At 56.0% G+C, this 56,369-nt stretch carries 56 protein-coding genes and 1 rRNA gene (1 of these 57 running past the window's edge); 25 read left to right on the forward strand and 32 right to left on the reverse strand.

The features are described 5' to 3' along the window. Positions 1–311, reverse strand: a 16S ribosomal RNA gene (locus ABSE13_RS07785); the annotation flags it as partial. A 1,064-nt stretch (positions 312–1,375) separates the two neighbouring features. Here ABSE13_RS07785 and ABSE13_RS07790 point away from each other — a divergent pair. Further along, positions 1,376–1,681: a hypothetical protein gene (locus ABSE13_RS07790; RefSeq protein ID WP_424027949.1), complete on the forward strand. Its 306-nt coding sequence runs from the start codon at positions 1,376–1,378 to the stop codon at positions 1,679–1,681. Between the two features lie 1,070 nt (positions 1,682–2,751). Beyond that, entirely contained in the window at positions 2,752–3,255 is a 504-nt protein-coding gene (locus ABSE13_RS07795; RefSeq protein ID WP_424027950.1) for a hypothetical protein, read from the forward strand. Between the two features lie 61 nt (positions 3,256–3,316). Here ABSE13_RS07795 and ABSE13_RS07800 read toward each other — a convergent pair whose 3' ends face one another. Beyond that, the gene (locus tag ABSE13_RS07800) at positions 3,317–4,393 is read right to left on the reverse strand and encodes a DUF4013 domain-containing protein (protein ID WP_424027951.1); all 1,077 of its coding nucleotides are present in this window, start codon (positions 4,391–4,393) and stop codon (positions 3,317–3,319) included. Between the two features lie 23 nt (positions 4,394–4,416). On the opposite strand from ABSE13_RS07800, the gene ABSE13_RS07805 reads away from it, so the two are divergent. Further along, on the forward strand, positions 4,417–4,689 hold the full coding sequence (locus tag ABSE13_RS07805; protein ID WP_424027952.1) for a hypothetical protein: 273 nt from the start codon (positions 4,417–4,419) through the stop codon (positions 4,687–4,689). A 7-nt stretch (positions 4,690–4,696) separates the two neighbouring features. Then, complete coding sequence (locus ABSE13_RS07810; protein ID WP_424027953.1) at positions 4,697–5,500, forward strand: glycoside hydrolase family 18 protein; 804 nt, start codon at positions 4,697–4,699, stop codon at positions 5,498–5,500. A 25-nt stretch (positions 5,501–5,525) separates the two neighbouring features. On the opposite strand, the gene ABSE13_RS07815 is transcribed toward ABSE13_RS07810, so the two are convergent. From ABSE13_RS07815 to ABSE13_RS07825, 3 genes are read right to left on the reverse strand one after another with little or no spacing between them, the layout of a single operon-like run. After that, a complete protein-coding gene (locus ABSE13_RS07815) occupies positions 5,526–7,001 on the reverse strand; it encodes a DHA2 family efflux MFS transporter permease subunit (RefSeq protein ID WP_424027954.1) in 1,476 nt (491 codons plus the stop codon). 10 nt (positions 7,002–7,011) lie between these two features. Continuing rightward, positions 7,012–7,776 (reverse strand): HlyD family secretion protein, encoded by a 765-nt coding sequence (locus tag ABSE13_RS07820; protein WP_424027955.1) that lies wholly within the window; start codon positions 7,774–7,776, stop codon positions 7,012–7,014. A gap of 15 nt (positions 7,777–7,791) precedes the next feature. Beyond that, positions 7,792–9,006, reverse strand: a complete 1,215-nt coding sequence (locus tag ABSE13_RS07825; protein ID WP_424027956.1) for a COG1361 family protein — start codon at positions 9,004–9,006, stop codon at positions 7,792–7,794. A gap of 237 nt (positions 9,007–9,243) precedes the next feature. On the opposite strand from ABSE13_RS07825, the gene ABSE13_RS07830 reads away from it, so the two are divergent. Next, entirely contained in the window at positions 9,244–9,882 is a 639-nt protein-coding gene (locus ABSE13_RS07830) for a TetR/AcrR family transcriptional regulator (protein WP_424027957.1), read from the forward strand. Positions 9,883–9,937: 55 nt separating this feature from the next. On the opposite strand, the gene ABSE13_RS07835 is transcribed toward ABSE13_RS07830, so the two are convergent. From ABSE13_RS07835 to ABSE13_RS07845, 3 genes are read right to left on the reverse strand one after another with little or no spacing between them, the layout of a single operon-like run. Next, a complete protein-coding gene (locus ABSE13_RS07835) occupies positions 9,938–11,026 on the reverse strand; it encodes a segregation/condensation protein A (protein ID WP_424027958.1) in 1,089 nt (362 codons plus the stop codon). Then, positions 11,019–14,465: a chromosome segregation protein SMC gene (smc, locus tag ABSE13_RS07840; protein ID WP_424027959.1), complete on the reverse strand. Its 3,447-nt coding sequence runs from the start codon at positions 14,463–14,465 to the stop codon at positions 11,019–11,021. The genes ABSE13_RS07835 and smc overlap by 8 nt, the downstream gene beginning before the upstream one ends. Positions 14,466–14,477: 12 nt before the next feature. Then, a complete protein-coding gene (locus ABSE13_RS07845; RefSeq protein ID WP_424027960.1) occupies positions 14,478–15,050 on the reverse strand; it encodes a hypothetical protein in 573 nt (190 codons plus the stop codon). Between the two features lie 484 nt (positions 15,051–15,534). On the opposite strand from ABSE13_RS07845, the gene glyA reads away from it, so the two are divergent. The 7 genes from glyA to ABSE13_RS07880 all read left to right on the forward strand — a co-directional run bounded on the left by glyA (position 15,535) and on the right by ABSE13_RS07880 (position 22,740). Next, entirely contained in the window at positions 15,535–16,773 is a 1,239-nt protein-coding gene (gene glyA / locus ABSE13_RS07850; protein ID WP_424027961.1) for a serine hydroxymethyltransferase, read from the forward strand. A 27-nt stretch (positions 16,774–16,800) separates the two neighbouring features. Then, positions 16,801–17,649: a bifunctional methylenetetrahydrofolate dehydrogenase/methenyltetrahydrofolate cyclohydrolase FolD gene (gene folD / locus ABSE13_RS07855; protein ID WP_424027962.1), complete on the forward strand. Its 849-nt coding sequence runs from the start codon at positions 16,801–16,803 to the stop codon at positions 17,647–17,649. After that, positions 17,631–18,443 (forward strand): dihydropteroate synthase, encoded by an 813-nt coding sequence (gene folP, locus ABSE13_RS07860; protein ID WP_424027963.1) that lies wholly within the window; start codon positions 17,631–17,633, stop codon positions 18,441–18,443. Before folD ends, folP begins: the two co-directional genes overlap by 19 nt. Beyond that, on the forward strand, positions 18,440–19,216 hold the full coding sequence (gene cofE, locus ABSE13_RS07865) for a coenzyme F420-0:L-glutamate ligase (RefSeq protein WP_424027964.1): 777 nt from the start codon (positions 18,440–18,442) through the stop codon (positions 19,214–19,216). The genes folP and cofE overlap by 4 nt, the downstream gene beginning before the upstream one ends. A gap of 247 nt (positions 19,217–19,463) precedes the next feature. After that, the gene (locus ABSE13_RS07870; protein ID WP_424027965.1) at positions 19,464–19,847 is read left to right on the forward strand and encodes a hypothetical protein; all 384 of its coding nucleotides are present in this window, start codon (positions 19,464–19,466) and stop codon (positions 19,845–19,847) included. Between the two features lie 657 nt (positions 19,848–20,504). Beyond that, positions 20,505–22,286 (forward strand): MFS transporter, encoded by a 1,782-nt coding sequence (locus ABSE13_RS07875; RefSeq protein ID WP_424027966.1) that lies wholly within the window; start codon positions 20,505–20,507, stop codon positions 22,284–22,286. Between the two features lie 22 nt (positions 22,287–22,308). After that, positions 22,309–22,740, forward strand: coding sequence for a universal stress protein (locus ABSE13_RS07880; RefSeq protein ID WP_424027967.1), 432 nt, complete (start codon positions 22,309–22,311; stop codon positions 22,738–22,740). 15 nt (positions 22,741–22,755) lie between these two features. Here the strand turns inward: ABSE13_RS07880 and ABSE13_RS07885 are convergent, their stop codons facing one another. The 5 genes from ABSE13_RS07885 to ABSE13_RS07905 form a co-directional block, all read right to left on the reverse strand. Next, a complete protein-coding gene (locus ABSE13_RS07885) occupies positions 22,756–23,142 on the reverse strand; it encodes a hypothetical protein (protein WP_424027968.1) in 387 nt (128 codons plus the stop codon). 101 nt (positions 23,143–23,243) lie between these two features. Then, complete coding sequence (locus ABSE13_RS07890; protein ID WP_424027969.1) at positions 23,244–23,396, reverse strand: hypothetical protein; 153 nt, start codon at positions 23,394–23,396, stop codon at positions 23,244–23,246. A gap of 1 nt (position 23,397) precedes the next feature. Further along, on the reverse strand, positions 23,398–23,838 hold the full coding sequence (locus ABSE13_RS07895) for a GtrA family protein (protein WP_424027970.1): 441 nt from the start codon (positions 23,836–23,838) through the stop codon (positions 23,398–23,400). After that, complete coding sequence (locus ABSE13_RS07900; protein ID WP_424027971.1) at positions 23,835–26,093, reverse strand: glycosyltransferase family 39 protein; 2,259 nt, start codon at positions 26,091–26,093, stop codon at positions 23,835–23,837. The genes ABSE13_RS07895 and ABSE13_RS07900 overlap by 4 nt, the downstream gene beginning before the upstream one ends. After that, entirely contained in the window at positions 26,090–26,245 is a 156-nt protein-coding gene (locus ABSE13_RS07905; RefSeq protein WP_424027972.1) for a hypothetical protein, read from the reverse strand. The genes ABSE13_RS07900 and ABSE13_RS07905 overlap by 4 nt, the downstream gene beginning before the upstream one ends. A 334-nt stretch (positions 26,246–26,579) precedes the next feature. Here ABSE13_RS07905 and ABSE13_RS07910 point away from each other — a divergent pair, with 334 nt between their 5' ends. Both ABSE13_RS07910 and ABSE13_RS07915 read left to right on the forward strand, forming a co-directional pair. Next, on the forward strand, positions 26,580–27,347 hold the full coding sequence (locus ABSE13_RS07910) for an FHA domain-containing protein (protein WP_424027973.1): 768 nt from the start codon (positions 26,580–26,582) through the stop codon (positions 27,345–27,347). A 66-nt stretch (positions 27,348–27,413) separates the two neighbouring features. Then, complete coding sequence (locus ABSE13_RS07915) at positions 27,414–29,363, forward strand: protein kinase domain-containing protein (protein WP_424027974.1); 1,950 nt, start codon at positions 27,414–27,416, stop codon at positions 29,361–29,363. A 168-nt stretch (positions 29,364–29,531) separates the two neighbouring features. On the opposite strand, the gene ABSE13_RS07920 is transcribed toward ABSE13_RS07915, so the two are convergent. The 5 genes from ABSE13_RS07920 to ABSE13_RS07940 all read right to left on the reverse strand — a co-directional run bounded on the left by ABSE13_RS07920 (position 29,532) and on the right by ABSE13_RS07940 (position 34,562). Then, positions 29,532–29,945 carry a hypothetical protein gene (locus tag ABSE13_RS07920; RefSeq protein WP_424027975.1) on the reverse strand — a complete coding sequence of 138 codons (414 nt, stop codon included), beginning with the start codon at positions 29,943–29,945 and terminating at the stop codon, positions 29,532–29,534. Between the two features lie 309 nt (positions 29,946–30,254). Then, on the reverse strand, positions 30,255–30,632 hold the full coding sequence (locus tag ABSE13_RS07925; RefSeq protein WP_424027976.1) for a hypothetical protein: 378 nt from the start codon (positions 30,630–30,632) through the stop codon (positions 30,255–30,257). Positions 30,633–31,334: 702 nt separating this feature from the next. Further along, entirely contained in the window at positions 31,335–32,549 is a 1,215-nt protein-coding gene (locus ABSE13_RS07930) for an ABC transporter permease (protein ID WP_424027977.1), read from the reverse strand. Continuing rightward, on the reverse strand, positions 32,546–33,226 hold the full coding sequence (locus ABSE13_RS07935) for an ABC transporter ATP-binding protein (protein ID WP_424027978.1): 681 nt from the start codon (positions 33,224–33,226) through the stop codon (positions 32,546–32,548). The genes ABSE13_RS07930 and ABSE13_RS07935 overlap by 4 nt, the downstream gene beginning before the upstream one ends. Before the next feature lie 10 nt (positions 33,227–33,236). After that, positions 33,237–34,562: a COG1361 family protein gene (locus ABSE13_RS07940; RefSeq protein WP_424027979.1), complete on the reverse strand. Its 1,326-nt coding sequence runs from the start codon at positions 34,560–34,562 to the stop codon at positions 33,237–33,239. 217 nt (positions 34,563–34,779) lie between these two features. On the opposite strand from ABSE13_RS07940, the gene ABSE13_RS07945 reads away from it, so the two are divergent. Then, a complete protein-coding gene (locus ABSE13_RS07945; RefSeq protein WP_424028018.1) occupies positions 34,780–35,382 on the forward strand; it encodes a YkgJ family cysteine cluster protein in 603 nt (200 codons plus the stop codon). Between the two features lie 29 nt (positions 35,383–35,411). Here the strand turns inward: ABSE13_RS07945 and ABSE13_RS07950 are convergent, their stop codons facing one another. Together ABSE13_RS07950 and cofC are read right to left on the reverse strand one after the other, a co-directional pair. Next, entirely contained in the window at positions 35,412–36,125 is a 714-nt protein-coding gene (locus ABSE13_RS07950) for a ribonuclease III family protein (RefSeq protein ID WP_424027980.1), read from the reverse strand. 32 nt (positions 36,126–36,157) lie between these two features. Then, complete coding sequence (gene cofC / locus ABSE13_RS07955) at positions 36,158–36,784, reverse strand: 2-phospho-L-lactate guanylyltransferase (RefSeq protein WP_424027981.1); 627 nt, start codon at positions 36,782–36,784, stop codon at positions 36,158–36,160. Between the two features lie 114 nt (positions 36,785–36,898). On the opposite strand from cofC, the gene ABSE13_RS07960 reads away from it, so the two are divergent. After that, positions 36,899–37,390 carry a GyrI-like domain-containing protein gene (locus ABSE13_RS07960; RefSeq protein WP_424027982.1) on the forward strand — a complete coding sequence of 164 codons (492 nt, stop codon included), beginning with the start codon at positions 36,899–36,901 and terminating at the stop codon, positions 37,388–37,390. Positions 37,391–37,573: 183 nt separating this feature from the next. On the opposite strand, the gene ABSE13_RS07965 is transcribed toward ABSE13_RS07960, so the two are convergent. Continuing rightward, positions 37,574–38,332 carry a sensor histidine kinase gene (locus tag ABSE13_RS07965; RefSeq protein ID WP_424027983.1) on the reverse strand — a complete coding sequence of 253 codons (759 nt, stop codon included), beginning with the start codon at positions 38,330–38,332 and terminating at the stop codon, positions 37,574–37,576. 166 nt (positions 38,333–38,498) lie between these two features. Here ABSE13_RS07965 and cofG point away from each other — a divergent pair, with 166 nt between their 5' ends. From cofG to ABSE13_RS07985, 4 genes are all read left to right on the forward strand, one after another. Continuing rightward, the gene (cofG, locus tag ABSE13_RS07970; RefSeq protein WP_424027984.1) at positions 38,499–39,482 is read left to right on the forward strand and encodes a 7,8-didemethyl-8-hydroxy-5-deazariboflavin synthase CofG; all 984 of its coding nucleotides are present in this window, start codon (positions 38,499–38,501) and stop codon (positions 39,480–39,482) included. A gap of 12 nt (positions 39,483–39,494) precedes the next feature. Beyond that, positions 39,495–40,301: a phosphoribosylaminoimidazolesuccinocarboxamide synthase gene (gene purC / locus ABSE13_RS07975; RefSeq protein WP_424027985.1), complete on the forward strand. Its 807-nt coding sequence runs from the start codon at positions 39,495–39,497 to the stop codon at positions 40,299–40,301. A 159-nt stretch (positions 40,302–40,460) separates the two neighbouring features. Then, positions 40,461–40,745: a ferredoxin-thioredoxin reductase catalytic domain-containing protein gene (locus ABSE13_RS07980; RefSeq protein WP_424027986.1), complete on the forward strand. Its 285-nt coding sequence runs from the start codon at positions 40,461–40,463 to the stop codon at positions 40,743–40,745. Between the two features lie 10 nt (positions 40,746–40,755). Continuing rightward, complete coding sequence (locus tag ABSE13_RS07985; RefSeq protein ID WP_424027987.1) at positions 40,756–41,277, forward strand: DNA-deoxyinosine glycosylase; 522 nt, start codon at positions 40,756–40,758, stop codon at positions 41,275–41,277. Positions 41,278–42,142: 865 nt separating this feature from the next. On the opposite strand, the gene ABSE13_RS07990 is transcribed toward ABSE13_RS07985, so the two are convergent. After that, positions 42,143–42,457, reverse strand: coding sequence for a hypothetical protein (locus ABSE13_RS07990; protein WP_424027988.1), 315 nt, complete (start codon positions 42,455–42,457; stop codon positions 42,143–42,145). A gap of 122 nt (positions 42,458–42,579) precedes the next feature. Between ABSE13_RS07990 and ABSE13_RS07995 the strand changes: the two genes are divergently transcribed. Then, a complete protein-coding gene (locus ABSE13_RS07995) occupies positions 42,580–42,900 on the forward strand; it encodes a hypothetical protein (protein WP_424027989.1) in 321 nt (106 codons plus the stop codon). Positions 42,901–42,910: 10 nt separating this feature from the next. Then, positions 42,911–43,438 (forward strand): hypothetical protein, encoded by a 528-nt coding sequence (locus ABSE13_RS08000; protein WP_424027990.1) that lies wholly within the window; start codon positions 42,911–42,913, stop codon positions 43,436–43,438. 332 nt (positions 43,439–43,770) lie between these two features. On the opposite strand, the gene ABSE13_RS08005 is transcribed toward ABSE13_RS08000, so the two are convergent. From ABSE13_RS08005 to ABSE13_RS08045, 9 genes are all read right to left on the reverse strand, one after another. Next, positions 43,771–44,145 carry a hypothetical protein gene (locus tag ABSE13_RS08005; protein ID WP_424027991.1) on the reverse strand — a complete coding sequence of 125 codons (375 nt, stop codon included), beginning with the start codon at positions 44,143–44,145 and terminating at the stop codon, positions 43,771–43,773. A gap of 80 nt (positions 44,146–44,225) precedes the next feature. Then, complete coding sequence (locus ABSE13_RS08010) at positions 44,226–45,134, reverse strand: rolling circle replication-associated protein (RefSeq protein ID WP_424027992.1); 909 nt, start codon at positions 45,132–45,134, stop codon at positions 44,226–44,228. 602 nt (positions 45,135–45,736) lie between these two features. Then, positions 45,737–46,906 carry a tyrosine-type recombinase/integrase gene (locus ABSE13_RS08015; RefSeq protein WP_424027993.1) on the reverse strand — a complete coding sequence of 390 codons (1,170 nt, stop codon included), beginning with the start codon at positions 46,904–46,906 and terminating at the stop codon, positions 45,737–45,739. Positions 46,907–47,245: 339 nt separating this feature from the next. Further along, complete coding sequence (locus ABSE13_RS08020; RefSeq protein WP_424027994.1) at positions 47,246–48,154, reverse strand: DMT family transporter; 909 nt, start codon at positions 48,152–48,154, stop codon at positions 47,246–47,248. Between the two features lie 173 nt (positions 48,155–48,327). Beyond that, positions 48,328–49,986 carry an ABC1 kinase family protein gene (locus tag ABSE13_RS08025; RefSeq protein ID WP_424027995.1) on the reverse strand — a complete coding sequence of 553 codons (1,659 nt, stop codon included), beginning with the start codon at positions 49,984–49,986 and terminating at the stop codon, positions 48,328–48,330. A 224-nt stretch (positions 49,987–50,210) separates the two neighbouring features. Further along, on the reverse strand, positions 50,211–50,636 hold the full coding sequence (locus ABSE13_RS08030; RefSeq protein ID WP_424027996.1) for a hypothetical protein: 426 nt from the start codon (positions 50,634–50,636) through the stop codon (positions 50,211–50,213). Positions 50,637–50,656: 20 nt separating this feature from the next. Next, complete coding sequence (locus ABSE13_RS08035; RefSeq protein WP_424027997.1) at positions 50,657–51,727, reverse strand: hypothetical protein; 1,071 nt, start codon at positions 51,725–51,727, stop codon at positions 50,657–50,659. Positions 51,728–51,903: 176 nt separating this feature from the next. After that, positions 51,904–53,154 carry a DNA methyltransferase gene (locus ABSE13_RS08040; RefSeq protein WP_424027998.1) on the reverse strand — a complete coding sequence of 417 codons (1,251 nt, stop codon included), beginning with the start codon at positions 53,152–53,154 and terminating at the stop codon, positions 51,904–51,906. Positions 53,155–53,261: 107 nt separating this feature from the next. Continuing rightward, the gene (locus tag ABSE13_RS08045; RefSeq protein WP_424027999.1) at positions 53,262–53,798 is read right to left on the reverse strand and encodes a GNAT family N-acetyltransferase; all 537 of its coding nucleotides are present in this window, start codon (positions 53,796–53,798) and stop codon (positions 53,262–53,264) included. A gap of 120 nt (positions 53,799–53,918) precedes the next feature. Between ABSE13_RS08045 and ABSE13_RS08050 the strand changes: the two genes are divergently transcribed. Genes ABSE13_RS08050 through ABSE13_RS08060 form a run of 3 tightly spaced genes read left to right on the forward strand, consistent with a single transcriptional unit; the run spans position 53,919 to position 55,968 of the window. Next, complete coding sequence (locus tag ABSE13_RS08050; protein ID WP_424028000.1) at positions 53,919–54,836, forward strand: UbiA family prenyltransferase; 918 nt, start codon at positions 53,919–53,921, stop codon at positions 54,834–54,836. Positions 54,837–54,883: 47 nt separating this feature from the next. Continuing rightward, positions 54,884–55,534: a flavodoxin family protein gene (locus ABSE13_RS08055; protein WP_424028001.1), complete on the forward strand. Its 651-nt coding sequence runs from the start codon at positions 54,884–54,886 to the stop codon at positions 55,532–55,534. Further along, positions 55,531–55,968 (forward strand): GNAT family N-acetyltransferase, encoded by a 438-nt coding sequence (locus ABSE13_RS08060; RefSeq protein ID WP_424028002.1) that lies wholly within the window; start codon positions 55,531–55,533, stop codon positions 55,966–55,968. The genes ABSE13_RS08055 and ABSE13_RS08060 overlap by 4 nt, the downstream gene beginning before the upstream one ends. Positions 55,969–56,194: 226 nt before the next feature. Here the strand turns inward: ABSE13_RS08060 and ABSE13_RS08065 are convergent, their stop codons facing one another. Next, positions 56,195–56,369: the end of a M48 family metallopeptidase gene (locus ABSE13_RS08065; protein ID WP_424028003.1), read on the reverse strand. Its footprint extends 497 nt past the window's final position; only the last 175 of its 672 coding nucleotides appear in the window; the start codon falls outside the window, past its right edge; the stop codon is at positions 56,195–56,197.

The raw sequence follows: 56,369 nt of genomic DNA on the forward strand, positions 1-56,369 counted from the left end.
TTCGTGTCTCAGAATCCATCTCCGGGCTCTTGCTCCCACAACCCGTACCGATTACAGGCTTGTTGGGCCGTTACCCCAACAACAACCTAATCGGCCGCAGACCCATCCTATGGCGGCGGACCATTTCGACTACAAAGCATTCCAGCATCCATAGTCTATGGGGTATTATCCCCAGTTTCCCGGGGTTATCCCCCTCCATAGGTTAGATTGTCCACGTGTTACTGAGCAGTATGCCGAGGTCTTGCACCTCTCGACTCGCATGGCTTAATCGAACTCCGATAGCAGTGGCCTCTGGCAGGATCAACCAGAATTAATTTGTACAATGTACGCACACGTATCTGAACTTGTTCTAAGGAATTAGCGGTTACTAAACAAATTTCCGCATTGCCAGTATCAACGTCAGAACCAACTCCGGTCAAGCCGGGTCTCGTTGGATCTCCATCAAAGAAATCTTCTTCAAGATTTCGTAATTGTTTCGTCGTGTTGCTTGATTGAACACGGGCTATTACTGTATGTTTCAAGGTTATTTATACCTTGTCACATGCATCGTTTTCCCGTCGGAACCAAGGCAGGTAAAGCCTGCATGTCTGGTTCTTCATCAAGGGCATCTGATCTGTGAATCTTCGTCGTGTTGTTTGACGCATTCACGGGCTTACAATATAGGATTCAGGGTTATTTATACCTTGTTGCCTGCATTGTTTTTCCCTCGGAACCAACACCTGCCCGGAAGGGCGGTTTCGTCGGATCGTCATCAAATTTTGTGGATCTACATATAACACAGTCAACCATTTAAAGATGATCTCGCCTGCACGCCAGTATATTTTGGCAGGAACTATTGCTGAAAAAATATTCAACTTGCTGATAATCTGGAAACGGATTCCGAAACCGCATTGGTTACAATAATTCCCGTTTCCGGAGCCACTACAATCACACTGCGCGAACCGGGCAATCATATCCGGAAGACCCGGGAACGTGCAGTATTTTTTGGCGGGCGCGAACCGGGGAAAATCTGATTCACGTCGTAATCAACCCTCATTTTGCAGATCCTGCCCGGAACCTTGCCGCAATCGCGCATGCTCAGGAAACTCCCGGAAACGGGATCCCGGAGAGTGTCAGATCTATGATATGTGGCTCTGATCCGCGCAATCGCGCATGAATCTCCGGGCCCGGGGCGGAATGGGTGGGGAGGTGCGGCACGGTCGGTGTGAAAGTGGGACGAGTTCAAATTTTTTAATATTGTACTAACGAGGGAGAATTAAGAATGTAGTTTGAACTTTTGGAGATTTCGAATACCCTTCGTGATGGCGATCTAAATGAACCTTATATTACAAAGATAAATAGTATAATATAATTAGGAAAATGTGGAAGTCTTTGGATGTCGGGTGATCCAGAAAAGCAAAAGCTGCTGGCAGAGCAACGTAAAACCAACCTTTTAAAAAAATGCGTAAGACGGGAAATCCAACAAGGAAGAATAAAACATGGTCGTGACGGGATCATCGCAGTTCCTGAACCGTTTCGAAATCTACTTGAATTCGAAACGTGGCTGCATCAGAAAGTCTGCCTGAAACCGAGTGCCATACCCCGGGAATATGTCGGATATTTCACTAAAGGGGGGGGGAATATCAAGGATACCTGCGAATCGATCCGGATGAACTTACAGGAAAGATTGAATGGAGAATAACCCTTTCAATGGAGAGACATTTACATGAAAAAATTGTCACACATAATCACCCCTCTGGAAATACATTTTCTTATAAGGAAGTTTTGACTTGTATCAATTTGGAATATAGTGAATTTAGAGTCATCACTGAACATTATTCATATTCCTTGAAACCCAGAACCGGGGGCTGGCCACCATTGGAAAAAATGATAGCGATATTTACGAAGGAGACAGTTCAAGATGGGGATGCTCGGCATAAATGCTATGAGACATTAGCAGAGCAAGGCAACATCGAATATCAAAGAAATCCTCTTTTCTACTAATGTGATTAGTAATGCAGGCCTCATTACCCCCTCCTGTTCAAGGGGTCATCAGGATCATCACTCATCAGTGAATTTCTCGTCATATCGTCATATAATCCCACCCGGTTTTATGTCACCTGGACACTATCAATGGAGGGGGGTCACACCACTTTTTTTGAATTTGCGGAACCTCATCACAGTTGTACCAGGATGTCGGAATGTCTGTGCTCGACCGGATTTATATGATGGCAAATCTGGAAATGCCGGACAGAAACCACATCCCCGTGACGGCAGATCGCGGGATCAAAATACACTGCCCGACCCCCCCCTCAACATTCCCGTCAATCCAAACCAGGTGCGATGAGATTCCATCGTCGTGTTTTTCCTGAAAATTACATCAAAATACCTAATTCAAAACAAAGTGGTTGGGGGGGGTCGGACCACTTTTTTTCAACGGGAGCAGCCCCGGGCACACGCCCCATTACCTGCAATAATCCTGTCCCAACTCACATTTAAACGACTGCAAAGCCGAAAGATCCGACCGGTTGTATTACTATAACCATGGATCGGCTCTGTACGATTTTTCGCTGCCCGACCCCCTTCGTACCCCGTGCGAGCCACCACCAAGGATTTATCGGGACCGTTTCAATTGTCCATAATAGAATGAAGGCGTTCCTCCCCACCCCATTATCACCGGTGGAGAGGAAACGGGCGTCGCGGAATGAGAGCATTTAATGAGAGCATTTCATTGCCGTTTCTGCGACTGCGTTCAAATCACATGAGGATACCATGGCAGTTTTCAAGGAAAGAACCGGTGCAAAGAGTGCCTCCCGGCACCTGAAGAACCCGTTCCCGGACCTGGCCGCGTTCGATGCGGTCGTCCGGTTGCTCATCATGAAGAATCCGCTCGGGTGCACATCCTATATGATGAGGAAAAAGAACCACCGGCCGGTCGAAAAAGTGCGGGAGATGTACACCGCGAAATTCGTGTACAGGAATCCTGATGGGAAGCGGATCGGTATTGGCTTAGATATGTACAACTCTATCGAAGGATACGAGAATGGTATTGCCGCTGTCATCTCGAACATGGCAAACCTTGCGGCGCATGGAGGAAAAGTCCGTCGTGTACCGGACGCCGATCTCTTCTCCGTCACGCTGAAGTGCCATGATCCGGAACGGGGGTTCTACTTCATCAGTATCGCCCGGGACCGGGTGACGGTGTCATCATACAACGATGATGCGATCCGGCAGCGGGTCGAAGCGTGGAGCGCCGGGATTCCGGCGCTGGTGTAAGACGAATCACGAAGTGATGAGTCTGGAGAAGAACGAAGTTCTTCGACTTGCGGAACTCCGGTCACCGCACGAAGAAACCGCTGACAGAACCGATCACCAGTGCCAGCGGCGTGAAGCAGAGCACAAAGAGCACGGCCACGATGAGAAGCCAAGCGAGGATCTCCGGTATCATGCCACGTGCAGGCACCCGGGCCGGGACAGAGACTCCCCCCGCACCCGGCTTCCCGCCCGGAGGTGCCATGTCCTCATCGCAGAAATGTGCCATGAACCGGACGCAGAATACCACCAGGGGCGGCCAGAGACAGAGTGCAATAATCCCCCCGATGTACGGCACGAGCGAGAGCGCATGGAGACCAAAGGAGAATGCTACGTAGACGATGATGATGATCCCGAGCGCAAGGTAATAGTTCACTATTCCGATCCGCCTGAGGGTTGCATAGATTGCCCTCAGGGAAAACGCCTCCAGGACGCTTCCCGTCCGGGCGAACCGTATGGCGCCGACGATCCCGTACTGCACTGCGATGAACAGGATCACGAGCTGGATGGCGAGAAGGATAAGGATCAGGATCGATCCAAGGGTCGTTCCCCACGGGCTTGCGGGAAGCAGTCCGCTGGACGCTACGTTATACTCGATGAGGGCAAGAACGGAAGGCACCAGGATCCAGACGAGCGGGATGACTTGGACTTTTATCCCGACGAGGCCGAGCCCGGGCAGGTTGTCAAACTCCGGCGGGACTGGATCGCCTTCCAGCAGGCGCACGATATATCCCGAGATGAAAAAATTGCAAAGGATGCCGGTGAGAATCAGCAACCCCGCTTCTTCCCAGGGGATCAGCTTCCAGTGAATGGTCGTGCCTTCAAGGATCCTGCTGCTTTCCATGAGCGAGGAGAGGAGCATCCAGGGCAGGCCGAGCAGGACGAGGATCAGCCAGCGGGACCATCTCCCGGTAAGCGTTGCCCGGGTGAAAGCCGCAGACTCCCGGACAAAATGGCTGACATTCATCGCGTATCCGGTCAATAATCTGTGACGCCCGGTACAAAAGACACGCGGGTTCCGGTGGCTGTGCTTCAACAGGTCAAAGCGCCCGGAACCTGTTGACCAGCCGTACCGGATCTCCCGCGGAAAAACCCATATCATCCCGGACCGACACCCTACTTAGTATGTGGAGAATGGGTACGAAACCGGTAACAGGGAAAACCGGGCTTTCCGTACTGGCAGCTCTTTTCATGATCGCCCTCCTGTGTAGTCTCGCGCTTCCTCCAGCAGCCGCAGCTGACAACAATTCCGGTGCAGCAGCCCCGGATTTCCTGCAGGGCATCCTCTCGGCAATCCGAAACCTGCTCGGCATGGGCTCCGGGACACCGGCTGCTGCTCCGTCCGGCAAACGGGAAGATCTCCGCCGCCTACTTATTCATCCTCGACAACGCCTATGATGCCGCGATGGTGGACAAAGACACGATCCCGTGGAAGAAGGTCAACCGCGTGTACATTGCTTTTGCCACGGTGCACGACGGCGTACTGACCGATTTCCCTTCGGGAAGCTCGCCGGAGAACAGCGCGGCACGCAACGGGAACGGGAAAAAGATCCAGAACGTCGTTGCACTGGTCAGGCAGGGCAACCCGGACGCTGATATCCTCATATCGTCCAATTTCGGCGAGGACATGGACAACGAATACCTTCGGGCAGCACAGGATCCCCAGAGATTTGCCGACAGCGTCGTGACCTACATGAAGAAGTACGGTCTTGACGGCTACGATATGGACTGGGAGAGCCACCAGATCAATGAGGATGCACCCCAGCTGACGGCGCTCCTCTCGACCTGCCATGCCACATTCGCCGCGGCGGGGAACAACCCGCACGGTCACCCCTATCTCCTGACCCACACCGTCTGGCCCGGGGTCGAATCGCCCGAGACGGTCGCCGGCCTGAAGGACAGCGTGGACCAGATCAATATCATGTCGTACGGTTCCGGGGACACCTATGACCTCGTCTCCTACGCTGACTCGTATGCTCAGGCGAGTTTCCCCTATGGCCAGATGATCGGCGGTCTGGAGAGCGAGGACGGGTACACCGATAGCGGGGGACCGGATACGCAGAGTTCGGTGGCTGTCAAATGCGCATACATGAAGGAGCACAATCTCGCGGGTCTCTTCGAGTGGCGCATGGACAATGATATGCGAAACGGAGACGGCCCGCCGACATTCCAGGTCACCGGGTGGATGTCTGAATGCATGACGGGGTAATTATTCCTTTTTTTGAATCAAATCTCTAAAGGACAATATCCTTTCCATCCATCGACTTCTTCACGTCGATCAGGAGCGCGAGCACTGCCGCTATCACCAGGATGATGGAGCCGATGAGGAAGACCGTGCGGTACGCAAGGATCTGTGCATCGAGGTACATCAGGGAGGATGCAACCTGTATCACCGCGGGGGTGTGCACATTTATCACCGAGTGTGCCGAGAGGGCGAGCATATTGTTCTCGACCGAGATGTTGAGGATGGTGGCAAAGATGGCGATCCCGAACGCACCGGCAACATTCCGGACCAAGGCAAGCACTGCCGAGGCACTGCCGATCTCCTCGTTGGGTACTATCGCGGCGATGACGCCCGTGCGCTGGGACATGCCAAAGCCCATCCCGAACATCATGATGACGAGCGGAATCACAACATCCAACGGGCCGGAACGGACGTCGAGACGGGTGAACAGGAACAACCCGATCCCCGCCACAAGGGTGCTCAGGGCGATCACGTAGCGTGGCTGGAGTCTGCCTACGAGCGCGGCCCCGATCGGTGCCGCGAGCATGATGCAGAAGGCCATAGGGATGAACTGGAGACCGGTCTCGGTCGCGGTCAGGCCGAGGAAGGTCTGGTCGAAGATGGGGATTAAGAACATCCCGCCCATCAGGGCCATGAAGATCAGGAAGTTGTTGACCAGGGAGAAGACGAAGGCCGGGATCCGGAAGAACCGGAAATCGATGATCGGTTCGGGATGCCGTGAATCGATCAGGTAGAATATGTACATGAAGAACCCGGAGCCTGCGAAGGCACACACGATGGGCAGTGAAGTCCAGCCCCAGTCATAGCCCCGGTCCAGACCGAAGACGAGGAGAGCGAGTGATATGCCCAGCGTGATGGCGCCGTACCAGTCGAAGGAGACGCTTTTCCTGTCGCTCACCGATTCCGGGATGAAGGTGAGGGCCATCGCTATCCCGATCAGGCCGATGGGGAGATTGATCAGGAAGACCGAGCGCCAGCCGAAGGTATCGATGAGCGGGCCGCCGATGAGGGGGCCGAATACGATGGCGAGGGCGAAGGCCGAGGACCAGATACCGAGGGCCTGGGCCCGTTCCTTCCCGTTGCTGAAATTTACCGCTATGATCGCCATGGCGGTGGGATAGTCAGCAGAGCTCGCGACCGCCTGGATAACGCGGAAGAGGATCATCGAGCCGAGATCCCAGGAGAGGCCGGCAAGGATCGAGCCGACGATGAAGATCGAGAAACCCCAGACGTAGACTTTCTTCCTGCCGATCGTGTCCCCGAGCTTGCCCCAGACCGGCACGAAGACCGCGTTCGCCAGGATGTACGCGGTGGCGATCCAGCCGGCATCCGAAGTGAGGATATTGAAATCCAGCATGATCTTCGGTACTGCAAGGGAGACCACCGTCTGGTCCATGCTCCCCAGGAAGGTGCCCACGATGACCGTGAGAAGGATCAGCCACCGGTTCCGGTTATTTTCTGCCATGATAGGGAAATTATTTTGAGATCCACATCTTCGCAGACATGCCGTTCTTCAGTTCAGGATAAGCGGTTACATCATAAGTGACCGTGACATCGAATTCCTGCTCCTGCCGCTTGTCCGATATGCTGAAGACGATGTCCCCCACCCGGGAAGACGGTGCGACTTTTTCGACCACCCCCTGGTACTGGTTGGACGGGTAAGCATCCACCGTAAACTCCACATGCTGGCCGGGGGAGATATCCTTGAGGCCTTTATCTTCCTGCACCCTCCCGGTAACACGGAGCTCCCGCGGGTCGATCATGGAGATTACAGGAGTGGGGTCCAGGGCCGGGTTTACCAGCTGACCCGGCGTATTTTCGACGCCCGTGATTATACCGCTGGTTTTCGCGAGAAGATTCTCATTTCCGACCTTCGCGAGAATCTGATCCTTTCTTACCTGATCTCCCACCGAAACATCCAGCTCATCGATGATACCCGGATTCGTGGGACTGATAGAGATCACCGGAGCCGTAATCTGGGAATTCTCGACGTAAACCTTACTCTGAAGGTCGTTCCAGTAGAGGAGTCCGGCAATGGCAACCAGGATGATGAGGACGATCAATCCTCCAAGTACCCATGGATTGCCGCGTATCCTCTTTATGAGGTCGCCAACCTTTCCACCTTTATCCGGCGATGCTTCTCTGTTTGTATCAGGAACCATCACGGTTTGTTCATCCGTGGCTGTCATATCTTCATCCTCAAGTCGCGGTTGCCGGGGTTCGTCATGGAGTCGTGTCATTCGTAAGACCCGGTTTTATTGCTTCTTCAGTTTCGATGTGATCCATTTCCGCTTCATGTACAGGACGATACCGGCAAGTACGATGATGACACCCGCTATGACGAGATTGAACGAATTGAGACCGGTAGTGCTGCCGGTTGCTGAGCTGAGTATCCCCCCCGGAGACCCTTCCGCCAGCGTATGAAGATCAAGCGTAATTGTCGATGACTGAGTGTTTCCCTCTGAGTCTTTCCACCGGATCTGTACCGGCACTGAGGTGAGATCAGAAGAGACAAATGTCAGGGTAAATCTCGAAAAATCATTCGATGCCAGCGAACCGATCTGATAGTCCGGGTACGGCCCCACCGGTTTTTCCGGTGCACCGACAGAGACGACCATCCCCTGGGCGTCGGTGATACCGGCGTTTCCGATCTCGCCGGTCATCGTGTAGGTTCCGGCATTGCCGACAAGTGCGACATTACTGATAAGCGGGATTGCCGCAGACTTGTCCTCGCCGATGTTCAGGGGCAGGACAACCGTAGTTGTATGAACATTGTCCCCGTTACGGAAACTGACATTGAAGGTTACATCGGATTGCTGGTGCGGGGTGATGGCAAACGGAACTTTCACCGAGGTACCGGCCGGGATAGACACAACATTCTCCTCGGACGGGGATATGTCGCTTCCCGGGGAAGATGCGACGATCAGGACATCGGATATATCACCGAGCCGCGGGTTCATGACAGTGACGTTCACGGTATCGGTCTTTTCAAGGGAGAAGGTATTGGGTTTGTTCGAGACACTTGCCCTCACGTCGGTCGAGTCGACTTTGAGCTTGATCTGGGCATGGATCGCGAAGGTACCCCATGCGTTTGTGGAAACGGAGAAGAGCGGGAGATACGTCCCGTCGGGACCGTCGGCCCGTATCACGAACGTATAATCGGTCGTTGCTCCCGGTCCGATTAACGTGGTGGTGGCAAATGCACCTTTGTTCACGATGTCGACGTGGGGATCCATAAGATCCGGCTGGGATACAGCCACGGAAGCATTCGCAGCATTGGTGACATGAACCGTCAGGGTGCCGGTCTCACCTGGGTAAAAAACACCGGGGTTGAGATCATAGCCGGATACATAGACAAGCGCTGCGGCATCCTGGGGATTCATTACTGAGACGGTACTGGTGGCCGCTCCCGCAACGGTGATCAAACATGCCAACGCGATAATACTGAAAACAATCAATATTCGTTTCATTTTATTACATTCCTCTCAATCTTGCATAGCGGGTAACCAGAATCAGACATCAGGAGTCCGACTTCACGTATACCACAAGCTTCGACGGATTCCTCAATCGCGACTGATTGTATTCGTTCTCGCGCTGTCAGAGTCTCGTATGAAATTATCTCCGGCCGCTATTAATACTTACCATTGAGTCATTTTTATTACTCCATCGTCAGACTTATTACTTATGCGGTATCAGATAAGAGCAAGATGCCCAAGGTAGTCCCGGAATATAAGGAAGAAGCGAAGAAGAAGATCCTGTCCGCGGGCCGCGAGGTGATGAGCAGGAAAGGATACCGGGCTACGACAATGGACGACATAGCCGAGTATATCGGCGTAAGCAAGGCTGCGCTCTACCAGTACTTCAGCAGCAAAGACGAACTTGTCATCGAGATCGTGAAAGCGTACCCCGAGCAGATCCGCGAGAAGACGATGTCGATGTACCCTGCTGCGACCCCGCTCGATGCCTGGATCGCAGTTCTCGATTTCTACCTGGAAAATGATGCTGAACAGAACGCCCTGTTTTTCGAGCTGCTTTCCATGATCCCCGGGAACCCCGAGATCGCAAAGAGTTTCTCCGAGAACATGCAGCTCGGACTCCAGAAAGCTACCCAGGGAGTAGCGGAACAGCAGAGACTGGGACTCTCCTGCCCGGGGGGCGATCCCCGCACGATAGCTCTTGCTATCCTGAGCCTCTTCCACGGCCTCCGGGTTCTCTCTCTGGTTGGCGTCGAACGTGACGAGCTCCGCGAGCGCTGGATAGAGATTGGGAAGATCCTGCTCGGGGAAACGATGGCATCTACGGAAAGGAGCGGGAAGAGAAAGAAGGGTGAACGAAAGCAAGTGTAAAAAATGCACGGGAAAAAACAGCGGGCAGAATCGTGCGAGCAAAAAAACCGACCGGTTACTCAGCCAGCGAGCCGGCCGGGGGCTCTGCCTCATCCGGATGCCGGATCTGCACCCAGATATCCCCGAAGAACTCTTCCTGCCGCAGGGAGCACCTGCCGTCCAGCGCAAGGAAGAGGAGCGGGATGTAGACCTCAGGAACGTTCCACTCCATTCTCGTGCATAATTCCCGCAGGGTCATCTCCTCATCGATCTCCAGCCCTTCGAGATACTCCGCAAGCCGGGTCATCGAGGACTCCTGGAACCCCTCCTCATGCGCAATTCCCACGACATCGTCCGCGTCGATCAGGTAGACCTCGGCCGGGTCCGACGCCATGCGCCTGCGGCGGCGCTCCTCTTTCTCGATGTTCTTCAGCTCGGTGATCAGCTCGAAAAGCGTGATCGGGCTCTTGCGCTGGGTCTTGCGATCCAGACGGCGCTGGATCTCGTGTTCCAGCCGCTCGATAGGCCCAAGCCTGCCTTCGTAGGCAACATCAGAGTCCAGTGCGAGGTCGAAGTCCTCACCGAACCCTTCGTCCCCGTCTTCCCCGACCTCGTCCTCTCCAGTGGACTGGTCGAGCTGCTCGGACTTCATCCGGAGGAGGGTGGCCGCATAGAAGAGCGTCCTGCCCGAGAGCTGGAGATTGAGTTCCCTGCGTCGCTCGAGCTCTGAGAGGAACCTGTCAGTGACCTCGATGATGTCGATATTCCAGGGATCGATCTCGCCGCGCTCGGCAAGGCCGACCAGGATCTCAACCGGGTCCTCCATGAGGCCTGCCGGGGCCGGGGTGGCCTGAGGATCCTGCTGGTTTTGCGACTCACCGGGGGATGTAGGGGTGAGGGAGGAACTCCCGGACAGCGTTTCATCATGTGCGACGTGAGAGGAGTCGGTAGAACCAAAAACCGGGATGGCTGGCAGGATCCCGGATGGCCGGGCAACCTGCGGGACTTCCGGGTTGCCCACGGCATCTGCCGGTGCTGGCAGGTGATTCACGCCCGGCTCCACACTATTCTCTTTCTGCGTGTCGATAGTTTGCGGCGTAAGCGGGGCCGGCTCCTCTGTTTTACCCCTGCCCTTCTTCCTGCCGGTCCCGTTCTGTTCAGCCATTCACTTTTACCCCGGTAACAAGGGTGCTCTTGTCTGGCCGGATGGTGACCCCCATGATCCGCTGGGCCGCGTCGATCATCGGTTTCCTGAGGGAAACAATCACGAACTGCGAGCTGGGAGCCAGATCGGTGACCATCGATGCGATCCTTTCGACATTCGCCCCGTCGAGTGACATGTCCACTTCGTCAAACGCATAGAACGGTGCCGGGATGTAGTGCTGGATCGAGAAGATGAAGGCAAGCGTAGTGAGGGACTTCTCGCCGCCTGATAGGGAACTGAGCAGGTGCACCTTCTTGTCCCGGGGCTGCACGGCAAAAGTCATCCCGCCGGCAAACGGGTCCTCCTCGTTCTCCAGCACCAGGTGGCCGGTGCCGCTCGTGAGCCGGGCGAAGATCTGCCGGAAGTTCGTATCGATCGCCTTGAAGGCAGTAGCAAACGCCTCGTACTTCATCTGCTCGAACTGCTCGATCCGCTCGATTAAACTCGCCCGCTCGGTCGAGAGAGTCTCCTTGCGCTCCGTCCGCTCGGTCACCTGCCGCTGCACCTTGTCGTACTCCTCGATCGCGAGCATGTTCACGGCCCCGATCTTCCGCAGAGCGGCATCGGCTTCCGCGATCCTGCCCTCGATCTCCGAGAGGGTGAGCTGGGTATCCATCTCGCCAACCTGGTGCCTGAGCATGTCGATCTCGATCCCGAGTGTCCGGGTCCGCTCCTCGATGGCTCCCATCTGGATCGTGATCCGCTCCTTCTCGGCATCGAACTTCATCAGTTTCAGTTCGGAGTCCTGGAGGTGCTGGGTGACCTCGGCCCGTTTTGTCCGGAGCTCGTCGAGTTCGCCCGAAAACTCCTTCTGCCGCTCCTCGAGCCCTGCAATCTGCGCCCTGATGGTGGCGATCTGCTCGTTTGCGGCCGCAATATCCCCATCGATCTGCCGGTTGCGCTCCTCCTGCCGGTTGCGCTCATCGGCCAGTTCGCCGAGCCGGGCTGTGAAGTGCTGGCGTTCACGCTGGGCATCATTGATATCCGCGTCCTTGTTCCGGAGGCGACGCTCGGACTCCTCGATCTCCTTGCGCTTCTTCTCGATCTGTTCCGTGAGCGCGGGGATGTTGGTGTTGTCCAGCCGTTTCTTGATCTCCTCCATCTGGCCGTTCAGCCCGTTGATGACTTCCGTGGTCCGGTCCAGCTCCGCCTCGAGGGCCGAGAGCTCGGCCGCCCCGTTCCGGGTCTCCTCGGTCTGGCGGGCAACGGCGGCCTCGATAGTCTGCTTCTCGACCGTGATCGCGTCGAACCTGCGCGAGAATTCCTCGGTGAACATCCCGAACCGGGCCACCTTCTGGTCGATCTCGTTGCGGGCGGTCCTTTTGGCGTCCACCTCATCGGTCAGGCGCTTGACGCCGGCCTCGATTGTGGAGGCCTCGCCCTGCAGTTCGCCAAGCCGGGACCGGATCCGCAGGATCTCGTTGTCTACGGCAGCGCCAAAGCCGCGGGGGCCGCCCTGCTTCCTGGAGGAGCCGCCGGTCATCGCCCCGCTCTTCTCGATGATCTCTCCTTCGAGCGTGACCATGCGGTACTTCCCGATCAGCTTCCGGGCCCGCTCCAGCGTATCGACTACGACCGTGCTGCCGAATACAACCGCAAAGGCACGATCGTACTTCGGGTCATAATCGAGCAGGTTCACTGCATAATCGATGACTCCGGGCTCCTTGAGAGGGGGCAGGGACGGGGGTTTGAGCTTGTTCAGTGGGAGGAATGTTACCCGCCCGAGCCGTTCCTCCTTGAGGTACCGGATCGCATCCGACGCAATCTGGTCGTCATCGCAGACTGCGAACTGGAGCCGGTTTCCCGCCGCGATATTCAGCGCCACGGTGTACTCCGCCGGGGCCTTCCCGAGATCAGCGATGGTGCCGTGCACGCCCTCCAGTGCAAGGACCGCTTCGAGAGCCCTGCCGCCGGACTCGCCCCGGGCCTGCTGGGCCGCCTCGAGCCGGATCGCGTCCTGTTCGTGCTCCCGGATTTCGGCTTTCAGGCGCTCAAGGGTCGAGCGCTGGGCAAAGAGCGAGCTCTCCAGTTCCGAGAGGTTCCGGTCGAGCTCCTTCTTACTGGCGGTAAGGTCCCCTACACCCTTCTCGCTCTCGGAAAGCTGCACCTGCTTTGCCCCGTACTCCTCGTCCAGCGACCGGAGGAGGCCGGTGAGGCGTTCGAGCTCGGTAGTCCGCATCCGGCTCTTCTCGATGAACATGTCCTGCTGGTGCAGGATACCGGACCGCTGCCCTTTTTTCTCCTCGATCTCTTTCATGAGCGCAAAGAGCTTGTCCCGGGCGCCTTCCGTGTCCTCGCTGTGCTGTTTGATCTCGGTCTCGAACTTCTCAAGCAGGGTCCGGGCCGCGGCCACTTCCATCGCGATGTTCGTCCGGTCAATGGTGAGCGTACGCATCTGCTCGGTGCACTCGGCCACCCTCGCCTCCGCCCGTTTCGTGTCCATGTACACGCGGTTGATCGTCTCGAGGTTGCCTTCCTTCTCCTTGCGCAGCCGGACGATCGTCTGCTCGGCGAGCTTGATCCCGCTCTTCGCTTCTTCGAGTTCCGCGATCAGCTTCAGGTAATCGGCGCCGCTCTTCTTGTTGATCAGGTCGTCGATATCCCTGAGGTCCGCCTTGAAGTAGGAGAGCTCGTTCTCCTCAAGGCTCCGGTCGGAGGCAATGCGGCCGAGCTGGATCCTGTGATCTTCGGTCGAGCGGATGAGGGAAGTCATTTCCTTCTCCCGCTCGTGGAGATGGGCGGCGGCACGGCAGTTCTGGTAGAACGTGAGATCGGTCTGCAATTTCTGGTACTCCAGAGCATGCGTCCGTTCCCGTTTCAGCTCGTTTGCCCGCTTGCCCAGTTCGAGCAGGAGCAGCTCCTCGCGCTCGATCCGCTCCCGGACCACGTCAAGCTCGGAGAGCGACTGCGCCTTCTTGGTATCGAACTCCGCCACCCCTGCAATCTCATCGATGATCTTCCGGCGCTCGAAGTCGCTCATCTCCATGATGCGGGTGACATCACCCTGCATCACGACATTGTAGCCATGGGGCTTGATCCCGTGCTTTGCCAGGTGGTCCACGATATCGCTCTGCTTGCAGAGCCGTTCGTTGAGATAATTGTAGCTGTAATACCCGTTGCCCGTCCTCTTGATCCTGCGCCGGATTCTGGTGCCATCGGAGAACGCGAGCGCTACCTCAGCAGTGTTCCTGCCGGAGTTCAGGTTGATAAGGTCGGTGAGTTTCTCAGCCCGGAGATTCCGGGAGCTCGATAGGGCAAGGACAAAAAGGATAGAATCTATGATATTGGACTTGCCGGACCCGTTGGGTCCGGAGATGACGGTGAACCCCTCAAGAAATGGAATTTTTGTCTTTTTTGAAAAAGACTTGAAATTATCGATCTCCAGTTCTGTGATATGCAAAGACCGGGCCCCTTACTTCTTTGCAGAGTCTGACTTGTCTTCCTCAGCAGCGTAGATCAGGTCGCTCTGTTTGCCCTTGACGGAGGTCCCCTTCTTATTGCGCCCGTATCCCGCGGATGCAACGATATAGTTCTTGTCACCGCGCCGGGGCTCGAGTTTCATGGTCCCGTCCTGCTGCATGATCATGTCCATTGCGGGCTCTGCCGGTTCCGCCGGGACATCCGGCTGGCGTGCTCCCTTGGGACGGATCACCGTGCTGCCACCGGAGGGGGCGGCAACGGACGGGGATGATGACGGGCCCGCCTGCACCGGGGCTGCTGCGCCCTGCACGATCGGACCCCGCACGAGCTGCTGCCGGCTGCGTTCCTCGGTCTGCTTGGACATCTTCATGGCGATTGACTTGAGGTCGAGCAGCTCCTGAGTCAGTCCCTTGACCAGCGCTTCCATATCCCGTACCTTCTTTTCAAGCAATGCGATCCGATCTTCTGATACACCGGTTCCTGAAGTTTCCATCATCTTAATCAGTTTCTCCTGTTGATCGAGTTCGTGCTCAAGATATTTGATCTTTGCATCAGACTGCGCCATACCGTAACACTTACTGGTACTGGTGCGACGCATTCCTTATTAATAATAATAGTAATGATCGGCGGATTAGGAAAAAAGGTTTGCGCTCCGAAAGGTTCATCAGAACCTTGAGGACGAGAAGAATTCGCAAGGATTCTTCGCTGTCCCGAAAGTCCATCAGGACTTGAGGATGGGAGCGGTTTGACGAACCGCGAGCGGGAGAAGAATCCGCAAGGATTCTTCGACCAGACTCCCGCATTTTCCCGGACATGAACATTCTGAAGGAATTCCCCGGGTTGCGAGTGGTCCTAACATACCATTCCCCCTCAAGTCCTTCGGATTTTCGGGAACTCGAAGAATTGCTGTGCAATTCCTCTCCTGCTCGCGGTTCCGTCAGGCCCGTCGGACGCTCGAAGAATTGCTGCGCAATTCTTCTCCTCCTCAAGGTTCTTCGAACCTTTCGGAAAGAAAACCTATTACCTCTCAAGCGCCTACCCTTCTCCATATGTCATATCTGTCCAAAACGGATCCAGAAATTGCAGATATCATCGAAAAGGAACGGCTCCGCCAGACCAACGGCCTTGAGCTGATCGCATCGGAAAATCTGGTCTCCCACGCTGTACTCGAAGCAATGGGGTCCATCATGACCAACAAATATGCCGAGGGATACCCGGGCAAGCGATACTATGGCGGCTGCGAGTTCCACGACGAGGCAGAGAACCTCGCCCGGGACCGGCTGAAGAAATTGTTCGGCGCGGAATACGCAAACGTCCAGCCGCACTCGGGCACCCAGGCAAACATGGCGGTTTATTTTGCGTTCATGAACCTGGGAGACACCCTCATGAGCATGAAGCTGACGCAGGGCGGCCATCTTTCCCACGGTTCACCGGTCAGCTTCACCGGGAAGTTCTACAAGGTCGCCCAGTACAGCCTCGACCCCAAGACCGAGATGCTCGATTACGGCACGATCGAGGAGATGGCGCGCAAAGAGAAGCCGAAAATGCTGGTCTGCGGCGCCTCTGCCTACCCGAGGACTATCGACTTCAAGGCATTCCAGGAGATCGCTGACAGTGTGGGCGCATATTGTATGGCCGATATCGCCCACATCGCCGGCCTCTGTGCCACCGGCGTCCATCCGAACTCGGTCGGTGTGGTAAACTTCACCACCACCACCACCCACAAGACCCTCCGCGGCCCCCGTGGCGGTGCGATCATGGCCAATGCCGAGTACGGCCCGGCAATCGACAAGGCGGTCTTCCCCGGCATGCAGGGCGGCCCCCTGATGCACACCATTACAGCAAAGGCAGTCTGTTTCGAGGAGGCGCTCCGGCCCTCGTTCACGGAATACAATAAACAGATCGTGAAGAACGCAAAGGTCCTCGCCGAGACCCTGATGGCAAACGGCCTCCGGCTCGTCTCCGGTGGTACCGACAACCACCTGATGCTCCTCGACCTGACGGCACAGGGCATCACCGGCCTCGAGGCGGAAACCGCACTCGGCAAGGCAGCCATCACGGTCAACAAGAACACGATTCCGAACGAAACCAAGAGCCCGTTCATCACGAGCGGTCTCCGGGTCGGTACACCGGCCGTCACCTCGCGGGGCATGAAAGAGTCCGAGATGCGCATGATCGGCAACTGGATTGCAACCGTAGTCAAGGACGTTAAGAACGAAGCGGCAATCAGGGATGTCCGGGCAAAGGTTGAAGCCATGGCCGGAAAATTCCCGATCTACCCGGAATAATCAGTATACACAGGGCTGAACATCCCCATGGTCACCATCCTCGACGGGAAAAAAACGGCAGAGAAGCGCCTCGAACTCCTCAAGGAGAAGATCGAGGACGCAAAGCTTTACCCCAGGCTCGCAACGGTCATCGTGGGGAACGACCCTGCGTCCCAGATGTATGTCCGGATGAAGCACCGGGCCTGCGAGCAGGTGGGGATCGGATCCGTGGGAATCGAACTGCCTGCAGAGGCAACCACCCGCATGGTGGTGGACGAGGTGCGGAGGCTGAACCGGGACGAAGATATCGACGGTATCCTGGTCCAGCTCCCGCTGCCAGCACAGGTGGACACGGAGCGGGTGATCGGGGCGATCCGGCCGGACAAGGACGTGGACGGGTACCATCCCGAGAACATGGGCCTCCTCTTCTCGGGCAGGCCGAAGTTCTCCTCCTGCACACCCACGGGGATCATGACCATCCTTGCTGAATACACTATTCCGATCGCGGGTAAGCGGGCCGTTATTGCGGGGCGCAGCATCGATGTGGGGCGGCCTATGGCGGCGCTCCTCCTGAACGCCGACGCCACAGTTACGATCTGCCACAGCAAGACTGCGGATATAGCCGAGGAACTGAAGCGGGCGGACATCCTCGTCTCCGCGGTCGGCAAAGCGCATTTCATCACGGCTGAAATGGTGAAGCCCGGCGCTGTCGTTATCGATGTAGGCATCAACCAGCTGGAGGGGAAACTGGTCGGGGACGTGGACTTCGAGGCGGTCAAAGAGATAGCCTCAGCGATCACCCCGGTACCGGGCGGCGTGGGCCCGATGACAATCGCCACCCTGATGGAGAACACCTTCCGGTCGGCACAGGAGAGAGCATGCGACCGTGTATTATAAACAAGCTCACGATCGGCGGTGACGCCCCGCCCCGCGTGATGGGCGTGATCAACTGTAGCTATGAGTCCTTCTACCACGACTCCTATATCCCGACCAACGAGATCCATAAAACAGCGGTCGGGATGGCGGAGGCAGGGGCAGATATCCTTGACGTGGGGGCCCGGAGCACGGCGCCCAATGCGCAGGCGATCAGCGGCTCCGAGGAAGCGAGCCGGATCGATGCTGCGCTGAAGGAACTGGACGGGACCGGGTTCACGATCTCGGTCGATACCATGAATCCATGGGTGCTGGACACCTGCCTGAAGCACGAGATCCACGCAGTGAACGACATTGCGGGATTCGCTTCAGATGCCTATGCCCGGCGCGTGGCCGATGCCGGCCTGCCCGCGTTCGTGATGGCCACGGATTACACCCCTGGCGATGCCGTTGGTCTTGACGCCACGGAAAAGACGCTTCAGACCGTGGTCGCCCGGTGCGAGGCGGCAGGGATCGACAATTACGTGCTCGACCCTGGCGTAGGCCTCTGGACACCGTTCCGCTCGTTCGATGACGACTGGGAACTCTGCCGGCACTTTGACCGGTTCGGGAAGTTCGACCGGCCGCTGCTCGCTGCCATTTCGCGCAAGAGCTTCATTGGCAATCTCGTGAACCGCGAGCCCGAGCAGCGCCTCGCGGGCAGTCTTGCAGTTACCATGTATCTACTCCAGAAAGGGGCCGCGATCGTGCGGACGCACGATGTGAAAGAGACCGTCGATGCAATAAGGGTGTACAACCGGATGGTGAAGGCCCCGTGAACTCCTCGTTCGAGGTTTTCGGGCTCTCGACTGGCATTATTCACAGCGGCGACCCCATCACAGACCGGGTCCTTGCCGCAGCAGATGCAACCTGCGGGGGGTTCGGGGAGGGCGACATCCTCGTCCTCGCCGAGACCGCAGTGGCCACCTCCGAAGGCAATGTGATCAATCTCTCAACCATCTCCCCCTCGCCGGAAGCACAGGATCTCGCGGAGAAATACCACATGGACCCCTGCATTGCAGAGGTGGTCCTGCGGGAGAGCGATTCGATTGTCGGTGGCATCCCGGGATTCCTGCTCTGCATGAAAGGCGGCACGCTCCTTCCCAATGCCGGCGTTGATGCCTCCAATGCCCCGCTTGGTTGTGTCACCCCTCTCCCCGCCGATCCCGACCAGAGCGCAATCCGGATCAAGGCTGCCATCGAGGCAAAAGCCTGCGTGCAGATCGGGGTCATCATCGCCGACAGCCGCACCCATGCAATGCGTCTCGGGTGCAGCGGCGTTGCCATCGGTTCGGCCGGTATCCCCTCGGTTATCGATGATCGTGGGCGCACGGATCTATTCGGGCGCAAACTCGAAGTAACCAAACGGGCGGTGGCCGACAACATTGCCTCCGCCGCAGAGCTCGTCATGGGCGAGGCAGACGAGTGCACGCCCGCAGCCATAATACGAGGCATCGGCCTCCCCATAGGGAACCATGTGGGTGTCGAGACGATCGATGCCACGGAATGCCTGTTTATGGGAGCGTTTGCGAAGGACCGCATGCAGTGGTAGGAGTTTGCGCAGGTTTATTGCGTGAAGATTCTTCAAAGTCTATTCAGTTCTTTTTTTAAACAACACATAGTCAACTGTTGAAAAAGGAAAAAAGGATAGGATTTCTATCAGTCGTTATTACAATTCTCAAGAGGCTGCCTTAAGTGGAACGTCGTTTACTTACCTAGCAAAGCTGCTTACTCTCTGAGGGGTTAGTCTCATTGAGAAGACCCGAATAAAGGTTACAGAATCAATCTCGGTTATTGTTATGTTTGAAGACATGCAATCAGGAAATATGAGTGTAGACGATCCTTTCCTTATTCCTGATAGTTCTGGTGAAGATTGGAAAAAAATGACTTCGGAAAAACAAAATCGATACAATCAAAAAGTCGCTGCAAAAAACGAATATATCGAAACAAAAGAAAATTATGATACGTCAATTACCAATCTGATCTCTCCTGTGCCAATTATAGCGATAGGGATTATATTCGCAATCTTCCTGCACGGAGGAATAATTTTAGATATTATAATTATACTTATTGGGATATTATGGGCAATATTACGGATTGCAGCTTACTTGTATGCATATGAACGACATAAACGTGCAAAAGCGGCACTTAAGAATGTAATTGCAGAGCTGTCGTTATATTAATCTGTTTTTCCAATTAGCATAATTTCATAAAATTCTGGAATAAGACAAATTTTTCTCTGAGGTATTCTTTATATTTTAATTATTTCGCAGTCACCAGTGTGTTATTTAATCAAAATGATCCTTCTGAAGAAATGCCATGAACAGATAATGTTCCGTCCGGAACCATCCGAGTTCTCCGTAACTGAATTTGTGAGAGTCCCCCGCCCCAGGGCCTCTCCGAGGAGGCAATCGTCGCTTCAGCGAGGATTGACTGGAGAAGAATACGCAAGGATTCTTCGACTTGCTGAATCTCATGAGAGATGAGGCACGGCGGGGTAGTAAGGGCTATTATTTTTGCTTCTGGTCACTGATCCGCCACCGGGCTCCCCGCCGGGGGCGGCCCCCATAGAGTGATACCGCCCGAAGAGGTTATCCCACAGCATCGTAATACGCAGGGGCTGTCCAGAGGGACGGACACTGTCCTCTCCTCTCCAAAAAATATAATCTGATAACAATCCGGTTGGGGTTGCCACAGAACCTTTTTACCAGAAAAACCCGTTACTATCCACAAGGTTAGTAAGTGCGGTACTGCACTGTATCCCTTATACATGGTAATACTCTCAAAATGGTAGGAGACAACGGACACCTTCATGCAGCGTGTCTTCAATCCTGAAAAATATGGTGAATACCTTGGAAACTTCCCCGCAACCGGGCGAAACCGCCCAGGATAACAGTCTTCCCTCCGAAGGCCTCCACTACAAGTGGGTAGCCCTCTCCAATACAACCATCGCCACGTTCATGGCCACGGTCAACGGCAGCATCATCCTGATCTCCCTGCCGGCGATCTTCAACGGCATCAGCATCAACCCGCTCACCTCCTTCCAGTACCTGCTCTGGATGCTGATGGGCTACGGAGTCGTTACGGCCACGCTCCTGCTCAGTTTTGGCAGGCTCTCCGATATGTACGGCCGGGTCAGGCTCTACAATATCGGGTTTGCGATCTTCACCGCAGGATCCCTCCTGCTCTTCCTCACGCCCGATAAAGGTGATGCCGGCGCGATCGAGATGATCTTCTTCCGGCTCATACAGGCAGTCGGCGCCGCGTTCATTTTCTCCAACAGTGCCGCGATCCTCACCGATGCCTTCCCGCCGGACGAGCGGGGCAAGGCGCTTGGCCTGAACATGGTTGCCGCCCTCTCCGGCCAGTTTATCGGGCTGCTGATCGGGGGCATCCTCGCAGTTTACAACTGGCGGTATGTCTTCCTGATCAGTGTGCCGTTCGGGGTCATCGGAACCATCTGGGCATTCATGAAGCTCAGGGAGCCCACGTACCCGACAAAGGCCCGGAAGATCGATATCGGGGGCAACCTCACCTTCATCGGGGGGCTGACCATCTTCCTGATCGGGATCACCTATGCACTCCTCCCGTACGGGAACGATTCGATGGGCTGGGGAAGCCCGCTCGTCATCGGGTGCATGGTCGTCGGGCTGCTCCTGCTTGCCGCATTCCCCATCATCGAGAGCAGGGTAAAAGACCCGATGTTCGACATGGCCCTCTTCCGGAACCGGAACTTTGCTTTTGGCAACGCAGCCGGCTTCCTCTCGGCAATCGCGAGGGGCGGCGTGATGATCATCCTGATCATGCTCCTGCAGGGCATCTGGCTCCCGCTCCACGGCTACAGCTTCGAATCAACGCCGTTCTGGGCAGGCGTCTACATGCTGCCCCTTACGATCGGCTTTGTGATCATGGGCCCGATCTCGGGACTCTTCTCGGACAAGTACGGCCCCCGCTGGATCAGCACCATTGGCATGCTCCTCGTGGCGGTCTCGTTTGTCCTGCTCGCCCTGCTACCCTACAACTTCGACTACCTCACCTTTGCCGTCGCTCTCTTTATCATGGGCATCGGAAACGGCATGTTTGCCTCGCCGAACTCGGCTGCGATCATGAACTCGGTCCCGCCATCCGAGCGTGGTGTGGCGTCCGGTATGATGTCGACCCTGATGAACTCGGGGTTCGTCATAAGCATGGGAATGTTCTTCACCATCATCGTCTTCGGCCTGACAAAGGAGTTCCCGGCGGCACTCTCTGCCTCCCTGACAAGCGCCGGTGCTGCCCATCTCATCCCGGCAATGAGCGCCATTCCCCCGACCGGTGCACTCTTTGCCGCGTTCCTCGGGTACAACCCGGTCCAGATGATCCTCGCAGGACTGCCGGTCGCCGCAACCGCAGGGATTGCCCCTGCAACTCTTGCCATCCTGACCGGGGTCACGTGGTTCCCAACAACGCTGGCACAGGCATTTATGCCCTCGCTCGCCCTCACGTTCTATGTCGGGGCAGCGATCTCGGTGATATCCGCGGTGCTCTGCGCCATGAGAGGGGAGATGTACGTCTATGAGACCCATGGCAGGGATGCAGCCACTGCGGATCCGCAAGAAGTATCAGGAAAGAGCGAGAGATGATCGCTTTGTCAAAGGTGGAACCATGACAACGGGGCTGTTTACCAAGATCCTGATCGCAACCGACGGGTCAGAGAGGAACAAGGCTGCGGTGGAAGAGGGCTTGCGCATTGGCCGGGCCTGCGTATCGCCGGTCCATGCCATTTATGTGGCCGACATCAGCACACTCGAATCCGCATCCCCTGAAGTGATGATCGGGGATACCTGGGAACTGGTGCAGCGCGAAGGGGAGAAAGCACTGGACCGTATCCGGAATATGGCAGGCAGTGTACAGCTTGAGACCGTGATCCTTGAGGGAAAACCCGCAACAGAGATCGTGAAGTACGCCCGGGAACAGGATATCGACCTCATCGTGATCGGCACGCAGGGAAAGCGGGGGATCGAACGCTTCCTTCTCGGGAGTGTAGCGGAGAGCATCATACGGTCTGCGCCCTGCAAGATCCTCGTTGTAAAATAAGTGTTATTGAAAGGATTATCGCCTTCGCCGTTTGGCAAAGGCGATCTTTGCTTCCAGTGCCTTTTCTTTCTCTTTCAGGAGACCCGGGGCTGCGCCATCCACCCGGAGGGACGCAATCTCGGCAAAATCCCGGATCATGTCGGTCAGTTCCTCATACGAAAACTTTTCGTCAGAGATCCGCTCCATAAAATCAGCTTCACCGTCAACCGGCTTCTCCAGGATCGGGAAACTGACCCGGAATTTTGCCCGGCAGTACCTGCAGCGCGTGTGATATTCGCCGCTCGCCCGCTGCCCCCGGGTGAGGATCCGGAAATTTATCCCAACGCATGCCGGGCACGGCCATTCAAGCGTGAGGGCTTTCACTATGCCCTGTGCCTCCCGTTCAAAGAACCGCTCAAGCATCCGTGCCTCCGTAGGTGTTATTTTACCGGTATACCATTGATCCTCATTAATGTGCTGAACGGGGCAGGGAACCGGGGGGTCTGCCTGAGGAGGGGATCGCCTCAGCGTTTCCCGGCTTTGAACCGGAGAAGGTTGTCCTCCTGGAAACGCTCCTCGTTCCGGATCTCTTCTTCGATGTCCAGCCGGACTTTCCGGGCGGAGAGCAGGGGCCTCTTTGTATCCCCGGTCTCCACATCATCTGGTTGAGGGGCCATATCAGTTCCCTCCCCGGAATGTGAACCTGCTCTGCCCGTAATAACTCCAGCAGAATGCGCAAGCTGTGGCAATCACTTTGGCTGGAAGATAGTTGAGGGCATACATCTCCACGGCAATCCAGATGATACAGAGGTTCACGAACAGGCAGCTGACAGAGATCGCGGCAAACCTGGTGAACTGCGTGACGTAATCGGTTGTCCCGTCGTGGAACGTTATATACTTGTTCATACCATAATTGACCAGGATCCCGCAGCAGTACGAGATGGCTGCGGCGGGAAGGTACCACAGGCCAAGGCTGGTAACAAGCACCCAGAGGAGCCCGATATCGACGAGAGAAGACACGGCCCCGGCACAGAAGAACCAGAGGATCGTAGTCCTGTGGGAGGCAGTCGTGCTGCTGGTCATCCCCGCATCCCCACAGGCATATCCTGACGGCCTCATGCTCCCGCCTGCCTCGTATACCCGGAGCAGTCATACAGGCTGTTCATGCCACCCATGCCGGGCTGGCTGGTCCTCATGTCCGATACGGTACTATTGGTGCGCGATGATGCGGATGGAATGCCCGGTGCCGTGGATTCGCTTGTTGTGCTTCCGCTCCAGTCTGAAGAGGAGACCGCCTTGCAGTGGTCCTGTACCCAGGTGTAGAGCAGCGGGTTGCCCATGATCATGCCGGTGCTCCCGGATCCCGATCCGTTGGTAGACGTGGAAGGTATGGAGAAGAACCTGATCTCGCCGTCACTCACCATCCGGCTCAGCGAATCCACGGTCAGTACCTGGTCGCTGCCGGAGAACCCTCCCAGCGCCATCACCGGTTTCCCGGTCGCTAGGATCAGTTCGGCAGCACCGTCCATGCTGTCCGGCACGGCAACGAGGAACTTTTCACCGGTCGAATGGGAGATGAGATATTCCGCAAGTCCCGACACATTCTCCAGTCCCTGCGATCCGGGCATCCCCATCCCGCCACCCCCGTTCCCGCTGCTCTGGGCAAGCTGCGGCCCGGCAACCGGCAGGACGTTCCCGGTCCCGTACAGGAAGGGCGTGCAGGACCAGATGAACGGGCAGACAAAGAGCAGCCCTATGGCAAGGAAGGCAGCAGTCTTCGGTAGTATCCCGGTACCGGTGCTGGTCTTTATCTTCAGGACGGCGAGCAGGATCGCAAGCACGATAGTCCCGGCTGCAAGGATGACCGGGAGAACTCCCGACCATGCTGCGGTATAGAGCAGGACGAAGACCTGCACAAGACCGGTCACCAGCACAGCTGCAATCAGGATCCATCCCGCGGATCCCCCGGTGCGCCAGGCATCGTACATGGCAACGGCACCTATCCCGGCAACGGCTGCAAGCGGCGGCGCGATCGTTGCCAGGTAGTAGGTATGCCAGAACCCTGTCGTGAAGCTGAAGTACAGGAGCCCGGGCAGGAGCCAGAGACCAAAGGCAGCCAGCGTAAGGCCCCGTTCACCAAAGAGCCCGGTCTCCGTGAGCCCGTTGAGGGGGAGAGATGATGGCCGTCTCCAGAGTACGGCAAGGCTGATCAGGGCGAAGGGCAGCAGCCAGCTGATCTGGCCGGCAAGCCCCTGACCAAGGAGGCGGAGCAGGCCGGGCGACCCTTCGTTATCCATACCCCCGCCACCATTGCCCCCGGACCTGCTGCCAACGCCGGTTCCGGCACCGGGCATTCCACCGGTTCCACCTTCAGGCCCGGTTCCCATACCGGGTCCCTGGCCCATCGCATCCGTCGGGGCACCCGGCGGGGTATCCCGGTCGGCCGGTTCACCGCTTCCGAACTGTCCGGCGGTACGGTTTGCCGACATTCCCGGCCCTGGCGAAGTTCCGTCACCCGATGCCTGCATTATGCCGGTTGGGGGGGAACCCGCAGTTCCGCCCTGCGCCATTATCCCGTTCTCGATCCGGTGAATACCGTTGTAATTGACGATCAGGCCAAGAACAGTATTGTCCCCACTTCCCCCGATATACGGGCGCTGGTCCGCGGGTACCATGTCCACCGCGACAGCCCAGGAAAGGGAGACTGCCACGAGAACGCCAATGGCAAGGAGCACGTGAACCAGCCTCTTTTTCACCGGCAGGCCCCCGGCCCCTATCAGGTAGATCGCGGTGATGGCTGGCACAACAATGAAGGCCTGGATCATCTTGATATTGAACCCGAGGCCGACGAGGATTGCTGAGACGAGCAGCCGGGGCAGCGACTGCTCGCGGGCCGCCCTGAGTGCCATCCAGAGGGCAAGGAGCAGGACGAAGATAAGGGTACCGTCCATAGTGCCGTTCCGCGATACCGCCACAAAGATTGGGGTGACTGCAAGCGCAAAGGCTGATACCAGTCCCGCAGGTTTCCCGAACGGCCGTGAGACGATCAGGTAGACAAGCGCAACGGATCCGACACCGGCGAGGGCCTGCGGGAGTACGAGCGCCCAGCCGGAGAACCCGAGCAGCACTGCGCTGAGGCACTGCACCCAGAGCCCGAACGGGGGTTTATCCACCGTGATGAATCCGCCCGGGTCAAACGAGTTGTAGACAAGGAGAGAGGGGTTTCCGAGCATGCTCCTGACGGCAGCCGCGTAATAGGTATTCGTAATACCCGCGTTCCAGATGTTCCAGATATTCAGGAAGCCGGAGAGGAGCAGGATGCCTATAAGGAGCAGTTCGGCAGCATGGGTTTTTACAAACGGTATCTCTTTCATGGGCGGCGATCCCGGACATCGTCGAGGAGCTGGAGTATCTTCCCAATCCGGTCCTCACTTATGAATAGAGATGCACCTGTGCCCTGCAGAGATTCTTTGATGATATCGATCTCGTCGGACGTGATCAGGTACCACGGATTTTTCGGGGGCATCCGGTCATGCCTCCCGTGCGGGCTTAAGTCCACGGGATAGGGGCCTGCTCCCGTATGAACCGATTATAATTGTACAGGTTCTTTCTGTCATGGGAAGGGGCATAGAGAGCCGGACAAGATATATTGATGATACGGTACAAGTCAGAGGATAGAACTGCAAAGGCAAGTATTGAACCGGACGGGATCATATATCCGCGTTCCCTGCATAGTCGCACCCGGATACCAGACGGGCAGAACTGCAAAAAACACTAACTTATTTCACCCCATGCACTATATGTATCATAAAGCGTACTCGGACAATCCAGTACGGATTTATTCTGGACAAGGGTGCTTCATGTCTGACAAAGAGACCGTAACAATCTCAACGGATCCCGCATTTTTACAGGAGTTGTCGGAATACCTGGAGGTACTCTCCAACCCGGTCCGGCTGAAGATCCTCAAGGTGATCGAGAAGGAACCAAAGGAGATCAGCGAGATCGCCTCCCGGATCGACACCAGTTATGCCAACACGAAGAAACACATCGACCAACTCGTCGTGATCGGCCTCGTAAAAAAGGAGGCGGGATTCGGACGGGAGACGGTCAAGGGCATCCACCCGGTCTGGAAGTTCTCCCTCATCGAAGGAGGGATGGAGATGCTGATACGGAATATCGGGGTCTTCTCAAGAATCAACATCCCTATGGGGTACGGTGACCTCCATGCCCGGCTCGAGCCGGTGAAAAAAGCGATCATGGCAGAGTCCGGGGAAAATTTCCCGGCCCTTCACCTGGTGGAGGGGCCTGCAGCAGGGACTACGTATCTCCTCAAAAAGGACCGGATCGGCATCGGGCGCAGGGATCCTGATTTCCCGGCGTCTGCAAAAGAGGGGGATATTACCCTGCCGGTGGAGTATGGTGCGGTTACCCGGATCACAAAACCACACGCGATCGTATTCCGGTCGGGAAAGGAGTGGTTCATCGAAGACCGGGGAAGTTCGAGCGGGACCTACATCAACGCCGGCCTGATCACCCCCATGACCCGGACACCAATCAATAATGGCGACGTCATCGATCTTGCAATCGGGGATAGTTCGGCACGGTTTCTCTTTGTGATGAACGGGTAGTACGTATAGGGAGGTATGCATACGGGATCGCGGGGAAGGCGTTGGGGCAGGCGGCTATTTTTCCCCGTGATATTTGTATTTCTCCTGATCATCCTGACCGGCCCACAGGCATCCGCACAGGTCTTCATCTATAATGGCACCGGGGGTACGGTGCAGGACCTGATTAACAGCTCGGCAAACGGCGATTCCATCTTCCTCCCGGCGGGCATCTATACCGGGAACCTCATTATCGACCGACCCCTCGTTTTTGGTGCGCTCGATACCAGCCACCCCCCGGAGATCGTCTCCGTTGAAGGGCCGGCCGGGATCACCCTTGCCGCGGATGGCGTTACGCTCAACGGCGTCGTCATCTCCGGCACGGCACAGACCGGCCTTACCATACTCTCGAGCAACAACCGGGTCGGCGGGATAACGGCAGATGGATTCCAGCAGGGGATTGAGCTGAGAAACGCGGCCAACAATATTATCTCGGGCAACACGATCACGAACAACAGCATCGGTATTGTTGTGGACCGGTCCTCGCATACCAATACGTTCTTCCTGAACGAGATCGGGAATACCGCGGACGTTACTGTCCAGTCCGCGGACAATACCTGGTTCTCATCCCGACAGGATTACCAGTACCTGGGGAAAGCCTGGTCCGGCCCGCTGGGGAACTACTGGAAGAGGTATACCGGGCAGGACACCAACGGAAACGGGGTAATTGACGCGGCCTATACATTCCAGACCAGCTTCCAGGGTGACGGCCAGAGCGTGGCGATCGCGCAGGTGACCGATCGGGCACCCCTGGCAGGCCCACCATCCGCCTACACGCTCGTTCGATCCTCTCCACCGTTCAATGCCACGCAGGTGAGCGACCTTGTCGGCTCCCCGGGTTTTCTCTCAGGAACGCAGCTTCCGGAACTTCCGGCAGGAAGTTCAGAGGGAGGCCAGTCCCCCGATGCCGGTGGGTTTTCGACAGCTCCCGGCACGTCTGGATTACCGCCCCCGGCACCCTTCCCGGGGATCCTCATCCAGTTCTGGTGGGTAATCGCGATCATCATAGGACTGTCCCTGGTTGCGGGAGTCTGGTACGAGCGGTTCCGCAGGAAGACAGCGCCGGTACAGGCTGACATGTTCCCGCAGACGGCTTCCCCGCGGAATGTAACGATGGTGAAAAAACCCGGGCTGGCTACACCCGCCGGCACAGGCCAGCCGGAACACTCGTACTATACCGCCCACCTTCCCCCCGCGCTGGAAAAACGATATCCCGAAGCGGATTATATGGGCGAGGGAGGAGTCGGGCGGGTGTTCCGGGTCTTTGACAAGGATGAAAACCGCTATATTGCAGTAAAAATCCCTATCCGGTTTGATGAGGTGACGGGCCAGCAGTTCACGCGGGAACTCCATGTCTGGCAGGGGCTCCACCACAAAAATATCGTTGAGATTTACGCGGCAAACGTCTTTCCCATGCCGTACATCGAGATGGAATATATCGAACGCTCGCTCGCAGACCTGAAATTCCCCCTCCCCCCGGCAAAGGCGACCGCCATAATCCGGGGAATTGCCGAGGGGCTCCGCTATGCGCACGAGCGGGGCATCGTCCACAGGGACATCAAGCCGGAAAACATCCTGATCACGGTCGACGGGACACCCAAGATTACGGACTGGGGGCTCGCCAAGGCCATGACGGACACAAAGAAGACGGGGATGATCAGTTTCTCCCTGAATTATGCAGCGCCGGAGCAACTCGCGCCGAACATTTACGGTGACGCCGGGGAATGGACCGATATCTACCAGCTCGGGGTCCTCTACTACGAGATGGTGACCGGCCGGTTGCCATTTTGCGGGTCCGGGATGGGGGAGATTACCCAGGCGATCCTCCACAATGCGCCACAGACCCCGGAACTGGAGGGGGCCGATGCACCTGCAATCAGCAGGATCATTCTCAGGTGTCTTGCAAAAAAGCCCGCAGATCGTTACCCTGCTGTCAGGGATATCATCACCGACCTGGAAATCATAGCTGCGCCGGAGTGACCCCGGGCGTACTTTTTTCAGACAGGTTCTCCCATCCGTTCACAGAGAGGGAATAAACCGGGTCATTCAGGGGTAGACTTCCGCAGGACCGGGACATAAAAAAATTCAGGATTTTTACCCACAGGGCAACCGGGTCATGACGACACGGTGTAACGAGCCGGACGAGGATTAACTCGTGGGCGGTGTACCTGACGGGGCTGTACCGGACGGAGGTGTGCCACCGGTGCCACCTGACGGGGGTGTACCGGATGGGCGTGTCCCGTTCATCTGCATACCCGCCGGAGGAGTGCCCGAAGGCCGGGTGCCGTTCATCTGCAGACCTGCTGACGGTGTGCCGGAGGGATGGGTCGTGTTACCCTGCATATCGGCAGGTTGTGTGCCTGAAGGGGTTCCGGCAGTTGAGCCGGAAGATGCGTCGGTTGCCTGCTGGCCCGAGGGGTTTGCTGCCTGTGCCGTGGCAGTGGCCTGCGCCTGGCCCGAGGATGCGGACGTACTGCCGCTATCCTGCGTGCAGCCTGCAATAAATATTCCTGCCACAAGGATCGCTGATGCGATGATCATGATGATAGTACTTTTTTTCATGAGATGCGTTTCTCCTTATCTTTTCTGGTGAACACCAATGTGGTGCCTGTGAACCGGGGATCCGGTGCAGGTGCAGTCCGGCCCGGTTCCGGGCCCTCCTTCCCGTGGGGCACCTGCCTGCAGATTCCGCCGGCAGGGCCAGAAGGCGGTATCACACCGCGTTACGGGGAGATGTAACCGCACCTGTACCGTATATCACCGGTTCAGTGCGATCCCTTTCGGGGTCATCATCCGGTATCCGAATTACCGCGGACTCTTTTATATTCGCAGTATGAGCAAAGGGCAATAATGAATGGGTACCGACATAAATTACACCGCGGAGTAAACATAATCCCTGTCGCCAAAAAGCCGCAGGATTGAACCAGTAACAATGATCATCTGCCCGCAACACAGGGGACAATAATCCATATACCTGACAGCCGGGTAATGAAGGAGGTAAAAAAGGTTTGGAAGGGGGATAGAATTGTTTCCTTCCGGGGATTTTCCGGTGAGCGGAAGGGCGCTGCGGGTTCCGCCGCATTCCCGTTCCCGGGGATCGAACAGGCTGTTGAACGCCATTGGTGCCTGTTGACGGGGGAGGATCTCCATGTACTGCTTCCCCCCGCGGATAAACCTGCTCGTGGAATATTGTATAACCCTGTCCTTCTCTCGGGTTTTCCTGTACTTCTCCTGAACCTTGTGCATCATTTTTTGCTGTCCTTTGTGCCAGCATCTGGTATATCCCCGCAGTACCGGCCCTTGCCGCAGGAGAGATTTTCCCCCTGTAAAAGGAAGAACTCCCCCTTGAGTCAGCGGGCCGGGTAGTGGTTTTCTTATGATATGCCGTCCCTTGCAATCACCTCCTTTTCCTGATGATCACCCGTGGCGGGGTAATCATCCTGCATCCCCATCTTCCCGGACTATTGTTATATTCACGCCATGGGAGTCGTGAAATATAGCGCCTGCACCGGCATTAATTGAACCAGCCGGTGTACTATTCCCCAGCTCCATTACGACAGGCCCGGATTTCCCGCCGGGATCGTGTTGCTATAATGAGAGAGTGGGTGAACACGTGAGTGAGAGGCGGGGAGGGGGGAGGGGGGGATCCTGTTCAGGGATTCGGAGGGATATCTGCACCGGGGTTTTCGCGCTTGCGGGATGGGGCGGTTGGCACAGCCTGATAATTGGAGGTGGCGGTGCCTGCACGGGAAAAAGGATCAGTCTTTCGATCGCTTCTTATCCGGAGTCGTTTTCTGCTGCCGGAACTTAGGGGCGATGATCTTCGTCATCACTTTCTGCACATAGAATTTCAGTAACATAGACATCTGCATTCCTCCGTAGTATTGGATGCCGACGGGCTCCGGGAACGAAATACCCCCGGAGCCGGGCCGCATCGGTTTTTGCCCAGGGTCAGTCGCTCCTCAGCGCATCGATCGGATCCATGTTCGAAGCCCGCCATGCGGGATAGAGACCCGAGATCACACAGACCACCATACCGATCAGCATGCTGATCGGAACATAGGCGATGCTTGCAGGGAGGAAGAAGAACGCCGTCGTACCGATCATGGCGTTCACCACACAATACCCGATAACCAGACTCATGAACCCTCCTATAAGGGCACCGAGGATCCCGAGGACCAGTGCCTCATAGAGGAACATGCGCCGCACTTCTCCCGTCTCCGTTCCGATGGAGAGCAGGATACCGATCTCCTGCACCCGTTCGTTCACCGACATCATCATCACGTTGAAGATACTGACGGCCGCGACAAGGAGAGAGATACCGCCGATCGCCATGATAAACGTGGTGACCGTACTGAGCGTTGACGAGATCGTGTCAAGCTGGGAACTTGCATCCCGGATCCGGATGGCGGGTGTCTTCGCGTCGGTATTGATCTTGTTCCCGATCGCGGTCTCTATATCTGAGATATAGTCCGTGTTCTTGACAATCACGTTCACCTGGGGGTAGACATCCTTGCCGCCGTACTGGTTGGTGTACCAGTCCTTGGAGACAACTATCGCGTTATCGGTACTGACACCATCCGCCACAGTTCCCCGTGCCTTGAGGATCCCGACAATCCTGACCTCTGGGCGGGAAGTGGACGATGTAGATCCGATCCTCACCCGGCTGCCGATCTTCAGATTGAAGTTGGTGGCGATGGAAGAGCCGACGAGGACTTCATTGATCCCGCCGATGTTCGTCCCGTTGTCGATCGTGAGGAACCTGGTGACATCACTGGGGTCCATGCCGTACACCATACCCTGGCCGGCAACTGACGAAATTGTGAACTGGCTATTTGTATCATAGATAGGGATGACCGTCCCGTTGGATCCCACCACCTGTTTGATCTTGGCCAGTTGTATCTTTGTGATCCCTGTAGCGGTGGTCGTGGTAGATGTCGACGGGTTGAATCCCGGCGGACCCATCCGGACTGCATCTGCAGAGAGGACGATGGTGTTGGCGCTCGATGCAAGCTGGTCCTTGACCTCAAGCTGCATGTTCGTCCCGAGCATTCCCATGGAGGAGATGGCGACGACACCGATCACAATGCCTATGGAGGCAAGGATGGAACGCGTGAAGTTCAGCCTGACACTCCGGACCGCGAGTTCAAAGAAGATGTCCATCATGATGGAGCGATCCTGCCATCTTCAAGGCGTATGGTGCGCTTGGCATACTCGGCAACCTTGGGGTCGTGAGTGACAAGGATCACCGTCTTACCCTTTGCGTGCAGGTCAACGAGTATGTCCATGATCTGGTACCCGGTCTTCCGGTCGAGATTGCCGGTCGGTTCATCGCAGAGCAGGATCTTCGGGTCGTTGACGAGCGCCCTGGCGATCGCCACCCGCTGCTGCTGCCCGCCCGAGAGCTGGTTCGGGCGGTGGGTGGCCTTCTCCTTGTCGATGCCCACGGCATCGAGCATCTCTGTAGCCCTGCCGGTGGTATCCCGTTTCTTGTACTTGAGGATGAGCGGGTATTCCACGTTCTCGTAGGCCGAGAGGAGGGGGATCAGGTAGAACTTCTGGAAGATATACCCGATCGCGTCCCGGCGGAGATGCGTCCGCTCAAGGGCGTTCATGGCTGCCACGTCTTTTCCGTCAAGATACAGCTTTCCGGTTGTGGGGACATCGAGGATCCCCAGCTGGTTCATAATGGTCGATTTCCCGGAACCCGATGGTCCCATGATCGCGACAAAGTCGTTCTCCAGGATATCGAGCGAGACACAGTTGAGCGCCATGAAGTCCCCGCTCTCGAGATGGTAGGTTTTTGTCACATCCACCAGGCTGATAAGGGGGGTATCGGTCATATCCGGCCCCTTACTGCTTCTTCAGCTTCGCCATAATCCATTTCCGCTTCTTGTATCCGACGATTCCGGCTACAAGGAGAATGACTACGGCAACCAACGGGTAAAATGAACTGGCTCCTCCACCATTTGAGGTCGTGATACCGAGCAGGCTGCTGCTGGAAGAGCCACCGGGTCCACCCATATCACCGCTGGGTCCGCCGCTTCCGCCGGGCCCGCCCATGCTGGAGCTCGAGCGGGTCTTGCTTGTTTTGTTGCCTGACGTTGTGCCGCCGGCACTTGAGGACGAACTGAGATCAACCGTTTTGATGTCCTCGTATGAGTTCCCGGTTGAATCCTTCCAGGTGATGACGATCGGGACCGCTGAAAGATCCTGGGTTGTGAAGGTCAGCTCGAAACTGTTGGAATCATCCGATGCCAGGCTGCCGATCGCATACTCCGGGTAGGTTTCCGTTCCCTGTGCCGGGGATCCCACCGACACGACAAGCCCTTTTGCATCGGAGATCCCCGCGTTGGTGATATCGCCGGTGATGTCATAGTAGGAGCCTTTGGAGGTCAGCGCTACATTATTGACAACCGGTGCGGCAGCCGTCTTGTCATTGCCGATCGTTACAGGGAGGACGACATCCTTGGTATGAATGTTGTCACCGTTCTGGTAACTGATGTGGAAAGTGAGGTTCCCCGCCCTGGTAGCCGAAACGGTAAAGGGGACGTCAACAGAACTTTCCGCAGCAAGGGATGAGACATACTTCTCTTCCGGGCTGATCTGCATGCCATCCCCGTACGCCGTGATCTCGATATTCTTCAGCTCGCCGGACCGGGGATTGATCAGGGTCAGGTTGACACTCTTGTCAACGGACGCAGGGAAAGAATCGGGTTTGTCTGAGACCACGGCCTTGAGGTCTTTTGAATCCACAACTACTTTGATCTGCGAGTGAATAGGAATTGAGCCCCAGTCCTTGGGTGAGACCGTGAACAGAGGGTAGTAGGTCCCGTCCGTAGCATCCATGGTGAAGGTGAAGGAGTAATCCACCGTAGAACCTGATCCGACCGTGGTCACCGTGGAGAATGAATTCTTGTTCGTGACTATGACGTTATTCCCGATGAGGTCGGGCATGCAAAGCCCCACGGTGGTGTTCGAAGGGTTAGTGACATGAACCGTGACCGTACCGGTCTCATAGGGATAGAAGACCGCGGGGTCGAGATCATAGGACGATATAATAATCTGCGAAGCAGGATCCGTTGAGGTCTGGGAACTTGCACTCTGGGCTGCGGCGGGTACAACTGACAGGATCAGCAGCACCAGGATACAGCCGATTATTTTATAAGGTTTCTTCATGGTCTCTCCAACTTTGAGTAGTATCATAAAGCCAGCGGGAAGGGATCAGGTAACAACCCATTTTCGACACTACCGGCTCCCTGGTTTCCAGGGATGATCTCCATGACGATGCCTCCGGGAGCTATTATATTTGCATCATGGCGAGCGCCCAATTATTGGCTAAAACGGGGAAGAATTCAACCGGGCGGTTCAATATATAGTTCCCGGGGGGAACGTGATGATATTTCGCCGGAACCTGGACCTGGCAGGCGTCTGGTCTAAGGGTCCTGTTCAGCCTTATATGCAGGCGTTCAGTTTATCCTCTCCCGCATACGAACCGGTTACTACAGGAAGTGCCGTGTCGTTCCGGTGCCGGTTGTGCGGGGAGTGCTGCAGCTCCATGGGAGAGATCATCGAGATCCGGGAGCAGACCGGCCCTTCGGCATTCCGGATCGGGTTTAAGGTCACAGGAGAGGAGCAGATGGTCACGATCGATCCGGACAAGCAGGTACTCTGTTCCCGGCAGGACATCCGGATGACGCGTCCCATGGCCTGTCCGTTTCTCCGGGAGGAGGACACGGGGGCAGTGATCTGTACGGTCCACCGCTCGAGGCCGGATCTCTGCCGCCAGTACTCCTGCTTCCGGATCCTCGTGCTCGACGGGGAGGGTAAAAAGATCGGGCGGGTGATGGATGGCACCCGGTATTTCGTTTCCCGGGATGCCGGACTCAAAAAGACCTGGGACCGGGAGTGCTCAAAACTGGATAAAGCTGACGAAGCCTGCTGGGAAGAAGAGGCGGGAGCCCGCCTGGCATCGGCAGGGTACCGGGTCGTGCGGTGAGGGGGGGCGCCGGGACCCCGGTTACCGGTTCAGTACGGATCCCGCCCGAGAGTATCGAGCGCCCGCTTTGCCGCTGCCTGTTTTGCCTGCCGGGCGGTCTCTCCGCTGCCCTCGCCGAGGATCTCACCATTGCAGAGTACCTGGAACGTAAAGGATGGTTTGTGATCCGGCCCGGTGCGCACGACCTCCCGGTACTCCGGAAGGGACTGGTCCTTTTTCTGGAAATACTCCTGGAGGGCACCGATCGCATTCCCGTCAGGGTCGTGCGCGGCAAGGACATCTCCCATGATCGTATTCACGAAATAGGCCACATCATCCAGCCCCACCTCGCAGTACAGGGCCCCGATGAATGCCTCAAACGCTCCGCCCGTGATCCGTTCGCCGTAGGGATTTTCTCCGATCGCTCTCGGGATGAGGCGGGCAAAGGCCGTCTTCCCGTGCTGCCGGGTCAGTGCGTCGAGCGCATGGTTCGAGACCGCCCCGCTGAGGATCTTCGTCATCCGGCCCTCGTCGAGCACCCCGGCCCGCTGGGTAAAAAGCGACTGGGCAACGATCAGGTTGAGAACCCGGTCACCGAGGAACTCGTACCGCTGCCAGTCCTCCTTCGTTATATCCCACCGGTCGGTCCCGGGGATCCCGTAGGCATTGTTGAAACGGGTCACAAACGTATTGATGATCCGGCTGACATCCGGATCCGGCGTACTGAGGAGTTCGATGAGCGATAGCCCGGACGATCCCGTCATATGATGGCAATCTGTAGATTGAATTGATAATGCTATCGTTTACGGGTGATTCCTACCCGGCCCTTGTCCGTTGCAAGTGCAAACCCGAGTCCTTCCAGGTACGCCCTGCTCTTGCCGGCACCGTGGATCAGCAGCTCCACAAGATCCTCTTCCTCGTCGATATCTGTGTGCAGCCGGAACGAGTCGATCACATCAACCGAGAGCCCGGCCTGCTCCGCGATCGCCATATGCTTTGAAAAACTGCCCCCGTAATAATCGACATGGAACTTCTGCGGTTCCTTAAGGTAGATTACGTTCGTCCCGCCGCCACGCCCGGGCACGATTGCCACATCTTTCTGGGTAGTGACAGCCCGCCGGATCGAGGCCGCATCGGCCAGCGGGAGATCGGCCATGATAATGATGACACTGTTCTCGGCCCGCGGGAGAATTTCGTTGAGGGTCTGGTTCAGGTCGGCGTCCTGCACCGTGATCTGGACAAGCTCGCTTTCGAAGAGTTCCGTACTGACGATGACCGGCATGCAGTTTGCGTCTTTCACCGCAAAGAGCACGTCCTCCAGCATTGCCTCGGCAAACTGTTCCCGCTCCTCCTGCGAGAGAAGGGCGGAGAGGCGGGTCTTCGGGTTCTTGGTCTTATAGGGAATCAGAGCGTGCGGACACATCAGCTAGCAGGTACGCGGGGAAATAAAAAAAAGGTGCTGATATGCTCGTCGCCACAGCACCGCGAGATATAAAAGAACGGTTTAACATCTCAGCCGCATTACGTTTTTTACGAGATGGATGGCCTGAAATTTGCGATAAAGAAGCTGCCTGCGCGGACTATCGTCGGGATCGCCCGCCGCACCCGGAACGCGGATGCGCAGGAGAGCATCCCCGGCTGCTGGCAGGAGTTCCTCACACAGAACGCAGCGGCAAAGATCCCGCACCGGGTCACACCCCCGGTTATGTACGCTGTCTACTCGGACTACGAGAAGGACTGGACCGGATGGTACTCCTACCTGCTCGGGTGCGGGGTCACCCGGGCCGATACCGTGCCGGACGGGATGGAGGTCCGGCGGATTTCCCCGCAGACCTACGCAGTCTTCCGGGCAAAAGGCCGGATGCCGGACGAAATCGTCGGGGTCTGGGCAAATATCTGGGCTTCCGAACTCCCGCGGACCTACACGTATGATTTCGAGCTCTATGACAAGCGGTTCACCCGGCCGTCTGCAAAAGAAGCGGAAGTCTGGGTGGCCGTGAACCCGGAGAAACTGGAACAGGGCGCCTGATCCTCTTACAACCATTCCATGTTCATCCGCACCTGCTGGTGCAGAGAGTGGGGGATCAAATCAGCGGGAGAACCCGGAATGAATTGCCTGCGGTCGCACTCCGCGGATACCTGTCCGGAACAGGTCATCCATCCCGCGTGGCTGCGGAAAAAATAACGCTTTTTTGACGGGAGAAAAAGGGACTTATTCCCCGCCGCCGTTCCGGAACGTACCCGGAGGCAGCCGGATCAGGAACCGGGCCCCTTTGCCCGGTTCGCCGTTCTCGGTGATAGTGGCCCCCGTGGCTGCAAGGATATCCCGGGCAAGGAAGAGCCCCCAGCCGGTGCCTTTCCCGTACCCCCGTTCAAAGATCCGCTCCTTGTCTCCGGGAGGGATGCCGGTCCCGTTGTCTTCAACAATCACCTGCAGGAATTCCCCGTCCGGATGCAGGCTTATGCGGATTCCGGTCGCCGTGCTGCCGTGGCGGACCGTGTTCTCGAACAGGTGGATGAACACTTTCTCAAAGAGGGAATCCGCGTACACGGCCGTATCACCGGTCTCTGCCGTGATCGTGATTGCCTTGAGATCGATGTGCTCCCGGACGCGGTGGAGGGTGTTGTTCAGGTTCTGCCAGCGGGGCGGCTCGGTCGCGATATTCTGGTAATCCTTGGCAAACTGGAACTGCCGCTGGATCTTGTTGACTGCCTGGGTCTCCTTCTCAAGGAACGATTTCAGGTTCTCATCCTCGACCATCATCCCCAGCAGTTCAGTGTATCCGACAATCGCAGTCAGCTGGTTGAGGACATCGTGCCGGGTGACGCTGCCCACGATGTTGAGTTTCTTCTCCAGGAAATCGATCTTTGCCTGGAATTTTTCTATTTCCGCTGGGTCCTCTGCTGAGTGTGGCCCGGTCCCGGCCGCTTCTTTTCCATCTGGTTCGCTGTGGTCTTCCGGCACCGTCATCGGTCTCCAAAACAATCGGGGTTCCCGCATGGGACGTTCCTGTAGGGCAAGGTTGGTCTGCCCGGTTGATTATGCTTATCCTCCGGGCCTGCCCGGGTCTCTAATCCTGCGCGCCGGTCCGTGATCATACCTTAACGTTCAATAGATACGAGGACGAACAATTCTCATGCAGCGCCGCACGATCACGTTCTCCCGGAATGTCTTCCTCCCGCTCACGACCGCCTGCCGGAACCGGTGCGGGTACTGCAGCTTCAGGACACCGGTGCAGGAGGGGTGCATCATGGCGCAGGACAACGTGGAGAAGACCCTGCGGAACGGGGCGGCGCTCGGGTGCACCGAGGCGCTCTTCACCTTCGGGGAGCGGCCGGAATCGGAGCCGGGCTTTACCGCCCTCCTTGCCCCGCTCGGATACAAAACAATTCTCGACTACTGCGAGGCGATGTGCAGGAAGGGGATCGGGTATGGCATCCTCCCCCACACCAATGCCGGCATCCTCACGTACGAGGAGATGGAGCGGCTGCGTCCGGTGAACGCGAGCATGGGGCTGATGCTCGAGACCACGGCCGAGATCCCGGCCCACGCAACGTCTGTCGGCAAGTCGCCGGACGTCCGGCTTAAGATGATGGAGGATGCGGGAAAACTGAAGATCCCGTTCACGACGGGACTCCTGCTTGGCATCGGGGAGACAATGGCCGACCGCGAGGATTCGCTCTTTGCGATCCGCGACCTCCACAAGCGGTACGGCCACATCCAGGAGATCATCGTCCAGAACTTCTGCCCGAAGCCCGGCACCCCACTCGCACAGAGCCCGGTGCCGACAACGGACGAGGTCTGCGCCACGATCCAGCTGGCGCGGGACATACTCCAGCCCGATATCGCGATCCAGATCCCGCCGAACCTGATCGATGCACGCCTGCTGATCGCGTGTGGCGTGGATGACCTCGGCGGCGTCTCCCCGCTCACGATCGATTACGTGAACCCCGAGCACCCGTGGCCCGCATTCGATGAACTCAAAATAATTGCCGGCGATGCCCGGCTCGTGGAGCGGCTCTGCATCTACCCGAAGTACATAGAACGCGGCTGGTTCCACTCCGATCTGCAACCCCTAATAAACCGGCTCGCACAAAGAGTACAGGCTAAGGAGCACTAAGGAGCAGTTGACGTGAAGCAGAAGAACCTCCTCTATACCGGCAAGGCGAAGTCCGTGTACCGCACCGACGTCAAGGGTCAGTTCATTGTGGAGTTCCGCGACGACATCACAGCATTTGACGGCGGGAAGAAAGACGTCCTCAAGAACAAGGGCAGTTACAATGCGGAAGTGTCGGCCTTCATCTTCGAGTACCTGGAGAAGCACGGCGTGAAGACCCACTTTGTGGAGATGCTCGACCCGCGCCGGATGGTGGTGCGGGAACTCGGGATGATCCCGCTCGAAGTGATCGTGCGCAACATCGCTGCCGGCTCGATTATCCGGAACTACCCGTTCAAAGAGGGCACGAAGCTCGACCCGCCGGTCATCGTGATCGACTTCAAGGACGACTCCCGGCACGACCCGATGCTCAACGACGACCTGGTCGTGGCGCTGAAGCTGGCGACCCCGAAAGAACTCGCGGAGATCAAGAAGATCGCCCTGAAGATCAACACCCTCCTTGCAAAGCTCCTCGCCTCGCAGGGCATCACCCTCGTGGACTTCAAGATGGAGTTCGGCCGGGGCGGGAAGACGATCTATCTCGGCGACGAGATCAGCATGGACTCGATGCGCCTCTGGGATAAAGAGACGGGCGAGTCGCTCGATAAGGACGTGTACCGGTTCAACAAGGGCGACGTGATGGCGACCTACAACCGTGTCACCGCACGGATCACGAAGAAGCCGGCAGCAAAGGCACCGGCAAAAAAAAAAGGCCGAACAGAAACCGGTGACGGTGGCTCCTGCAAAGAAGGCAAAGGCCGTGGCAAAGAAAGCGTCGGCTAAGGCAGCGGCAAAATCAAAGCCGAAATCAGCACCGGCAAAAAAGCGCTGAACAGCGCCGGGGATTCCCGACCCCTGCGGACGGGACCCCGTTCCTTCCACGGAGCAAAAAGGCTAATGATATGGATGCGCAATGTATCCACAATACTTCCTGAAACGATCATGACAGAAAATTCCCTAGCAGAAGCGGATATGCTCAAGTGGGCAAAGGCCTATGCGCACAAGCAGGGCTGGTCCCTCAATACCGATGAGAAGCAGCTCGGCACCGTGATCAGGGGGCTCGTGCGCAACAAGACGAAGTTCGGGCGGCCCTTCTGCCCCTGCCGGCTCCGGAGCGGCGACGAGGAGAAAGACCGGGACATCGAGTGCCCCTGCATCTACCACAAGGACGAGATTTCAAAGCAGGGCCACTGCCACTGCAACCTCTATTTCAAAGAATCTCCCTGAACTTTTTTTTATGAACGGCCCTTCGCACCATTCGAGTCTGCGGGCGCCCGGCCTCAGCCCGGTTGCGGGATGCGATCCCCGTGTGCTCATCCTCGGGAGTTTTCCGAGCGCTCTCTCCCTTGCGCACAGCGAGTATTACGGGAACCCGAGGAACCAGTTCTGGCGGATCATGGAAGAGCACTTCGCGATTCCCGAGGGTCTCCCGTATCCCGACCGCATTGCCCGGCTCGCGGATCGCGGCGTGGCGCTCTGGGACGTGATCGGTGCGTGCGAACGGCCGGGCAGTGCCGACAGCCGGATCCGGGACCCGGTGCAGAACGATATTGCCGGGTTTGTCCGGGCGCACCCGACCGTCCGGCTCGTGGCGCTGAACGGGAGCACGGCCGGCCGGCTCTACCGGAAATTTTCAGAAATTCCCGGTCTTGCGGCCGTGACGCTTCCTTCCACGAGCCCGGCGAATGCGGCGGTCTCTTTTACGGAGAAGGTCCGGGCCTGGGGCGTGGTTGCGGAATCCGGGAACCGTGAGTACTGAATCTTTTCGAATCACCTGACACGGGGGTTTCCGGGGCTTGATTGCCTGATCACGAAAACAGGGGTTTCCTTCATCAGCAGGGTCTTTCGTGCAGCCGGAAAAACGGGGCTGTCCAAAAGCCGCTATTTTGCAGGTTTAAAATCGCCGTAATGAACAGGTTTTTCAAAAATATCCACAATTTGCAGACTTTTTCAATGGCGTGGACATCGTTTCCTGTGCAGAAAAAGATCGATTGCCCGGATTGGCAAACGGGGCCTTTTACGGGCCCGGAATAGTACTGCTTTCCCATACGGGGATATGGCCAGCCGGGAACCGGATTTAATACCGGACCCGTCATCTGCTTTTCGGAACCGGAAGTATCCGGGGGTGGAGTTACGGGATGCGACAAACAGAGGCCATTTCTGCCTCCGATTGTCCGTTCCGGGGGTCCGGGAGACAACATTTCAGCAAAAAGACGCACCCTGCTTCCGGGAAGCAGCCGTTTCACCCTCTGATTCACGAAATGACTCATATATGTGCCCGGAATAAGCAACATTTAGCAACGATACAGCGACCGATATTTGGAAAGACGGGCTGGAGGAGGGGCAAAACGGAAAGAACCCCTGTTTTGGCAATCGGGATTCGGTCAGTTATAGGGGATCTCTCCTTCGGAAGGGCGCCGGAACGGGGGCGGTCGGGAATGATCTTGGAGCCTGATTCCAGGGAATTTTTTTCGTGGCCCGGGCTGGACCGGGGAATATTCCGGTGCGAGCGAGTCCAGCCAAAAAAATATTTAAAGAAACTCAAAGTAAAAGACTCCAAACTTTGTCTTTTTGTGTTAACATCTGAAAGTGCATATATCTACATTATTTTAAAAAAAGGGGGATTATTGCACTACGGAATCGATTTTTATTTCAATTACACTAACAACGAAATATCCATATACGACAAGACACGCGCCAAAGACAATAAGTATTGCACCAATTCCAGTTTGACCAAAATATGACAGATCAGAAGAATTTGGAGATAATAGCATTAGGATACCAATTGCACATAGGAAAAGCCCATACAGAAGACCAAATCCAGCACCTACATAGATCTGAACCCACAATAAAGGTTTCACAATCTTGCGAATTACCTTAAATAAATATCCATGTTTGGTTTGATTTGGTTGTACTTCCTCAGATTCTATTTGTGTCATCCATATACCATCTCTTAAAATTGTAATTTCTTACACTTTGTTTTGTTATCACGTGGATAAATAAAACAATCGTCTCAATCAAATTTTCATTTCTGTCAATTGAAAATAATACATTGTTAACTGTGAAAAATAACAAAATGGCCATTAGAATAACACATACAATTATTAATATTCATCAAGCAATAGAAAAAAGTATGACAATTCCAACAGATGAATTAGGATTTTCTCTTTTTATTTTAGGAATAAGTCTTATTGGTAGTTTATTGGGTAATTTCATTGCAAACACTATGAATGAGATTAAGGAGAAAGCTGAAACAAAATATCCTGATTTAAAAGAACCTCTCCCCGATATTTATAATCGTCTAAAATTTATGTTCATCAGTTTAATAATATTTTTAGTAGTTCTGATAGTGGGTGGACTATTTTTAATGATTCAACACTGATGAGAGCATCATGCATCATCTTACCGGATTTCTTTCATTTTTTTTAGCGGGATTCGTCTTATTTGCCGGATGTACTGGAATCGGATTTTTACACAGTAATGAACTTACAGTTACAAATGTCAGTTTCACTTCGGGTCAACCCCACCCAATCGGACCGGGTGTATTTAGTCCACCGCTTGCTGCTTTTAATCCCTCTTTTGTTAAGGTCACGATAACTAATAACGACAATAAAAACTTGCCTACACTAATGATAAGTACAAATGTCTATGATGAAAGTAACAATCGCATCGCGAGTTCAGATCATTGTGATGTTGACCCACACAGCCTCTTTGCTATAGGAGTAACTGGTCTTGAACCTAGTGAGAGTCGAACTGTATATTGCACAATTCAAGACGGAACCGATATTTATCCATACACCTTGACTGATTATGAAGGAGTTAAAGTTAGTAAAATTGAAGTTGTATTTGAGTCTCCCGGACAAATTCAGGTAGATGCACTTGGAGGGAGTGCTAGGAAAGTGTATACCTTCAACTATTAATCTCATCATGCTGTGACTTATTCTATATGAGCTTAATTTTATTTTGCGCGTTCACAAATTTTTAGTGCGTCTCCAATTCGAATTGCATTAGAAACTCGCTTTCCATCAATCTGAATAAGATATTTCAATGATTTGACCTTGCTTTTTAGATACGGATTAGTGCACAAAAATGATCCTGATGTTTCAGTTCTCCCACCGTCATGTACAATTGTCACATTATTGTGATTAGTGTAATATTCACAGCCCGAGCAAGGATCGTAACTATTCATAAAACCACTTGAAAAGTAATTGTTAATCTTACAAATAATACCTTGTTAACTGTAGAAAAAATATCAATTAGGGATGAGGACTTTACAAATATATCCCCCAATTACAGCACCAATTACACCCGCTCCTGCGTTACCCATATAGTCAGAGTTTGGCTGAATCCACCAAGACGCAAACATCCACAGAACCACCATTATACCAATAAAGAGAATGACTGCGAGAGCTTTCTGTCCTTCGGGCCAATCACTGAATAATACATATAAAATACCGAAGACTAAAAGAGGGGTAAAAAATGCCATTGAATACATTGAAATTGTTAGAAACAAAGGATTAGACGACGTTAGAGACGCTCTTAAAACGATCCCACTAATTATAATAATTGCTACATTGATTACCAAAGCAATGGTTAAAGCTCGTGAAGGTCTCGCGGGTATTTTCATACAATTCCATATAACTCCGATAATAATATTTTTTTCGATTTAGTTTATTCTTGAATGACTCTGCCCAGAAAAATTTGACTTTATAATATTCTTTCCTCATCTGGGGAAGCTTTTTTTATTTCTCGATACACCCGTGTATGATTCAACCACCCCGTAGGCTCTCTGCGCAGCCACATCACGTTATCAGTACCATTCTTGTGGTGTAATTCCGTCGCATAATAGAGCGGCTTGTTAGTGAGCGGTTTCGGTGTATATTTCATCACCATTACCAGGTCTCGTGTAGCCCCGAACAACCGCCAGCGATATTTTTTCACGAGAGAGTAAAAAACAAGTTCTCCCGTTGTCCAATCGTCAGGTTCCCCGTATTTGCTCCCTGATTTTCTGAATCCTTTTACCATGTATTTCATAAGATAGTTCCGAATGGATTTTACAGGTGGTTCGGTGAATATGGCTCCATGTTCCTTATCAGAGGTTCCGTATTTGTCCGCCCAAAAGGCGATTATCCGATTTTTCTCGTCTTCGGTCAGTTTTCCCAAAATTACGACGTGCATATGAGGATATCCCGTTTCGTGAGGTTCCATGATCCAGACGTAAGGATGATGAATATGCTGTTTCAGTAACCGCCAATTGGTTTTCAGCAGGTCGAAACTTTCAAGGATTGAGATAAGGTGTCCTTTCTGGTCAATGCAATTTTGGCTTTCCTGTCGAAACTTGTTCCAGCCGTGAAAAGTCGTAAGGGTGAGCATTGTTATTTGTGTGGGATTATCGACAAGATACTTTTCAAGTTGGTAAAATTTGGCGAGAACTCCCCGGCGATAAATCTTTGACCATCGGTGTTTGTAGGGCATTTTGCTGGTAATGTCATCCATTCCCCCTTCAGCCAATTGTTCACCGTGAAATGTGAAGGACAGGTTTTCCGTTTCGCGGAGGTATCGGCGGAACTCTATTACTTCTTTGATGTAGGAAGCCCAAGCAGGATTCTCCTTCATCTGGGCTATAGTTCCGGTTCTCACGTCTCACACCGTCCTTTTTTTAACATTATATTATATGAGCCAAGCAGGATTCTCCTTCATCTGGGCTATAGTTCCGGTTCTCACGTCTCACACCGTCCTTTTTTTAACATTATATTATATGAGCCTAGAAGGGGGGTCGCGAGCCCCTGCGGGGCTCCAACCCACCCGACGCCCCTTATGGGGCTCATGGGTTACAAGTTACGAGATTATGGAGGGCTAGCGCGTTGTCGAACGCCCTCCAAACCACCCGCTCCCGTTGGTCGCACGAATTGCGATAGCCCTCTGATGAGGGCGCGAGGTCGGTTGACGGGTGGGAGTCATCGACGATCCGAACTTTCCCCGTTTCCTGTAAAGCAAGAGCGGCAAGTTGGTAGAGTCGGCTCAGTTTCAAAAAATCCGAGCGGGTGATCGTGTAGGGCAGCGGATGAAAATAATTTCCACTATGCATATTTTCCATGCATAAATGTTACTGCCAGTAATAGATAAAGCCCTATGATTGTGAGTAATAATACTCATCTTTTCAGGGTTTAATAATATGGGTAAATTAAAGCGCGCAAGAAAAATAGAAGGAAATTCCTTTAGATTTGTGTGAGTTGATCTTTTATGAGTCTTAATAATACCTTATGAGTTTCGGGGTCATTTTCCATTAATGTATCAAACACACTCTTTTGGGTTCTTATTCGTGCCTGTTCATCCTCGATTTTTGAAATTTTTTCTTCTAATTCCATATTGTGGCCTTCTAACTTCACCATCTGTGAGGCGAGTTTCTCATTCATCGCCCGAAGTCCTTCAATACTCTCACCCTGTATCTTCAATTTGCTGTTTAATTCGGTCGCCCGTTCTCGGAACTCTGGGGGTATCCCGATTGTAAGAACGTGCTGAACGGCAAGGTAAGCCTTTCCTGCGGCCTCTTCATCAATTCTACGATATGAACCATCCAGATAGCCGGTATGCCCTGCCAGGTGCTCTGCTAGGGTTTTTTGGCCTGCCATACTTAACTGGCTGATGAAAAATTTTCGGAAAGAATGTATCCGGTATTGATTGCGCCCGGTCTGTTGATCCTGTGAATACAGGGCAGCCGCCTTTAGCGCATTTTCCCAGAGTGCATTTACGGCGGAATCGGTCAGGGGAAAGAGAAGATCCGAATCCTTGTCTTTCTCTCCGCATATGCCAGCCCGCACAAGCCCGGCATTTCTGCGGGATGCACCGACAAGGTATTGATCACGCTTGTCTAACCACGCCTTAACACATTGCGTCGCTTCGGTGCTGATGAATGTGAATCGTGTTTGTTTGTTCTTGGTATTTCGCAGAGTGAGTTTTACGGGGTGGCTTTCAAAGTCAATTTCGGAGAGTTTCAGGGAGAGAATTTCGTTCAAACGGGCTCCTGAACTGGCGAGGGTAAGAACAAGAGCCCGCCCTTTTACATCGAGTTCTTTCAGAGCGGAATCAATTACTTTCGCCGTCATAACCTTGTCAACAGTACCGGCCCCGCCCTTCATCTCCCGCTTCAAATCCCGAACAGTCTTACCCTTGAATTTTGCACCATTGTCTTCGAGGATACGTCGTGCAAATGTCATTCTCTGCCGTGCTGAAAGGAGACTCGCGCACTCTGCCTTCAGGCAGTTGGCAAATTTCGTGAAGTCCTCATCGTGGTCCCGTTTTTTATCTGCGAGGTATTGGTCAAAGAGAACTTCATAGTCATAGTTCCCTTTTGTGCCATCCTCGCTTTTTTTCGGGAGATCGTTCATGCACCGAAGAAAAGATTCGATTGCGTTTTTGTAACCGTTCCCCGTGCCAGTATTCGAGTATGAACTGACAAATGAGGCGATTCTTCCCCCGGATTGACTCTGCGATTTTTTCGCCATAATCTTATGTTACGTCGAAGGATTATATACCTATTGTAAAAAGACAAAGTGTACATTTACTTTCTTTAAAAAAATCTGACGCATTAATCCGAAATGCAAAATTTCACACGGAATTTTCTTTACTATCCTTCATTCACCCGCACCTTCTTCATTACCGCATCACTCCCGCTTTATTCCACGGAGTGAGCGTGACATGAAGCCACCGGATCCGTAAGATTCCTCTCACGCCCCGCTCTCCCGGCTCCAGTGATCCCAGATCACGATCACGACCCCCGCGGCGAAGAGCGGCAGCGCGATCCAGAACCGGAGATCGAGCGGCTCGGAAAAGACCAGGAGCGAGACCATGCACCCGATGAACGGGGCGGCAGCGTACACTGCCCCGGCCCGGGCGGCCCCCATGGCCCGCAGCGCCTGGATGAAGAGGACGAGCCCGAGCCCGAACGACACGAAGCCGGTCAGCAGGGCGAGAACCGCAAGATCCCACGGAGGGAGGGAATCGTGGAGCAGGATGACCAGCACCCATGCGATGCACCCGCCGAATCCCGCCTTGGCGACCCCGATCATTTCCGGGGGAAAGGCGGTGATATGCGCCATGAAGTTGTTGTCCAGCCCCCAGAAGAACCCGGCAAGGATGATGCCCGCGGCACCGGGAGAGAAATCAAAGACAGAAGTGCCGTTCCAGCTCAGCAGCAGGCTGCCGGCAAGGATAACAGCGATCGCGGCCCCGATATTCCGGTCTTCCGGTTCATGGAAGACGAGGAACGCGACAAGGACGGTAGCAACAATCTCGAAGTTCAGCAGCAGGGACGCGGTCGCAGCCGGCGTGAAGGGGAGGGAGAGGATCTGGATAAACGGGGCGAGCAGGCCACCGACCACAACGGTCCCGAGGAAGAGGGCCCACTCCCGCCTGTCCGGGATCAGGCATGTCCCGGTCACCGGGCGGGTCCCGGACAGGAGCCACCAGCAGGCCACTCCTGAACAGGACCCGATCCCGAGCAGGCCGAGGAGGACGAGCGGCGTCATCCCCGATACCAGGATCTTCAGTACCGGTGTGGCCGAACCAAAGAGCACGGTCGCTGTAATGATGGCAATAAGAGGAGCCGGGATCTTTTTTACGGAGGGGCTGAACATGGTCTCACCGGGGATAAAGAAAATATCCACGATCGCCGGGCATCCGGTGCATCAATCCGAACGCGCCGGGCCGGTGCACATACCTGAACTTCCTGACTGCTGCGCACGGGGGATACGGAGCAGTCACATCGCGGGCGATAAAATGCGGGGATCCCCCGGATGCACTACCGCCCTCACCGCTCCATCCGGAACTTCAGGAACACGACATGGTAAACCGCGTAGAACCCGGTCAGCACAGCAGCGGTGAAGGCCCCGATCGCGATCCACGTGACTTCCTTGGGCAGCGTGAAGGAGGCGGACTGGAGCACGAGCGACGACCCGATCACGAGCGATGCGACCACAAGACCGATCATGACCTTGTCGCTCGCCCGGTCGAGTGCCATCTGGAGCTTCTGGAGATCGGTATCCACGATCTCCAGTTTGAAGGTACCGGTCGAGAGCCGGCGCAACATGAGGTTCACGTTGCGCGGCATATCGAGGATCGCGTCCGCGGCCTCGAGAAGGGTCATCGAGGCCCGCTTCACGTAACCCGCCGAGAGCGTGTTGGTGTCGGCGAGTTTTGTCAGGTACGGCGTGACTTCCGTACCGAAGTTGAAATTCGGGTCGAGCCGCAGGCCGATATCCAGCACCATCATGAAGACTTTTAAGAGGAGCATCAGGTTCATCGGTACCTTGAGCCGGTACCTGCGCATCGAGTCCGTCAGCTCGTTGACCATCAGCCCGAAATCAAAATGCGAAACGCCCTCCCCGCCACCCGAGAAGTCGTGCATCATGATGTAGAGATCGTCCCGAAGGCCCTCACGGTCCTCTTCGGCAATCACGATGCCGAAGCCCTCGAGCGACCGGATCATCAGCTCGATATCATCGTTGACGAGAGCGAAGAGGAGGTTGATGAAGTTCTGCCGCTTCTCGGGCCGGAGGATGCCCACGACCCCGAAATCCAGGAAGACGATGTCACCCTCCTTTGTCACGAACAGGTTGCCCGGGTGCGGGTCGCCATGGAAGAACCCATCCTCGAAGATCATCTTGAGGTACGCGTGGAATCCCCGGACCCCGATCTCGTGCGGGTCGAGGCCCATCTGCACCATCGCCTCGGGATCATCGATCCGTACCCCTTCGATAAACTCCATCACGAGCACATGGGGAGTCGAGAACTCCCAGTAGATCTTCGGGAACTTTATGCCCGGCACGTCACGGAAGTTCCGGGCCATGCGGTCGGCATTCCGGGCATCGTGCATGAAGTCGAGTTCTTTGACGATCTGGTGGGCGAAATCGTCCACCATCCCGGTCGGGTTATAGAGCCGGGTCTCGGGGAAGACCATCTCCATCCGTTCGGCCATCGATTCAAGGATCTGGAGATCCGTCTCGATGATCTCATCGATGCGCGGGCGACGGACCTTGAGCGCTACCTTGGTCCCATCCTTGAGGTATGCCCGGTGCACCTGACCAATCGATGCAGATGCGACCGGTGTCTCCTCGATGTCGCAGAAGCAGTCCTGCCAGTCCGGGCAGTTCTCCTCGATCACCGCCATGACTTCGGAGAACGGTATGGGTTTTGCATGGTCCTGCAGTTTCTTGAGCTGCTCGATCATCTCCGGTGGCAGCAGTTCGGTCCTCGTGCTCATGATCTGGCCGAACTTCACAAACGTAGGTCCGAGTTCCTCAAGGGCAAGCCGTATCCGTTCGTAGATGGTCGAGGCATCGGATTTGGTGCCGGTCTGCGGGAGGCGGAACCGGGCCCTGCCGGGGAAGATCTTCTCCAGGCCGATACCAAAACCATACTTGCTGAGGACGTCCACGATCTGCGCATACCGGACGATACGGGTGACCATGAATACAACTTGGATGTCGGGCTACTTAATGCGTACTAAAATCCCGTTTTCACCGGGGGGGCGTAACGGGATGAAAGCAGACCACCGGAACCAATCCGCCAACCCGTCCCGTGCGGCAATTCCATGTACCGGATTTCCGGAATCCGGGATTGCAGAAACGTTTACCGTGCGGGAGGTGATATGAGGCCATGAGGATAAAAGAGAACGTCCCGTCCGCTGGCGGATCAGGGTGTGATGCTGCCGGGATTGTCGTCCAGGTTAAGTGAGAGATCGAGGGGGGGGATGGTTATTGTGGCATTCGCAGGTGCGGTATTCCCGCTCCCGATCGCCACAGGATTTTTTGAACAGCAGCTGAACGAATCGGTGGCAGGAAGATAGCCCGCTGTGCACTTTTGGCCCGGGGAGACAATGGTGCCGCCCTGTGCTGCACAGCTGCTGGTCTCATAACCGGGCGCCTGCGTCGTGGTCACCGGGACCGGTTTCGTTGTTGGCGCGGTTCTTATCGTTTTCTGCGGGGTTACCAAGGGGGGTGCGGGCGTTGCTGTAACAGGGGTCACCGCCGGGGTCTTTGGCGCGTCCCCCGGTCCCGGGATCGACATGCATCCTGAGGCGAGCAGGGCAAGGATAACCAGTACGACCGCAGCTGCCATGGGGCGGGATACGCCACAACTCACAGAGCTGCCCCCATCTGGTCTGCCGTATTGTCAAGCCGGATTGCCATCGAGTTGAGTTCCGCCGAGAGGGCAGGAGGAAGAGCAGCGCTGTGGGCCACGTCCCGATAGGCCTGCGCAAGATCCACCAGGTCCTTCTGTACAAGCCGAAGCGGGGTTCTGGCCGCTTCGAGATTGCCGGTGCTGAGCACGTTCTGGGACGAGGCGAGATCGATCTTGGTCTGGGTGAGGGCAGGGTCCGCGGGACCGATATCGATCAGGATCATGGTGAGATTATTGTTGATCTTATCCGCCCGTTCGACCACCCGGTAGCCCTGGTCGATGAAGAACTGCTGCTGCCGGCCCTCCGGGACCTGCCCCTGCACTGCGATCACCTGCCCCGAGAAGGCCTGCGTCTGCGGGAGGATCTGCTGGTTGATGGTCGCGAGAGCGATCTCTGATCGGGATTCAAGGGCCGACTGGATATCCGGCCTGCGGGAGGAGATGACATCGAGCGTCCGCTGTGGGGTCGCCGTATCGTATCCCTTTGCCTTCAGGCCATCGAGCACCTGCTGGCTGTTCCGCACCCATAAATCGAAATCCGCAAGCGTGCCGGTCCTCCGGGTGTTCCAGTACGCGTTCTGCGCATTGGTAATGTAAGGGCTGTTCGCGGTCGCTGCACTGATCTGCCGTCCGAGCTCGTCCCATTTCCCCTGCCCTGCGATCATCTGCGCAAGGGTCTCACCCCGGAACAGGGTGGTAGTATTTTTCATGTCATCAAGGAGGGTTGAAAGATCGACGTCGGAAGCGGCTGAAGGGATACGTGTCTCCTCTGCCTGAAATGCAGCGAGGTCTGCACTCATGTTCGTTGTGTCCGTGCTGAAAAGCGTGGTGACGTAGTAGATCGCGGTCTTCATCTCAGTCTCCTTCTCCAGCGAGGTCCATGCAAGATGGGCCTGGCGGATCGCAATCCCGTTTGTCGAAGAAACCGGCACATTACCGGCAGCGCTCACGGTACAACACAGTAATGCCAGGAGAAGGACACCTGCAATAACGGGAATACAGGAGACTGCGTGGCGTTTCACTGACATCGCCGGTTCTCCATCAGATTCCCACTGCCGGCGCCCGTGCATTCCGTATCCCGCATTCCCGTAGTCACTCACAGCAGGTTGGCGCCGTCAAAATATCAAGATTTGCAGTTTTTCGCGGGAAGCAGGTGCAGATTTTTCAGAGATGGTGCACCGGGGCCCGCAACGGGTTGTCACGATCAGGGTTTCCTGAACACTACGATCCGGTTCGTGTTGGTGCCGCAGGTGTTATTGTCTACACCCCAGATATTGGAGGTCTTGGTGAAGGCCTGCTGGTTGATCAGCACGCACTCGCAGGCAAAACCGGCCCGAAGGCCGAGCGGGATCACGTGCTCCTCGAGCCGGATCGTCTTCTTGCGCACTTCCCCCACCTCAAACGCAACATATCCCCCGGGGCGGGTGATCCGCAGGAGCTCATCAAAGACCCGGCCCATCACCGCAGTCCACTCGTCCACGGTCCGTGCCATGGTGATCCGCCGCCCGATGGCATCGCTGTCGAGGCCGTTGAACCAGCAGCGGAGCCAGTTGTCCCCGCTGTACTGCACGATGTCGAGGAAGGGCGGGGAGGTGACCGTGAGATGCACACATTCGTCCGGGATATCCCGTGTCTCCCTCGCATCCCCGGTCAGGAGCCGGGCGCCCTTTCCGGCCCGCAGGAGGTTCTTCTTCATGTCATCAGGGAGTGTGCGGGTGAGGCTCTTTGTCTTTGTAAGAATGAGAGCACGCGTGTCCCGGTACTCCGGGGCCTGCCTGCGTTTCCGGTTGATCCGTTCCTGGCTCTGAGGGGAGACCGCCTGGTTGGGTGGGAGGGTGTAGACCGAGAAGAACCCTTTCGAATGCCCCGTAAGCCGGTTGGTGGCGACCATCGCGATCCAGCGGTCAATGTGGTCTTCCCGCGCTGCCGTTTTCCTGCCGAGCAGGTACTCCCGCAGGGCCACGATCTCCTTTTCAGTATCGGGATGGTAGAACATCGAAAGGTCAATGTCTGCCTTTCCCCCGTCCCGCGGGATTGCGAGCATGCGCTTCTCCACGGAGGCGGCATCGGGAGGGAAGAAACGTGGTTCGGTCATGATCCGGGACAGGGGGTTTGCATCGTTTGCGATCACATTCCGGCCCAGGAGACCTGCCTCGATCACGGTCGTACCCCGGCCGCTGAACGGATCGTAGACTACGTCACCCTTTCGGGTCAGGCGTTCGATGAAGAACCGGGGGAGCTGCGGCTTGAAGCAGGCCCGGTATGAGACCTCGTGGACAGAGCCGGCCTGCCGTTGTTTTGATGTCCAGAACTCTCCCGTGTATTTCGTGACGGTGACGGGGCCGACCGCAACCGGTTCCTGATCCACAGGTTTACCTGCGGGAGGGGCATATGCCTGCAGGTACCTGATCAGGTTGCTTCCGTGGGGGGATAACGAGGGGGAGCCGGTCGTCATGGCGTATACTCTAGGATTGGCGAGAAGAGGCTATAATGCTGGGGGGTACGACCGTGGGAAAACAGGAGTGAGAGGAAGGAGGGATCGGGCAGGACTGTGGTTCCCAGCTACGAGGTATGGGCGCCTGTCGTATCAAATGCGACCGGATATTCGACCATCCCGGAGATCCCGTCCAGCGCAGAGTCGGAGAGGCCGAGCGCCATGAACGCCTCGTCCGGGCAGGGGAACGGTGCATGGATGCCACTCTCCCGGGCCAGGGTGAAGCCGAACCGCGGATAGTATCCCGGGTGGCCGACCACGATCACGATCCGGTGGCCGAGCCTCCGGCACTCGGCGAGACCGTCCTGCACCAGGGCTGCGCCGATTCCCAGTCCCTGGTAATCCTGGTGGACCGAGAGCGGGGCAAGGGCCAGCGCGGGGGTTGTCGCCTTATCTGAAACGATATTGATCGGGGGGAAGAGGATATGGCCGACTATTTTGCCGTCATGAACGGCAATGAGCGAGAGCTCGGGATCATAGTCCCCGTCATCCCGCAGTGCGCTCACCAGCCGGGCTTCGCCATCCTGGCCGAATGCCTGCCGGTTCACCTCGTATATAGCGGGAAAATCGCCGGGAGATTCCGGGCAGATATAGAAGGAACCCATTCCCATTCTATTAGATGGCTGACCAGATAAGGGAGTGTTTTCTGCCACCATTCTTCAATCCACCCAAAAGACGCCCGGCCATGAAAGTTTGAAAAAGGAAGCAGCGCCAAACTCCTATGAATGGACGCGACCCTTCGGGCCTGGATAGATCTCCTGCGGCTCCGGTTCTTCTTTGCCTGGCCGCTGCTCTTCTGCTCGGGATACCTGCTTGCCACGGAAACGTATGGCGGTTTCTCCTGGCTCATCCTCGGGAAAGTCGCCCTGATCGGCTTTCTCGGGTTCGAGGCCGGGCTCGTGCTGAACGATTACATGGACCGGGAGTTCGATAAGCGGGATGTAGATCCGACCCGGCTGACGAAGTACTGGCGCTCTTACGGGACCCGGCCGATCCCGGCCGGGCTCATCTCCCCCCTGCTGGCTGCCGGGCTCGTCATCGGGCTTGTACTCATCACGGCCGGCCTCGTGATGACCCTGCCTTATCCCAACTCGGTCTTCGTGCTGCTCATCATGCTCTTCTGCTACGCGATCGAGATCTTTTACCAAGAGGAGAAGCGGCAGCAGAAGCACCCGTTCGCCCAGCTCATCGGCCGGCTCGATTTCGCCCTCTTCCCCGTAGCAGGATACCTCTGTGCCGGGAAGCCGGACATGCCCGCATTCTTCTACTTCATCTTCTTCTACCCGTTCGCCCTCGCTCATCTTGGGGCAAACGACCTCATCGATATCGAGAACGACCGGGCGAGGGATATGAAAACGATCCCGATCCTCTTCGGCCTGCCGGGCACTGCATACTGGATCGCCGGGTTTACCGCGGCCCACATCGTGGCGGCCTGCTTCTTCATGGCAAAACTCGGCTGGATCGCCCGGGCAGGAATCGTTGCCGGCCTCGTCCTGATGGTGTATGCCAGTGCCGTCATCCTGAAGCACCGGGATGAGGATGAGGCACCGGACACAGCCCTCCGGGTGCTCCCCTGCTTCCACGTGGCGATGATCTTCTATGCTGCCGGCATCGCGCTCGGGGCGCTCGCGGCGATCGTATAAGAGGCGTCCCTCAACATTTTTATCCACGGCTCCCGTAAGAAAAATCTATGAAACTTCTCGCATTCAACGGAAGCCCCCGTAAGGCATGGAATACTGCAACTCTCCTTGAGCATGCCATGAAGGGCGCGGAATCCGCGGGAGCAGAGACCGAACTCTTCCATCTCTACGATCAGGATTTCAAGGGCTGCCGGAGCTGCTTTGCCTGCAAGCGGATCGGCGGGGCGAGCTATGGGCATTGCGCACAAAATGATGGACTATCACCTTTACTCAAGGCAGCTGAATCGGCTGACGCGATCCTCATCGGATCCCCGATCTATTATGGGATCACGACCGGGGAGACCCGTTCGTTCCTCGAACGACTTATGTTTCCGTTTTCGGTCTATGACCCCCAGCGGTCCAGCCTGTTTGGCAGGAAGATCAGGACCGCGTTCATCTACACGGCGGGCGCTCCCGAGCCGATGGTGAAGGAACGGGGCTTCGACCGGAACGCACAGCTGACGGAGATGGCAATGGAGCGGATCTTCGGGTCCTGCGAGTCGTTCTTTGTCACCGACACGTACCAGTTCGACGACTACTCGAAATACATGTCCACGCTGTTCGACCCGGTGGCGAAGAAGAAGCGCCGGGACGAGCAGTTCCCCAAAGACTGCGGGAAAGCATATGAGCTCGGGGCACGGCTTGTCCGCAAAACACCATGAACGCTGAAATCTCCGCGGACCCGGCCCGGCTCCGGACGGATGATATCCAGGGCATGCTCGCGGCTACCTACTGGAGCCCGGGCATAACAAAGAACGAGATTGCAAAGGGGATCCGCAACTCCGCTCTCGTTGTCGGGGCATACGATGAGAACGGGAGGCAGGTCGGGTTCTGCCGGGTCATCTCCGACAAGACCCGGTTTGCATACCTCCTTGACGTGATCGTTGCCCCGGATTATCGCCACCGGGGAATCGGGCAGGCGATGGTCAGGTTCGCGATGTCGCACCCTGACCTGAAGGACGTGTACCAGTGGATCCTGAAGACGAGCGATGCCCATGGGGTGTACGGGAAGTGCGGGTTTGCGCCGCTCGCGGAGACGGAGAAGTGGATGGGGAATATGAAGCCGCGGCCGGAGAGGCGGGAGTTTGAAGGGTAATACATCAGTTGGATCCGGAAGAAATTTTTACTCGGCCCCCCCTTATGCCACCAGCCCCGTGGGGGACGGGGCACAAATGTGATAGCCTCAGAACAGGTAATTCCCGCACCATCGTAATGCGCAGGGGTGGGCTTGGGAGGGGCAGCATACCTGCCCGAAAGGCTGGTGTGATGTGCAGAAGATTTCCATCCGGAAATCTTCGAAGAGGCATTGTCCCCCTCCCAATTTATATCCTCAGCAGCCGCTCGTTCTCCCTCAGCCACTTCCGGCGCGCCTCATAGTCCGGCATGATCTCCCTGACCTTCGCCCAGAACTTCCGGGAATGGTCCGGCTGGACAAGGTGGACGAGCTCGTGCACCACCACGTAATCGATGATCCCGGGCGGGGCCTGGACCAGGCGC

It is taken from the genome of Methanoregula sp. (assembly GCF_049518935.1).
Classification (GTDB): domain Archaea; phylum Halobacteriota; class Methanomicrobia; order Methanomicrobiales; family Methanospirillaceae; genus Methanoregula.

Excerpts from the sequence above, each read along its gene's own strand:
- ABSE13_RS07790 (WP_424027949.1), top strand. The coding sequence starts at position 1,376 with ATGTCGGGTGATCCAGAAAAGCAAAAGCTGCTGGCAGAGCAACGTAAA.
- ABSE13_RS07795 (WP_424027950.1), top strand. The coding sequence starts at position 2,752 with ATGGCAGTTTTCAAGGAAAGAACCGGTGCAAAGAGTGCCTCCCGGCAC.
- ABSE13_RS07800 (WP_424027951.1), bottom strand. The coding sequence starts at position 4,393 with ATGATATGGGTTTTTCCGCGGGAGATCCGGTACGGCTGGTCAACAGGT.
- ABSE13_RS07805 (WP_424027952.1), top strand. The coding sequence starts at position 4,417 with ATGTGGAGAATGGGTACGAAACCGGTAACAGGGAAAACCGGGCTTTCC.
- ABSE13_RS07810 (WP_424027953.1), top strand. The coding sequence starts at position 4,697 with ATGGTGGACAAAGACACGATCCCGTGGAAGAAGGTCAACCGCGTGTAC.
- ABSE13_RS07815 (WP_424027954.1), bottom strand. The coding sequence starts at position 7,001 with ATGGCAGAAAATAACCGGAACCGGTGGCTGATCCTTCTCACGGTCATC.
- ABSE13_RS07820 (WP_424027955.1), bottom strand. The coding sequence starts at position 7,776 with ATGACACGACTCCATGACGAACCCCGGCAACCGCGACTTGAGGATGAA.
- ABSE13_RS07825 (WP_424027956.1), bottom strand. The coding sequence starts at position 9,006 with ATGAAACGAATATTGATTGTTTTCAGTATTATCGCGTTGGCATGTTTG.
- ABSE13_RS07830 (WP_424027957.1), top strand. The coding sequence starts at position 9,244 with ATGCCCAAGGTAGTCCCGGAATATAAGGAAGAAGCGAAGAAGAAGATC.
- ABSE13_RS07835 (WP_424027958.1), bottom strand. The coding sequence starts at position 11,026 with ATGGCTGAACAGAACGGGACCGGCAGGAAGAAGGGCAGGGGTAAAACA.
- ABSE13_RS07845 (WP_424027960.1), bottom strand. The coding sequence starts at position 15,050 with ATGGCGCAGTCTGATGCAAAGATCAAATATCTTGAGCACGAACTCGAT.
- glyA (WP_424027961.1), top strand. The coding sequence starts at position 15,535 with ATGTCATATCTGTCCAAAACGGATCCAGAAATTGCAGATATCATCGAA.
- folD (WP_424027962.1), top strand. The coding sequence starts at position 16,801 with ATGGTCACCATCCTCGACGGGAAAAAAACGGCAGAGAAGCGCCTCGAA.
- folP (WP_424027963.1), top strand. The coding sequence starts at position 17,631 with ATGCGACCGTGTATTATAAACAAGCTCACGATCGGCGGTGACGCCCCG.
- ABSE13_RS07870 (WP_424027965.1), top strand. The coding sequence starts at position 19,464 with ATGTTTGAAGACATGCAATCAGGAAATATGAGTGTAGACGATCCTTTC.
- ABSE13_RS07875 (WP_424027966.1), top strand. The coding sequence starts at position 20,505 with ATGGTGAATACCTTGGAAACTTCCCCGCAACCGGGCGAAACCGCCCAG.
- ABSE13_RS07880 (WP_424027967.1), top strand. The coding sequence starts at position 22,309 with ATGACAACGGGGCTGTTTACCAAGATCCTGATCGCAACCGACGGGTCA.
- ABSE13_RS07885 (WP_424027968.1), bottom strand. The coding sequence starts at position 23,142 with ATGCTTGAGCGGTTCTTTGAACGGGAGGCACAGGGCATAGTGAAAGCC.
- ABSE13_RS07890 (WP_424027969.1), bottom strand. The coding sequence starts at position 23,396 with ATGGCCCCTCAACCAGATGATGTGGAGACCGGGGATACAAAGAGGCCC.
- ABSE13_RS07895 (WP_424027970.1), bottom strand. The coding sequence starts at position 23,838 with ATGAGGCCGTCAGGATATGCCTGTGGGGATGCGGGGATGACCAGCAGC.
- ABSE13_RS07900 (WP_424027971.1), bottom strand. The coding sequence starts at position 26,093 with ATGAAAGAGATACCGTTTGTAAAAACCCATGCTGCCGAACTGCTCCTT.
- ABSE13_RS07905 (WP_424027972.1), bottom strand. The coding sequence starts at position 26,245 with ATGCCCCCGAAAAATCCGTGGTACCTGATCACGTCCGACGAGATCGAT.
- ABSE13_RS07910 (WP_424027973.1), top strand. The coding sequence starts at position 26,580 with ATGTCTGACAAAGAGACCGTAACAATCTCAACGGATCCCGCATTTTTA.
- ABSE13_RS07920 (WP_424027975.1), bottom strand. The coding sequence starts at position 29,945 with ATGAAAAAAAGTACTATCATCATGATCATCGCATCAGCGATCCTTGTG.
- ABSE13_RS07925 (WP_424027976.1), bottom strand. The coding sequence starts at position 30,632 with ATGATGCACAAGGTTCAGGAGAAGTACAGGAAAACCCGAGAGAAGGAC.
- ABSE13_RS07930 (WP_424027977.1), bottom strand. The coding sequence starts at position 32,549 with ATGATGGACATCTTCTTTGAACTCGCGGTCCGGAGTGTCAGGCTGAAC.
- ABSE13_RS07935 (WP_424027978.1), bottom strand. The coding sequence starts at position 33,226 with ATGACCGATACCCCCCTTATCAGCCTGGTGGATGTGACAAAAACCTAC.
- ABSE13_RS07940 (WP_424027979.1), bottom strand. The coding sequence starts at position 34,562 with ATGAAGAAACCTTATAAAATAATCGGCTGTATCCTGGTGCTGCTGATC.
- ABSE13_RS07945 (WP_424028018.1), top strand. The coding sequence starts at position 34,780 with ATGATATTTCGCCGGAACCTGGACCTGGCAGGCGTCTGGTCTAAGGGT.
- ABSE13_RS07950 (WP_424027980.1), bottom strand. The coding sequence starts at position 36,125 with ATGACGGGATCGTCCGGGCTATCGCTCATCGAACTCCTCAGTACGCCG.
- cofC (WP_424027981.1), bottom strand. The coding sequence starts at position 36,784 with ATGTGTCCGCACGCTCTGATTCCCTATAAGACCAAGAACCCGAAGACC.
- ABSE13_RS07960 (WP_424027982.1), top strand. The coding sequence starts at position 36,899 with ATGGATGGCCTGAAATTTGCGATAAAGAAGCTGCCTGCGCGGACTATC.
- ABSE13_RS07965 (WP_424027983.1), bottom strand. The coding sequence starts at position 38,332 with ATGACGGTGCCGGAAGACCACAGCGAACCAGATGGAAAAGAAGCGGCC.
- cofG (WP_424027984.1), top strand. The coding sequence starts at position 38,499 with ATGCAGCGCCGCACGATCACGTTCTCCCGGAATGTCTTCCTCCCGCTC.
- ABSE13_RS07980 (WP_424027986.1), top strand. The coding sequence starts at position 40,461 with ATGACAGAAAATTCCCTAGCAGAAGCGGATATGCTCAAGTGGGCAAAG.
- ABSE13_RS07985 (WP_424027987.1), top strand. The coding sequence starts at position 40,756 with ATGAACGGCCCTTCGCACCATTCGAGTCTGCGGGCGCCCGGCCTCAGC.
- ABSE13_RS07990 (WP_424027988.1), bottom strand. The coding sequence starts at position 42,457 with ATGACACAAATAGAATCTGAGGAAGTACAACCAAATCAAACCAAACAT.
- ABSE13_RS08000 (WP_424027990.1), top strand. The coding sequence starts at position 42,911 with ATGCATCATCTTACCGGATTTCTTTCATTTTTTTTAGCGGGATTCGTC.
- ABSE13_RS08005 (WP_424027991.1), bottom strand. The coding sequence starts at position 44,145 with ATGAAAATACCCGCGAGACCTTCACGAGCTTTAACCATTGCTTTGGTA.
- ABSE13_RS08010 (WP_424027992.1), bottom strand. The coding sequence starts at position 45,134 with ATGAAGGAGAATCCTGCTTGGGCTTCCTACATCAAAGAAGTAATAGAG.
- ABSE13_RS08015 (WP_424027993.1), bottom strand. The coding sequence starts at position 46,906 with ATGAACGATCTCCCGAAAAAAAGCGAGGATGGCACAAAAGGGAACTAT.
- ABSE13_RS08020 (WP_424027994.1), bottom strand. The coding sequence starts at position 48,154 with ATGTTCAGCCCCTCCGTAAAAAAGATCCCGGCTCCTCTTATTGCCATC.
- ABSE13_RS08025 (WP_424027995.1), bottom strand. The coding sequence starts at position 49,986 with ATGGTCACCCGTATCGTCCGGTATGCGCAGATCGTGGACGTCCTCAGC.
- ABSE13_RS08030 (WP_424027996.1), bottom strand. The coding sequence starts at position 50,636 with ATGGCAGCTGCGGTCGTACTGGTTATCCTTGCCCTGCTCGCCTCAGGA.
- ABSE13_RS08035 (WP_424027997.1), bottom strand. The coding sequence starts at position 51,727 with ATGTCAGTGAAACGCCACGCAGTCTCCTGTATTCCCGTTATTGCAGGT.
- ABSE13_RS08040 (WP_424027998.1), bottom strand. The coding sequence starts at position 53,154 with ATGACGACCGGCTCCCCCTCGTTATCCCCCCACGGAAGCAACCTGATC.
- ABSE13_RS08045 (WP_424027999.1), bottom strand. The coding sequence starts at position 53,798 with ATGGGTTCCTTCTATATCTGCCCGGAATCTCCCGGCGATTTTCCCGCT.
- ABSE13_RS08050 (WP_424028000.1), top strand. The coding sequence starts at position 53,919 with ATGGACGCGACCCTTCGGGCCTGGATAGATCTCCTGCGGCTCCGGTTC.
- ABSE13_RS08055 (WP_424028001.1), top strand. The coding sequence starts at position 54,884 with ATGAAACTTCTCGCATTCAACGGAAGCCCCCGTAAGGCATGGAATACT.
- ABSE13_RS08060 (WP_424028002.1), top strand. The coding sequence starts at position 55,531 with ATGAACGCTGAAATCTCCGCGGACCCGGCCCGGCTCCGGACGGATGAT.